The following is a 57,671-nucleotide window of genomic DNA, read 5'->3' on the forward strand; positions in this document are numbered from 1 at the left end:
TAACATCTGCCTCTTGAATATTGCTGGTATTATCTGTAGTAACAGTTATTCCTAATTCTTTCAAATGTAAAATAGGAGCGAGATTACGTCTTGTTACCGTTACTTGATTGTCTTTAGTAAATTTTGCTATTCCGATTGCGACAGAAGCCCCAAGGTTTCCTCCGCCTATGATGTGTACTTTCATTCTGATTTATTTTATTCTTTGGTGATTAATAGAGTATGTTGAATCTTGAAAAAATTGAAACACAAAGTACACGAATTATCCCGAATCTATTCTTTTAAATTTTAAATAAATTCGGGATAATTGTTATATTCTAAAACTATAGAGAGTTAATATCCTAATATCAATCGGGCGATTCCAAAATAAATCATAATTCCAAAGACATCATTTGTAGTAGTAATAAAAGGTCCTGTAGCTATAGCTGGGTCAATTTTATTTTTATTTAAAAACAAAGGAACTAACACCCCTAATATTGCAGCAAAAACGATTACAACAAGCATAGAAATTGAGATAGCAAATCCAACTAAATATTGTTGATACATTAGAGAATGGTACAAAAATAAAAATAAGGATATGATTGTCCCCGAAATCAATGCAACCGAAAGTTCCTTAGTTAGGTATTGCCTGCTGTATTCCTTCAGAGTTCCGTTTGCCAACCCCTGAACCACAATCGCTGATGCCTGTACACCAATATTTCCAGCCGTTGCCGAAAGTAAAGGAACAAAAATCATTAAGGTAAAATAAGGTTGCATTGAATTTTGGTTCCCTTCAAGAACTTTTGAAGCAATAATCTCTATTACCATACCGATAAGCAACCAAGGTAAACGTGCTTTGATTAATTCATAAACACTATCATTGGATTCAATATCATTGGTAATACCCGCAGCCAATTGGTAATCCTTATCGGCTTCGTCCTTTATTACATCGATAATATCGTCAATGGTGATTCTACCCACCAAGCGTCCCAATTCGTCTACCACAGGAATGGCTTCCAAATCGTATTTTTGCATGATTCTGGCAACTTCAATATCTTCGGTATCTACATTTACAGAATTTAATTTTCGAATATATACATCATTAATATTCGTTCTGGTAGAAGTTGTCAATAAGTCTTTAAGTGACAATCTTCCTTTTAATCGATCTTCGTCATCCACCACATAAATAGAATGTACTCTCGAAATATTTTCGGCCTGAATACGCATTTCCTTTACACAAGTAAGTACGTTCCAGTTTTCGTTCACTTTTACCAACTCTTTGTGCATGATTCCACCCGCAGTATCCTCTTTGTAACGCAACAACTCGACAATATCCTTGGCGTGCTCAACGTCCTGCAACTCGGATATTACTTCGGCTTTTTTCTCTTTCGAAAGTTCCCCGATAATATCGGCAGCATCATTGGTTTCTAGTTCATCAAGCTCTTCGGCAATCTCTTTTGGCGAAAGCCTGCTTAAGATATTCTCCCGTAAATCGTCTTCTAACTCTAAAAGGATTTCGGCAGTTTTCTCACTATCTAAAACTTTAAAGATATAAGTCGCCTGATCGAAGTCCAGTTCATCAAGGATTTCGGCAATATCAGCATGGTGCAGGTCATTCAGTAAAAGTTCCAGTTGGTGGTCGTTTTTACTTTGAATGAATTCACCCAGTTGTACTATTAATTCTTTGCTGATTTTAAACTCCTCCATCGGCTTCAATTTTTTGGGTCAATGCTATAAATTCTGTGTAATCCAATTGTTCTGGTCGAAGATTAAAAACTTCATCTTCTCTTAGTTTATCGGACAAATTTAATGTTTTTAAACTGTTACGCAAGGTCTTTCTACGCTGTTGAAAAGCCGTTTTTACTACCGTGAAAAACAATTTTTCTCCACATGGCAAACTATAATCTTCTTTCCTGCGCATACGCATTACTCCCGATTTTACTTTGGGGGGTGGATTGAATACGTTTTCGTCTACCGTAAACAAATATTCGGTATCATAAAAAGCTTTTACCAAAACAGAAAGAATTCCGTAGGCTTTACTTCCTTTCTTTTCGCAAATGCGTTCTGCTACTTCTTTTTGAAACATCCCAGCAAATTCAGGAACTTGATTGCGTAACTCCAATGTTTTGAAAACAATTTGAGTCGAAATATTGTATGGAAAATTTCCAATGATGGCAAATTGCTTTCCTCCAAAAACTTCGTTGATATCGTATTTCAAGAAATCTTTTGAAATGATTTTATCTTTTAATTTATCGTAATGAACACCTAAATATTCAACCGATTCGGTATCAATTTCAATAACGTAAGTATTGATTGGTTTATCCAATAAATACTTGGTCAACACTCCCATTCCAGGTCCGATTTCCAACACATCTTCATACCCAACTAAATTCAAAGTATCGGCGATGTCTTTTGCTACGCTTTCGTCTTTTAAGAAATGTTGTCCGAGGTGTTTTTTGGCTGTTACTTTTTCCATATCGTTATTGCGAGCTAAGACTCGCTTATTTTTTAGATTATATTCTCGCAAAGGAGCTAAAGTGCAATGGGGTTTTTTATTTTTAACTGAAATAAAACAGTTATTTATGTTCTAATGGTCTGAAATAACTTGTAATTCTGTTCTAAAAGTCAGCATTTTATCACCAAACAATTTCTCCCCTTCTTCTCGCAATGCAGGGGCATCTTCTAGGTAATATCTATCTAGTGTTTCCTTACTGTCTGTTGTATATTGAATCGAATACGTAACTCCACCCATTTCTTCTTCTACCAAAACACGCACAAAACGGGCCGAAATAAATTTTCCACAAGCCAGCATTTCAGGAATGTGTTTGTGTTGCATCCAAATCATCCATTTATCGTGAACACTTTCGTGTATGTTTGTGGTAACGTTGTATATAATCATTATTTAAAAGTATTACGATTGAAGTCGTAGGGTTTTAACTCATTTAACTGCAATCTGTTTTCTATTTTTTATCCTCTATATTCTGCCTCTGTAAATCTGCAGTCTAATTTACAAATTCGTATCTCCGCGTAATTCTCTAAATCTCCTTCTGGCATCAACAAAATAAATACTGTCCTGATGATTGAAAATAATTTTCTCGTACAAAGCCTTTGCTTTATCAGGTTGTTGCAATTGTTTATTGTAAACTTCTGCAGAGAAATATAAGGCTTCATCTACATAAATTCCATCACTGTGATGCTCAATTATATCTTGATATTGCACCAAAGCTTGAGTATAATCTCCTAACTTTTCATACAGTCTTCCTAATCGCAATAAAGTTACAGCCTCTATTTCCTGTCCTTTAAAGCTTTTTAAAATCGACTGAAACTGAGTAACAGCTTCTTGATTTCTATTTTGATACAAAAGATAATCTCCTTTGGCAAATTGTTTCAAAGCCGTTTGAGTTGAGTCGGCAACAGTATTGTCATTAATCAACAAAAAATATTCCAAAGCATCATTGGCAATTAACTGCGTACTGGCTGATTTTAATTCTTTAAACTGTTTCAAAGCCCATTCAAAATCCGTTTTAAAATAACTCGTTTTGGCTGATTTTAAACTCGCTTCATGGGACAACACATTGTTTTGCAGATTCTCTTGAATTTGTGAATAATAAAGCAACGCCTGATTGAATTTTTCTTCGGAAAGTAAAATATCTGCCAGCTCCATTTTACATTGCGCCTGATCAAACTGATTCAGCTGCATTTCCATAGCTCGTTTTATAATAGCTTTTCCCTCCGTAGGATTTCTCATTATGAAACTCGCAAAATGCGCTTGTTTCAACTGCAAAGATAAGGTAACTGGTGTTATGCCATATTGTTTTAACAACGCATCAAATTGAGCGTCGATGGTTGGAAAATCTTTTTCCTGTGCTTTTTCCATTTTCATTTGCAACAAATAACTTTGGGCTTGCACAATCAACTCAACATCAGTTGTGTTTTCCAAAACATAATTCATTACCTCTGTGGCGACCTCCTTATCTCCTTCTTCAATCGCCATCTGCCCTAAACTAATTATATTAGTCAGTGATTCTGGATTTCGCTTATAAATCGCTTTCTCCTGAATAAAGGCTTTTCCAAATTCTTTTTGTTGCATATAAAACCAACTCAGAAATTGATTCCAATATACATCTTGATTTTTTTGAACCCGAATAATCAAGGCTTTCTTAAGACCTTCATTAAATTTGGAATCCTCATCCTTAGACATATAACGTGTCAATTGATTTTGAATCATTATCGTCGATTGTTGGTTTTCGAAAGCTTCTTCCAAAAAATTAACAATCATTTGATCCGTGTTTCCTAATTGCCCGTATAATAAAGCTGTTTGATATTTAAAATCATACGTTGGCACCATTTCGCTAGCTAACAAATACGATTTTAAAGCATATTCTAGCAGTACTTTCTTTTCAAAAGCATTCGCAATTCCATATACTTCATTTGGATTTTTTCGGATTCTTTCTATTGCCTCATCATAATACTTTTTGGCCTTCGAATCATTTTTCTGTAATTGAAAATTATATCCCAATTCGACCAAAAGTGTAGACTGTTTGGATCTTGCGAATCGGTCTTGAATTTCCTTTTCTGCTGGATCAAACTGAAGTAATTGTTGCATGCAATCAATTTTTCGTTGGAAATAAAAAGGATTAGTGGGTAAACTATTCGATAAATCCTGATAACTGACTAATGCTTTTTCAAAATCACCTTTGTCATAGTAATACTGCGCCAATTGCTCGTTTTGAGAAAAACAAACTAATGAAAAAAACAAGGCGATATGTAGAAAGAGTTTTTTCATTTTAAACGGCAATTTTTATAAACATATAAGTCATATAAGTTTGCATTCACTTTAATCTTAACCTTTTTGCAATACTCTTATATGACTTATATGGTAAATTTAATCAATAATATCAAACCCACAGTATGGACGCAAAACCTCTGGGATTACGATTCCTTCTGGAGTTTGGTAGTTTTCTAAAATTCCAGCAAGAACTCTTGGCAAAGCCAATGAACTTCCGTTTAATGTATGTGCCAATTGGCTTTTGCCATCTTTATCTTTGAAACGCAATTTCAAACGATTCGCCTGAAAAGTTTCAAAATTAGATACAGAAGATATTTCCAACCAACGCTCTTGCGCAGTAGAATACACTTCAAAATCATAAGTCAAAGCCGATGTGAAACCCATATCTCCTCCGCAAAGACGCAAGATTCTAAATGGTAATTTCAATTCCTGCAAAATATTTTTCACGTGTTCTACCATTCCGTCCAAAGCTTGGTATGAATTATCAGGGTGTTCAACACGAACGATTTCAACTTTGTCAAATTGATGCAAACGATTCAAACCACGAACGTGCGCTCCATAAGAACCTGCTTCACGACGGAAACAAGGCGTATAAGCAGTTCGCAAGATTGGAAATTCATTTTCGCTTACGATTACATCTCTAAAAATATTAGTTACAGGAACCTCAGCTGTTGGAATTAAATATAAATTATCGGCAGCATCATGGTACATTTGCCCTTCTTTGTCTGGCAATTGTCCCGTTCCATAAGCCGAAGCTTCATTTACAAAATGAGGAACTTGAACTTCTTGATATCCTGCAGCTGTATTTTTATCTAGAAAATAATTGATTAAGGCACGTTGCAAACGAGCTCCTTTACCTTTATAAACAGGGAATCCAGCACCAGTAATTTTTACTCCCAATTCAAAATCGATGATATCGTATTGTTTTACTAATTCCCAATGCGGTTGCGCACCATCATGCAAAACTGGAATACCACCTTCTTCATAAACATTTAAGTTATCCTCTGGAGTTTTTCCAACAGGAACAATATCCGCAGGAAGATTAGGTAATGTATATAGTTTCTCTGTTAATTCATTGGCTAAAGCAACAGCGTTTTCAGCCAATACTTTGCTTTTTTCCTTTAAGAGAACCGTTTTTTCTTTTAGAATTGCCGCTTTAGATTTTTCACCAGCTTTCATCAACTCGCCAATATCTTTGGATAATTTATTAGATTCGGATAAAATGTTATCTAACTCTACTTGCGTAGCGCGACGTTTTTCATCCAATTGTACCACTTCTTCAACAACCTCTCTGGCATCCATATTTCTTTTGGCCAAAGCGTTGATTACTTTCTCTTGATTCTCTCTAATAAATGCAATTTGTAACATAGTTCTAATTTTATAACTATTATATTTCTAATAATGGAAGCAAATTTAAGGAAATGTTTGTTAACAACGAGACAAAGTTTGTGCTCCAAACCTTTTTTAATTTTTAGTACTAAATTCTAAAATAAACAGCTTTTTTGATTGGGCGTGCCCCTCCGTAAAAACTACGGGTCAGGCTTTCCGTTCCCGCTTTTTTATCCCGTAAAAAAAGAGATAAAAAAGAGCTCCTCTTCAATCCATTACACAAAAAAGGAAGCAAACAACCTCGTATTTCAGGCAAATAAAAACTCAATTTCTCAATTAGAATCATACTAAATTGAATTTATTTACTTGATTTTTAATATAAAAAAAAGACCGTTAAATTATTTTTTTTTAAATTTACTAAAAACTAGAAATCATGTTATTAAAAAATATCGAAATCGCATTAAACAAGCAAATCCGTATAGAGGCAGAATCTTCTCAAATATATTTATCAATGGCATGTTGGGCAGAAGCAAGTGGATTAGAAGGAATCGCTCAGTTTATGTATACTCAATCTGACGAGGAACGTTTGCATATGCTTAAACTAATTAAGTATGTTAATGAACGTGGTGGTCACGCCCAAATTACCGATTTGAAAGCACCAAAAACAACTTACGAAACCTTCAAGGGAATGTTTGAAGAATTATATAAACACGAAGTTTTTGTTTCAGATTCTATCAATGAATTGGTACATATTACTTTTCAAGAGAAAGATTATGCTACTCACAACTTCTTGCAGTGGTATGTTGCCGAACAAATTGAAGAAGAAGCTACTGCTAAATCAATTTTAGACAAAATCAACTTAATTGGTGATGATAAAGGCGGATTATATCTTTTTGACCGTGACATTCAGCAAGCAGCTATAGCCAGTGCAACTGCAGCGGCTGCAGCAACTGCCAAATAATTTAAGATACCTCTTAATAAATACAATCCTTAAAATGCAGTTCATGTATTTTGAGGATTTTTTTTAGCTCAAAAATGTTAAAGTTTATTTAGAATAGATAAAAACAATTTACATTTGCATTGGTTTTAAATTCTTTATACCAAAAGTTTCGAATAGATTCATAACTTTAATTACAGTTACCTTGAGCAAGAAAGAAAAAGAAAAGGAGAAAAAGGACAAGAAGAAAAAAAAGGATAAAAAAGAAATCCTTAAAAAATTGAAAGCAGCCGAAAGTTGCAAGTCTACTTGTATGTCTAGCTGTAAAGTACCAACAAATTGTAAATCTAGCTGTTGTGAAAAATTCAAAAAAAGTGAAAAGAAACGTTGCAGTCGTTGTCCGATGTTTGATTTACTAAAAAAGACCGCATAATTTTAAGTTACTAGCTTGTTTGCTCGTGAATAGTTTGCTATTCCATTGTCCAAACACCATATTAAAAACCATCACAATATTGATATATAATAAAAACAAAAAGTGTTCGCAATGCGAGCACTTTTTTTTATGAGCAAAATTCAGTCTGAAATCTGCTACCTGTAATCTGCTGCCTAATAAGAACTTCGCTACTATTACGTTTGTAAATAGAAACATATTTCGGTATATTTGATACAAATCAGGATGCTATGCAAACCAAGATAAAAAAAGTAGAGTTACGAAATCTAATGATTGAGGACTACAAAGAATTAAAAAAATCAATGATTCAGGCTTATCCCGAAATGGAAAATGCTTATTGGAAGCAACCAGACATTGAAAACTTACTGGAACGATTTGCAGAAGGACAATTGGTAATTTTAGCTGACGGAAAAGTAGTCGGCGCCGCTTTATCGCTGATTGTAGATGAAATTCTCGTAGATAAAAATCCTAATTATGCGAAAATAACGGGTAATTATACGTTCTCCACGCACAACCCAAAAGGAGAAATATTATATGGTATCGATGTTTTTATCAATCCTGATTACAGAGGATTGCGATTAGGAAGACGCTTATACGATGCCCGCAAAGAATTATGTGAAAATATGAATCTAAAAGGAATCGTTTTTGCTGGAAGAATACCAAATTATAAAAAACATGCCGACAAGTTAACCCCAAAAAAATACATTGAGAAAGTTAGAAAAAAAGAATTGCATGACCCTGTTCTGAATTTTCAGCTGAGTAATGATTTTCACGTGATGCGAATCATGAAAAACTATTTGGAAGGTGATATTGATTCTAAGGACTTTGCTGTATTATTGGAATGGAATAATGTCTATTACGACGAAAGTCCTGTATTAATAAACACTACAAAAAGCATCATTAGGCTTGGATTAATTCAATGGCAAATGCGTCCCTTATCAAATTTGGATGCTTTATTTGAACAAGCCGAATTTTTTATCGATGCTGTATCGGGTTACAAAAGTGATTTTGCACTTTTCCCAGAGTTGTTCATTGCACCTTTGATGGCCGATTACAATCATTTATCGGAACCAGAAGCCATCAGAGAATTGGCAAAATATGCAGATCCCATTCGTAAAAAATTTCAGGAATTTGCTATATCCTATAATATCAATATCATTTCTGGAAGTATGCCTTATTTAGAAAACGGCAACTTGTACAATGTTGGTTTTCTTTGCAAAAGGGACGGAACTTCTGAAATGTATTATAAAATTCATATCACTCCAAATGAAGTACTGCATTGGGGAATGAAAGGCGGTTCGCAATTTAAAACCTTTGATACCGATTGCGGAAAAATTGGAATCATGATTTGTTATGATGTTGAATTTCCAGAACTCTCCAGACTTTTGGCTGACGAGGATATGAATATTCTATTTGTTCCTTTTTTAACTGACACGCAAAGTGGCTACACCAGAGTCAGACATTGTTCTCAAGCCCGAGCCATAGAAAACGAATGTTATGTAGCTATTGCAGGATGTGTTGGGAATCTTCCAAAAGTAAATAATATGGATATTCAATATGCGCAAACAGCTCTTTTCACGCCTTCGGATTTTCAATTTCCAAGTACGGGTATAAAAGCGGAAGCCACACCAAATACCGAAATGACTTTGATTGTAGATGTAGATTTAAATTTATTGAAAGAACTCCACGAACACGGAAGCGCCAGAATTCTAAAAGACAGAAGAACCGATTTATACGAAATTACAAGACTTGGTAAGGCGTAGTTGATAGTTGTCAGTTAATTTAATCATCTATAATAATAAAAAAAGTGTCCGTAATAGAACACTTTTTTATTATAAGTTCAATTGCAATTTGTAATTCTAAAATCCTATTTCCCAAGGAGCATGATCTCATTTACAACTACTTCGGTAATATAGCGCTTTTCACCATTCTTATCATCGTAACTTCTATGGGTTAGTTTTCCGTCTATTGCAATTTGTTTTCCTTTCGTTACAAATTTTTCGATAATTTCGGCCACTTTTCCCCAAGCAACTACGGTGTGCCATTCGGTTTGTTCAACTTTTTCTCCTTTGTCGTTTTTGTAACTGTCGCTGGTAGCAATGTTTAAAATTGCTTTTTTCTTTCCCTCGTCGAAGTTTTTGATTTCTGGATCATTACCTACATTACCTAGTAACTGTACTCTGTTTTTAATTGCATTCATGGCGTGTAAATTTTAAATGTTAGTGCGTATATAATTTTGTTTGTATTGAAATTAACATTGCAATTGCTTTGTTTCATTTCGATAGGGCAAAGATGCAATAGCTTTCAAAAATTATTCGGTTGCTAACTATTTACTTTCGGTTGTAATTATTTGTAACCGTTTGCAAACGGTATTTTTTTGTATATTTGGAAGGAAAGAAACAAGTAGAATATAATTTTAACGTGCCAAAAAAAATAATATAAAAAAGCTTTAAATAATGATAAAATACACTTTTACATTATGTCTACTATTCCTTTTATCACAAACCATTTTGGGGCAAACTCAAATTGATAAAAATATTTCAATTAGAATTCCAGAGAAGGTTCAGAAATTTGATACTATATCCGGTAACACATCAGTATTAGCATATTATTCAAAAAACGAGAATGATTCGTACATAATTTTGAAAGAATCAAAAATTTCAAAAGAAAATGAAACTGATACTTTGGATAAGGATTTAAAAAGTCTAAAACAAAAGTATGATCAAATAATATCATCTCAAATCGATGCAATGAGTAAAAATGGCTTTATTTTTAAAGACTCTACACAAATAAAAATAAACAATTTCATAGGCTATAACTTAATTTATAAAGGCATAGATTCAGAAAATAAAAATGCTGAATCAAACATATTATATTTAAATGGAAGCACTTACATCATTAGTTATTCGAAAGTTAAAAATTTCAGTGAAATAAATAAAAACACTTTTTTTAATTCACTTCAGATAAACAATTCTAACTCATTAAAACAAATCCAAGAAAAATCAACAGTTTCAACTTATTTGAGTTTTATAATTCAATATATTTTTCCACTAGTATTTTTAATTGGTATTGTATTTTACTTTAAAAGAAGAACAAAGAAAAATTCAAATTAGGAATTAATATTGACAAAGTTTTCTTTTTTTATAAAACCACCTAAAACAGGCACAAAAAAACTAAAGAATGACAAAAACCATTAGAACCAACCCTTTATTTGAACTCTATATTGAAAATAATATTTTAGTAATTAACAATGGAGAAGATTTAAAAAATAATGGACACATAAAAACAGCTGATATTGAAAGTATTGAATTCATCCGAGAATTGAATTTTTGGAACAAAATATTGGAAGTAACATTTGGATTGATTGTATCTGTAAAGTCAGAATATGTGAGGATTCGGTTTAAAGATGGTTTTAAAGACTTACTTGTAACGAATTGCGATAGAAAAAAAGTAGAATATTTGGTTTATGATGTAAATCTTTTGATTTTAAAAACACAAAACCATCATTACTAACTAGCCCTGATGGAAGGGAAAATCCTTTTTTGTCTCGCTTTTTAGAGACCAAAAAGATTGGAATGACAGCAGGAATCCATGTTTATTGATAAATCCTTATGTTAAGCTTCAAAAAAAATAAATTAATTTTAGACTTATAAATAACTGATTATGAAAACCTGCCTTGAATGTGGAGATAAAATTATAGGTCGCGAGGACAAAAAATTCTGTAGCGATGGCTGCCGAAATGCTTACAATAATAAAATAAATAAGGACAGCACAAATTATATGCGTAATATCAATAACAAATTGCGTAAAAATTACCGAATTTTGTCGGAGCTGAATGTGGAGGGGAAATCGAAAACGACTCGAGCCAAATTGATGAGCAAGGGTTTCGACTTTGAGTTTTTTACCAATATTCTAAATACCAAATCGGGAAATACCTACTATTTCCTGTATGACCAAGGCTATATGGTTTTGGAAAATGATTATTATATGCTTGTTAAAAAAGATATTTAATACCCCAAATAATGAAAAAAAATTACTCATCACTTATTGTTGCTGTTCTCATCACTGGGATTTTGGCCTTTTTGTTTGCTTTCCTAACTCCTTCCTGGTCGCCAAATGAAGAAGAAAAAGTCACAGAATTTTCGACTAGCCGAGCTTTGGAACATATTACAGCAATGACCAAAGAACCCCATTATGTGGGTACCAAAAACCACAAAGTAGTAGGTAATTATATTTTTAAAGAATTACAAAAACTAGGATTAGAACCTGCTATACAGGAAGGTTTTACACTGAGTGATTGGGGAAATTTGGTCAAATCCAAAAACATTATGTGCCGCATAAAAGGGAGTTCAAACGGTAAAGCGTTATTATTACTTTCACATTATGACAGTGCACCGCATTCTTTTTCGCATGGCGCGAGCGATGATGCATCGGGCGTGGCAACAATTCTAGAGGGAGTTCGTGCTTTTTTGAATGCTAAAACAAAAAACAAAAACGACATCATCATACTATTTACAGATGCTGAGGAATTGGGATTGAACGGTGCCTCGCTTTTTGTTACTCAGCACCAATGGGCAAAAGAAGTAGGATTGGTTATCAATTTTGAAGCTCGTGGTTCGGCAGGACCAAGTTATATGTTGATGGAAACCAATAAAGGAAATGCAGGTTTAGTAAATGAATTTGCCAAAGCTGGTGCAACTTATCCTGTTTCGAATTCTTTGATGTACAGTATTTATAAAATGTTGCCAAATGATACGGACTTAACAGTTTTTAGGGAGCAAGGTAATATTCAAGGATTTAATTTTGCTTTTATTGACGGCCATTATAATTATCATACTCAACAAGATGATGTGAATCATTTGGACAAAAACTCTTTAAAACATCAAGGTTCTTATTTGATGCCGTTGCTGAATTATTTTGCTAATGCAAATTTGAACAGCACGATAGCCGAGAAAGACTATGTTTATTTTACGATACCGTTTACATTTATCAGTTATCCATTTGATTGGGTATTACCAATGACACTTATTGCTGTTGGTTTGCTTATTCTATTGGTTTTTATTGGAAAAGTGAAACGCATATTGAAGTTAAAAGATATCATGAAAGGTTTCTTTCCATTTTTAGGAGCTTTAATTTTTACTGGATTGATTACGTATTACGGATGGCAAGGTTTGCTTTTAATCAATCCAGAATACAATGATTTACTTAACGGTTTTACATATAACGGACAGGATTATATTACTGCCTTTGTATTGCTTAGTATTTCTATTTGTTTTTTCTTTTATCAAATAGCTTCAGCAAGAAAAATAACTATGAATCATTATGTGATTCCGCTAATTTTTTGGATTGTACTCAATGGGTTTTTAGCTAATAGTTTGCCTGGCGCAGGATTCCTGATTATTCCAGTGTTTTTTGGTTTGTTGGCTTTTGCTATTTTTATCTTTAGCCAAAGATCAAATTGGATTGTTAATCTTATTTGCGGTATTCCGGCTTTATTGATTATTGCTCCTTTTATTGAAATGTTCCCAATTGGTTTAGGACTGAAAGTATTATTTGGAAGCGCCATTTTGACTGTTTTAACCTTTGCGATCTTGTTGCCTCTTTTCGGAGATTTTCATAAAAAAGGAGTCTGGTCGTTACTGTTCTTTTTGATTGCTGTTTTGTTTTTTGCGAAAGCACAATACCAGTCTGGTTATGAATTAGGAAAAGCAAAATCGAATAGCTTAGTATATCTTTATAATGTTGATAAAAATAGGGCTTATTGGACAACTTATGATACTAATCTGGATTCTTGGACTAAAGGCTATTTGGGCGAAAACCCGAAAAGCGCAAAAACTCTAAATAATTTGAAATTGTTTAGCAAATACAATTCGGAGTTTACTTATGCATCCGAAACACCAGTAAAAGCAATAGCCAAGCCAACCATTACTTTTTTAACCGATAGCGTTATAGGTTTCAAAAGGTATTTGAAAATAAAAATTACTCCTAACCGAAAGGTAAACCGCTATGATATTTTTGCCGACGAAATCATGAGATTCTTCAACTTTACGGCCAATGGGGTAACTACTTTGGGGCAAAAAGGAACAGAATTAGAAAGAAATGGCAAAAAACTGCTGAGTTATTATGTTGTCGATAATGAACCTTTGGTATTGCAATTTACAATCAACAGAGCCACTGTTTTGGACATGAACATTATGGAAAGTTCTTTTGATTTGATGAATAATCAGTTATTTAGCATGACTCCAAGACAAGACTGGATGATGCCAACACCTTTTGTTTTGAATGATGCAGTTGTAATTACTCAAAAAATAAAACGAACTCCAAAAATCGCTGTTCCTGTTGTAAATCCTGCATTAATAAAACCAGAATTGGTTGATAGCTTAAAAGTGGTAAAGGATAGTTTACGTGTGAAGTAAAGCAGTTTTATTTTTCTGAGATTCACAAAAGATATTGATAAAATCAGTGTTTATCAGTGACATCAGTATAATCCGTGGCCTATATATTTGCCCACGGATTACACTGATCAAACGGATTTTTCCATTGTAATAAAAAAATTAGCAAATCTCTGTGCTAGCTTTGTGTCACTTTGCAAAATAACTTTTCTCTTCTAGCAAGCACATTCAAATTTTAATCCAGCACTGTTCCCCTTAGTTCCTTCGGTGGCATAGCCATCAAATTTCCACCACTCGATTCCTCCTATTAATTCTTTTACTTTAAACCCAAGTTTAGTCATATTCAAAGCTCCTTTAGTTGAAGCATTACAACCTATTCCATCACAATATGTTACATATAAAGCTTCTTTATCTAAATGGCTGGTCGTCTCCAGACTCATCTCGCGATGCGGAATATTAATTGCGTGCGGAATATGTTCTGCTTCAAATCCAAAAGCTTTTCGCGCATCGAGAGCGATTACTTTTTCGCCATTATTTAAAGCATCAAATAAATCGGAAGGATCCATTTCAAAAGCCAATTTGTTTTCATAGTATTTTATTTGTGCTTCCATTTCTATAGTTTTTTAGGCTGTTTGCTATTACAAAAATAGGTCAGGAATTTATCTGATAAAAACGAAAAGAATTCATGTACTTGATGAATTCTTTTCATGTAAATCCAAATATAAATTTTGTTCCTTTGTGAAAACAATTCTCAAAAATGGAAATCAGACATCTAAGATTGATTAAAGCGATTGTCGAAGAAGGGAGCATTACAAAAGCAATAGACAAACTTCATTTGACACAATCGGCACTGAGCCATCAACTCAAAGAAGCCGAATTTCAATTGGGTACGAAAATATTTTTGAGAACGAACAAAAAATTGATTCTGACCAAAGCGGGCGAGAAATTATATGAAATCGCAAATGAAATTCTCGATAAACTTTCGGAAACAGAACTTCAAATCAAGCAAATGGTTTTCGGAGAATCTGGTGAAATAAGAATCAGCACCGAATGTTTTTCAAGTTACCATTGGCTCCCATCAGTTATCAAGCAATTTCATAATTTGTATCCTAATATCGAATTGAAAATCGTTACCGAAGCGACTCATTATCCACTGCAAAAACTATTAGATAATATAATCGATATTGGAATTGTAAGTGACCAAATCAAAGATGATAAAATAAAATATCTGGAACTTTTTCAAGATGAAATGGTAATGGCTGTTTCTGAAGAGCATCCTTGGGCTAATAAAAAATATGTCGTAGCCGAAGATTTTATCAATGAACATTTAATTATTCACTCTTTGCCTCTGGAAACTGTAACAATTCACCAATTGGTTTTGGCACCAGCCAAAATTACGCCAAAAAAAATAACACCTCTGCCCCTTACCGAAGCTTCTATCGAAATGGTAAAAGCCAATATGGGGGTCATGTCTATGGCCAAATGGGCTTTGCAACCTTATTTGAAAAACAGCTCGCTAAAAGCTGTAAAAATCAACAAAAACGGTCTGAAAAGAAAACATTTCATAGCGATTAGAAACGAGAAGGAATATCCGGATTATTTCAACCATTTTATTGGATTTTTACAAACCGAAATTAATCTTCAATGGAATATTTAATTCGAGATTGCCAACCAAAGGATATTCCTGTAGTAGTCGATTTGTGCCAAAAACACGCTGATTATGAACAAGCTTCTTTTAACCCAATTGGGAAGGAAGACAAACTCGAAAAAGCTCTATTTAGTGAACATCCAAAATTATTTTGTTTATTAGCAGAAGCGGATGGAGTCATTCTAGGTTATACAACTTATACGATAGATTTTTCAACTTGGGATGCTACTTCATTTATGCACATGGATTGTTTGTATCTCGAAGAAGAAGCTCGTGTTTTTGGAATTGGCGAAGCTCTACTCGAAAAATTAAAACAAATTGCAATAGCCAAAAACTGCATCAACATACAATGGCAAACACCTGAATTCAACAAAATAGCTATAAAATTTTACCATCGAATAGGTGGAGCCGGAAAAGACAAAGTTCGATTTTTTATCGATTTATAATACATTACAAAATGACACAAATAAGTATATTAGGCTGTGGCTGGTTAGGTTTGCCTTTGGCGAAAGCCTTACTAAGAAATGGGTTTTCTGTAAAAGGTTCAACTACTTCAGAAGAAAAACTTTCAGCATTAGCATCAGAAGGTATTGATCCTTTTTTGGTTGCGCTTAACAGCGAAAGAATAACAGGCGCTATCGATGAATTCCTTCTCGGAAGCGATACTTTGATAATCAATATTCCGCCACAATTGAGAGGGAAAAATAGTGACACTGCAACTGTGAATGAAAAAGTATTTGTAGCCAAAATAAAAGCCTTGATCCCGCACATAGAAAGATCGACAATACAAAACGTCCTCTTTGTGAGTTCAACTTCTGTTTATGGCGAAGTCAATGGAACTGTTACAGAAGAAACGACGGCACAACCCGATACAGAAAGTGGAAAACAACTACTGGAAGCTGAAATGCTTTTGCAAAATAACAACAACTTCAGGACTACGATTCTCCGTTTCGGCGGACTTATCGGCGAAGACCGAAATCCCATTAAATTTCTAGCAGGAAAACAAAACCTGGAAAATCCAGAGACCTGCATCAATTTTATTCATCAGGATGATTGTATTGGTATTATTCTTAAAATTATAACAACAGATTCCTGGAACGAAATTTACAATGGTGTTAGTCCTTTTCATCCCACAAGAAAAACGTATTATACACAAAAAGCAACCGAATTAAACTTACCTCTGCCTGAATTTGATCATTCTAAAACTTCGAATAAAAAACTCATTTTAAGCGACAAAGTAGAAATTGTTTTGGGCTATTCTTTTAGTAAAACCAATTTGTAAATTTAAAAATTATTGAGTTCTTTGGTTCTCAATTGGCCGATTCAAAATCTCTTGTTTGCAAAAATAATATTGAATTAATCGTGATAATTCCACTTTATTAATTGGTTTTGAAATATAGTCATTGCACCCTATTTGAATTGTTTTTTCTCTATCACCTTCTAAAGCAAAAGCGGTTTGAGCCAGAATAATTACGTTTTTATTAAATTTCCGTATCTCCTTGGTAGCTTCGAAGCCATTCATTTGAGGCATCTGAATATCCATCAGAATTAAATCCAGATCTGGATTATTACGACACATTTTGACCGCTTCAACACCTGTTCTGGCATTAATTATTTCTTTACTGTAGGGTTCAATAACTTTTTGAATTAACATTCTGGATATTTTGTCATCCTCAGCAACAAGTATTTTCAGTTTTTCTATCTGATAATCTACTTGAGGAGTCAGCTGATTGGTTTGTGTATAACTACTGTCTCTCAATTTGATCATGCAGGGAACGGTAAAATAAAATGTTGAACCTTTTTGGAGCTCACTTTCTACCCAAATTTTACCTCCAAGCAATTCTACATAGGCTTTTGCAATAGACAAACCCAAACCTGCGCCTTGCCGTGCCATTTTATCACTAAAATCTGCCTGAATAAAACGCTCAAATATTGCATTATGTCGGTCTTTTGAAATTCCGATTCCTGTGTCTTTCACAAAGAATTCGATGTGATTATCCTTTTTCTCATACCCAAATTCTATAATACCTTTAATCGTATACTTGATGGCGTTTTTAACAAGATTAATAAGTATGGCATAAAGCTTTTCGTGATCTGTTCTAATGATAGTTTCCTCCTCATTTAATGAATTTTTCATAAGAAGAAGTACTCCTTTATCCTGTGCTTCCGGTTTAAAAAAAGTTTGTATGTATTCTAGCTGTTCGTCAATGTTTGTTTCCGACAAAACCACATTCATTTGTCCAGCTTCAATTTTTGAAATATCAACAATGTCATTTATAATGTTAAGCAGTCGGGTGCCACTTTTTTCAATAATTTCAATATAATCGTTCTGTTGTTCACTGCTAAGGTTATTTTCTTTTAGCAATTCTGCAAACCCCATTATTCCATTCATTGGAGTCCTAATTTCGTGACTCATATTAGCAAGAAAAGCCGATTTTAATTTATCACTTTCCTCTGCTTTTATTTTAGCTTTCTGCAATTCATTATTTGTTTCTTTTAGTTTTTCCTTAGATGAAATTAATTTTTTATAATTCTTCTTAAGAGAATTATTCATTCGCTCATATTCCTTATTTTTAATCGACAAGTCTAAACTTAAATGTCCTGCGATAATTTTTGCACGCTGCTTGGTAATCAGTAAAGAGTACGATAAAGCAAACAATAAGAAACTTATTATTATACCACCCAAAGCTATAATAAGCGTTTTAGGAGAAAAGAAAAATGAACTTCTCGATGGCTGTGAAAACACCAAAAGCCATTTTTTACTATTGAACAAAACAGGAATTACCCGCGTTCTAATCTTTGTTTCGTTACTGTTTTTTATTCTATTTTTATAACTATCAAACAATAAATTATTTTGAGAAATAGTCTCACCGTCATAAACCTTTAACCCAATTTTTTCATCTCTATCTGAGTTCCATTGCCCTAAAATGCTTTTCATTAAATCATCCATTCGAAAAGTACCAAAAACCCATCCAATTATAGCCGATCGACGATTTGAAACTGTATTTAATGTTTCGTTTTTATACACAGGAACATATATCACAGTTGTGGCTTGCACATGATTTTCTGCTTTCTGTCTTAAAACTATTTTTCCCGAAAGCATTGACATATTCTGATCACGGGATTGTTCCATCGCTTTGCGCATAACTGGTTCCGAAAACATGTCGAAACCAAGAAAACTGGTATTCCTCTCATTAAATGGCTCAAGATAAATTATAGACGTATAAACGTCTCTGATAGGTTCTGCAGGATAAACAACGTATTTAGAAAAACCTTCCTTTCTAATATCATGAATGTGTGTTTTTAACTGTTCTTTTTTGACTATAGATGCAAATCCAAAACCCTGAACTCCAGTAAAACTTTCATTCATTGTAGAAAATTTATTGAATTGTTCCCATTCCTTTCTAGTAACAAATTCAGAGGCTTCAAAAAAAGAATTCGCATTGATCAAGAACTGTAAATGCAAATTAATGCGGCGGGAAATTTTTGTTTTAACCTCATTACAAGCTAAAACAAACTCCTTTTGAGATTGAGATTCTTCTTCATGACTCACATAATTAGAAACACCAAAAGTAATTATAAGGCTAACGAATAGAATTGCAAATGACTTCCATAAGGAGTTGTGATTTCTTGTAGAGGAATTATGTATACGTCTTAAATTTGGCATCTTCATTGTTTCTTCTTCGATTAAAGTAATTCATGGAATGGATTCGCTTTTTTATCCTCAACTACGATTCCAACTTGAATTGAAAATTATCCAAATAAATCATATCTACAATACTAATAAAAGCACAAATTAAGAAAAATAGTAATGCTAAAAAAAATATGTTAAAAACTTCTTAATCCTAAAAAAATATCAGATTTAAAAATAGTGTAATAAATTGGAAATCAATATTTCACTAATAAATGAAAAATAATTTGAAAGCAATTTGCAGCTGTATTGCTTAAATCAAATAATGAAGCCTTTCATATTTAAATAATAACAATAGACATTATATTCAGAGTATTCTCTATCAAGCTATTTACCTTGAGACTTTTCTTTATATCATTGTAATAAAAGAGCAATTAACTTTATACCATAAAGCACTAATTTAATCTTACATTTTGCCTAAGTTTGTCCAGTTGAATACTTCAACGGGAAAACTCATTTTGAGTGGCAAAGTAGTAACAGTTTTGGGTTATTCCTTATTATTAAAATCAATTTATAAGTTGACATCAAGAATAAAAACTGCAATTAAGACAAAAGTCAATTTTATAGGATTGCCTATTTTGGCTTTGTGTTGGGTGAGCTTTTTTTGGGGCACTACTTGGCTAGCCTCCAAAGAAGGCGTCAAACACATGCCCGCGTTTCAACTTGCTGGAATTAGACAATTTATTGCAGGCTCTCTTTATTTGAGTTTTTTCTTGTTTAAGAAAACGCCTTGGCCAAAAGGAAAACAATGGAAAAGCATATTAATCCTTAGTTTACTAAACTTTGTGTTAAGTAATGGACTTAGTACTTGGGGTGTCAAATACATTAGTAGTGGACTTGGAGCTATTATTGGTGCAATGGTTCCTGTATGGATTGTATTTATCAGTATTTTTAAAGGTGAAAAAATTACCAGACTAGCTCTTATAGGTATATTAATTTGCTTTGGTGGTGTTTGTGTTATCTTTTACGAACACTTACGTGACTTTTTGCAACCCGATTTTCAATTCGGCATACTGCTTTCGATAACGGCAACAATTACATGGGCTTTTGGGACTTTATATACCAAGAAAAAAGCAGCTAGTTTCAATCCGTATTTTAGCTTAGGATTACAGATGTTTATTTCCAGCATTTCTATTTTTGCTTTTATCGGAGCAACGGGAACAAGTATCCCTCTTTCAGAAATCCCTGTAAATTCATGGTGGTCTATAGCATATTTGGTCATTTTTGGTTCGATCTTAACCTTCATTGCGTTTATATATGCATTACAAAAACTTCCAACCGAGTTAAGCAGCGTTTATGCATATATTAATCCAATAGTTGCGGTAATTTTAGGCTCTTTGATTTTTGGCGAACCATTAACATCAGCAATTATATTTGGTGGAAGCGTTACTTTAATTGGCCTGTATCTTATCAATTTTGCTATGCGAAAAAAGCATTAAATCTCTATTCAAGATTAAAAAAACTAACCTATCAGAATTCTCTTTTTACCAAATCTTATATCTATTTTGGATTTAAAAACATAAAAAAAACTCATTAAGTTTTAAAACCTAATGAGTTTTTTATTTTTAGTTAAAATTATTTACTACCAAATCTTAACTCTTTTTGCAGGATCAACATACATTGCATCACCGGCTTTAATCGAAAATGTATCATAAAACGCATCGATGTTTTGTAATGGTACATAACCTCTATACATTCCAGGAGAGTGTGGATCTGTTTTCACACGATTTTTAATTGCTTCATCTCTCATTTTGGTGCGCCAAACAGTACCCCATGAAATAAAGAAACGTTGTTCTGGTGTAAATCCATCAATTAATCCTGGTCTTCCGTTTTCTTTCAAATACAATTGCAATCCATCATAAGCAGCATTTACGCCACCCAAATCACCGATATTTTCACCTAAAGTAAATTTACCATCCACATGTATTCCTGGCAAAGGTTCCAGTGCGCTGTATTGATTAGCAAGTGCCGTACCCAATGCAGTAAATTGTTTTAAATCTTCGGCTGTCCACCAATCTACAAGATTCCCATCGGCATTATAACGCGCTCCGGAATCGTCAAATCCATGAGATATTTCATGTCCAATTACGGCTCCAATTCCTCCATAATTTACAGCTTCATCAGCTTGATAATTATAAAATGGTGGTTGTAAAATTCCTGCAGGAAAAACAATTTCGTTGTATGATGGGTTATAATATGCATTCACTGTTTGTGGTGACATATGCCATTCTGTTTTATCAACTGGTTTCGACAATTCATCAATAGATTTTTCATGTTTCCAAAGTGAAACATTCTTTGAATTCTCAAAATAACTACCTCCATCAGATGGACTTTTTATAACTAACTTCGAATAATCTTTCCATTTGTCTGGATATCCAACTTTAATAGAAATTTTATTTAATTTTTCAATCGCTTTTACTTTTGTTTCAGCAGACATCCAAGTCAAATTATTAATTCTTACTGTATAAGCAGCAATAATATTTTTAATCATTTTCTCAGCTTTCACTTTCGCTTCAGCGGGAAATAATTTTTCAACATATAACTTTCCTAAAGCTTCTCCAATGTTTCTATTAACAGCTAACAAGGCTCTTTCTTCAAGAGGAACTTGTTTTACGGCACCTGATAATGTCTTTTGATAAAAATCAAAATCTGCAGCATCTATCTTCGTCGTTAAATAATTAGCTGAATTATTCAATAGAGTCCATTTCATGAATTCTTTCCAGTCTTCCACTTTATTTTCGGCCAAAATAGTTTGTAAAGCCTTCATGTAGCGAGGTTGATCTACATTAACAATACCCAATTTTGGAAACCCAATTCCCGAAAAATAGTTTTCCCAATTGATTGCTGGTACCATTTTTTGTAAATCAGCAATGGTCGTTGGATTGTATTGTAATCTAGAATCTCTACGTTCAACTCTATCTAGTCTAGGTTTTGACATAGCCGTTTCCAAAGCTAAAATTTTTATAGCACTTTCGTTTGCTTGCTTTGGGTTTTCACCAATAAACTGAAGCATTTTGGTAACATGTAGAACATATTTTCCTCTTTTTTCTTTAGAATCATTATCTTCTGAAACATAATAATCTCTATCCGGCAATCCCAATCTTCCTGGACCAAGACTTACAGTGTTTTTATTACTGTCTTTATCGTCAGCACCAACACCAACATCAAAGAAACCAATTCCTCCAATTGATTCCATTTCAATCAATACTTTTTGCAAATCATCAATATTTTTTATCTTATCAATTTTTGCTAAATAAGGTTTTATTGGATTAATACCCTGCTTATTTCTAGCAACAGTATCAAGTATTGATTTGTAGAGATTAATTGCTTTTCCTTGATCTGTATTTGCTTTATACATTGGATTTTTAGAAGCTTCTTTCAAAATATCTAAAGCATCTTTATCTGTTTTTTTAACTAGTTCGTTAAAAGAACCCCAAGTTGTTTTGTCATTTGGAATTTCGGTTTTTTCCAACCAAGTTCCATTAACAAATTGGAAAAAATTTTCTGATGGCTTAATTTTTGAATCCATATAGGAAACATTAATTCCTGGCTCCTTTTGTGTTGGAGCATTTTGTGCCTGACTTATTGCAACTCCAAAAAATGTAGAAATCACAAAAAAACTACTCTTGCTAATTGTTTTTTTCATTATGTGTAACGATTTAGATGTTATTCAAATATATTGATATTTTTTATAACGGAAACATGTTTGTTTATTTTTTAAATAAGACTACATAAAATAAAACCAAAAGAGAGTCTCTTTTTGTAATTTTGCATCAAATAACAGCTTTCAATTAAAAACAATAAGATAAAATTAATTGTCCAATAGCTATAAAAAATATATACAAAACAACATATAACTTCATGAAATCATTTTTTTACAAATACAGAATATATATAAGTGTGGTTTCTATTTTTTCTATTATAACATTGTATCTGTTTTATTCGGCGTTAAAGCCTAATAAAACATTACCTGTTTTTAATCCTGCCGATGTAAACCCTGAATTAGTAGACAGTACCGTACAATATATTAGCAAATACCATACAATTGCCGATTTTTCATTTACTAATCAAAATGGAAAAACCATTACTCAAAAAGATTATGAAGGAAAGGTATACGTAGCCGACTTTTTCTTTACAACCTGTGGTTCTATTTGTCCTAAAATGACCACCAACTTGGTTGATGTACAAAAAGCAATCAAAAACAATCCAAAAGTCAAATTACTTTCTCTAACCGTTTTTCCAGAAACAGATAGTGTACCTGTATTAAAAGCATATGCTAAAAAATATGGTGTTATTGATGCTAAATGGAATCTGGTTACTGGTGATAAAAAAGAAATTTATACAATGGCCAGAAAATCTTATTTGGCCGTAAAAATGGGAAAACCTGAAGAATTATTTGATATGGTCCATACTGAAAACTTTGTTTTAGTAGACCAGAAAAAAAGAGTCCGAGGTTTTTATGATGGTACCAAAAAAGAAGAAATTCAGCGATTAATTGAAGATATTAATTGGCTTTGTGAGAATGAAAAAAATGAGTAAAACTGATAATTATCAACTATAATTATAAATAAAAATGTATTTTTGCAATCTTAATTCAATCTAAATAAGGTTTGCAAACAACGATACATTCTCTCAAAAAAGGCCAAAAAGCCACTATCCTGGATTTTGATATCGATTTAATCCCTTTAAAACTATTAGAAATGGGTTGTTTGCCTGGTAATGAGGTCGAATTACTTCAAGTGGCTCCGTTTGGCGATCCTTTGTATTTAGATATAAATGGCTCACATCTAGCTATTCGTATAGAGACTGCCAGACTTATTGAAGTAGAACTCATTAATAATACAGTAAAATGAGTTTAAAAAATATCAACGTTGCTTTAATTGGAAATCCTAATGTAGGGAAAACTTCGGTTTTTAATCAGTTAACTGGTTTAAATCAGCAAGTAGGGAATTATCCTGGAATTACGGTCGAGAAAAAAATGGGTTTTTGCAAACTGCCCAATAATATTAAAGCCAACATTCTCGATTTACCTGGTACGTATAGTCTAAATGCCAGTTCTATTGATGAAAGTGTTGTTATCGAACTTTTGCTTAATAAAAATGACCGCCTTTATCCAGACGTAGCACTAGTGGTTACCGATGTAGAAAATCTAAAACGAAATTTACTTCTTTATACTCAAATAAAAGATCTTGAAATTCCAACAATTTTAGTCATTAATATGGCTGATAGAATGGAACAGAAGGGTATCACACTAGATATTCCTTACCTCGAAGAACATTTAAAAACCAAAATTGCACTGATTAGTTCTAGAAAAGGACATGGAATTGAAGAATTAAAAAACCTGATTATTGGCTACAAAACCATTTCGGCAGAACCATGTTTGAATGCATCTGTGATTGATATTGAATATTTCAACAGTCTTCGTCATGCATTTCCTAATCAGCTATTATATAAATTGTGGTTGGTTATTACACAAGATGTTAACTTTTTGAATTTGGAACGAAATGAAATCCGTAGTTCGTTTACCAAATCTCATTCTGATTTGAAGCGTTTGCAACAAAAAGAAACAATCAAGCGATATCAATTTATTAATGATGTTTTAAAAGAAGGTCTAAAAATAGACTCTAGTATTGCCAAAGATTTTCGTAGTAAACTAGACCGCGTACTTACGCACAAAGTCTGGGGATATTTGATTTTCTTCGTGATTTTATTCGTGATTTTTCAGTCTATTTTTGAGTGGTCCAAAATTCCTATGGATTTTATCGATAGTTCTTTTGCGACGTTAAGCTCCATGGCAAATGAACATCTGCCTTCTGGTATGTTGACTAATTTGATTTCACAAGGAATAATTCCTGGTATTGGTGGTATCTTAATATTCATCCCTCAAATTGCCTTTTTGTTTCTATTCATTTCAATACTCGAAGAAAGTGGTTATATGAGTCGCGTCGTTTTCTTAATGGACAAAATTATGCGCCGATTTGGATTATCTGGAAAGAGTGTAGTTCCATTGATTTCAGGAACAGCTTGTGCCATTCCTGCTATTATGGCGACCAGAAATATAGAAAACTGGAAAGAACGTTTGATTACAATATTAGTAACTCCATTTACAACTTGCTCAGCTCGTTTACCAGTTTATGCAATTATTATTGGCTTAGTAATTCCCGATACTTATGTTTTTGGGATTTTAAATCTTCAAGGATTAACCTTAATGCTTTTGTATGTTATTGGTTTTGGGATGGCAATATTTGCGGCTTATATTCTGAATCTTATTTTGAAAGTAAAAGGAAAAACCTTTTTTGTGGTAGAAATGCCCAACTACAAATTACCTCTGTTCAAGAATGTTGCTATCAACGTTATTGAAAAAACAAAAGCTTTCGTTACTGGCGCAGGAAAAATTATTTTGGCAATATCGGTCATATTGTGGTTTTTAGCTTCTTACGGACCAGGAAAAGAGTTTAAAGAGGCCGAAAAGATAGTACTCGAAAATACTAGAGAAAAGCCGTTATCTACAACTGAGTTTGATAATGCTGTTGCATCACAAAAACTAGAAAACTCATACATTGGCTTAATGGGAAGAGGTATTGAGCCTGTGATTTCTCCTTTGGGTTACGATTGGAAAATTGGCATTGCTATTATCAGTTCATTTGCAGCCAGAGAAGTTTTTGTAGGTACACTGGCAACCATCTATAGTGTAGGTGCAACTGACAATGAAAACACTATAAAAGACAAAATGGCTGCGGAAATAAATCCTGTGACTGGAGATAAAATTTTCAACTTTGCTTCAGGTATTTCTCTATTAATGTTTTATGCGTTTGCTATGCAATGTGCCAGTACTCTAGCCATAACAAAAAAAGAAACCAACTCCTGGAAGTGGCCAGCTGGACAATTGGCATTTATGAGTGTATTGGCTTATTTAGTCGCGCTAATTTCTTTTCAAATCTTAAAATAAAGTATTATGATTCAAGAAATTATTGCCTTTTTCATACTTGTTATTGCCTTTGCTTTTTTGATTCGAAAGTTTATCTTCAAAAAAAAATCGAATAAAAACTGTGGAAGTGGTGATTGTGGCTGTAGTTAACTAGGTTTACCTTAAAAATCCAAATGCTCTATTTAATATTAAATTTATCACTTTAATCATTTACTAATAAAAACATTATAATTAGTCCTAATTAGAGTTCTTGTACTAAAAAAAAAGCCTAATTTATATTACAAAACATATTTCGTTCCATTTTTTATATTAAATTTATGTCATTAATATTCAATCTATTAATTTCTAAATTTAAAAAACAGACCCTTATGAAAAAAATGTTTAGTAAAGGCTTAGTTCTATCGAGTGTTTTATTATTATTAATTTCCTGCAAAAAAGAAGAAGCAGTAGTTGCTGTAATCGATACTACTAAAATCAAAGAAGAGATTCAAGCCAAGGAAAATGAATTTGCAGAGACTTACAATACTGGAGTAATGAAAGAAATAGGATATTTTGCAGATGATGCTATCACCTACCCACAAAATAACCAACCAGTAACTGGCAAAGAAGCAATAATTGAGTATTTGAAAAGTCATATTGATACAATTTCAAAAGGTAAGAAAATTTCATTTACAACTAATGAAGTGTTTGTTGCAAAAGATGGCGAACAAGTTGTTGAACTAGGTAATTATAAAGTAGTAGACTCTACACAAACTGTAGTGAATTCTGGTAATTACATGACTCTATTCGTTAAAAAAGACGGAAAATATTATAGTCTAAGAGACATGAGTACTTCGGATACACCAAACTAATAAAAAAAACATGATTTATTAAAAAGGTTGTTTGAAATTAATTTCAAACAACCTTTTTTTAAGTATTACACTCATTAAAATTCAATCAGTAATAATCATAGTCCAAATTTAGGAATTATAAAAAACACTATCTTGATTTCATTAGTAAAATTGTTTTCGTAATTACCTCTCCTCTTTAAAGGAAAGCAAGATTCTTTTTCTCAAAAAAAAACTAATAATTACTACTCCTCTAAAATAAGTTCACAGCATAAAAAACCCTGATAACTTTATTATCAGGGTTTGTATTAATTTCAAATTATAGATTAGATTAGCGTCTTCTTCCACCGCCTCCGCCTCCTCTAAAACCGCCTCCGCCTCCGCCTCCAGAACGAAATCCACTTCCTCCACCACTAAAACTACTTGAGCGGTTTGACGTAGAAGGTCTAGTTGATGCAGAAGATCTATTGCTACCAGCTTCTCTGGTTGATGCTGACGGTCTATTACTTCTAGTATCACGTCCTGAAGCTGAATTTCTGTTAGCGTCTCTAGTCGAAGCAGTATTTCTATTGCTATTATTGTTTCTATTACCGTTATTTATATTATTTCTGTTACCACTATTTATATTGTTATGGGACACTCGATTTGAAGTGTTTCTGCTGTTGTTATTATAGTTGTTAAAACTATTGTGATTCACATAAACATTCGTATTGTGGTATCCATAGCCTCCTCCATGATAACCCCAATGATTACTTCTGTAAATACCAACTGCCATAACGGTCGCAAATCCAAACCAAGGCGGATAAAATCCATAATAATAAGGCGGATAATAAGGCACATAAGCTGGCGAATACACATATTGCACAATCGGAGCTTGCTCTACCACAATAGTTGTTGTAGATGCTGGAACATTTACAGTTACAGGATCAGCCCCTGTATAAGCTGGATTAGATGTCACAGCTCCACTTCCTTTTGGAGCTGGCTCTACAATATAATCTTTACCATACAAATCTTTATCTCCTATAATCTGAAGAGACACTTTTTTGTTCTTGTCTTTAGTTACCATGATCACAGCTATATCCTGAGTATCAGATTTACTAATCGGGTCTCTTAGAATGAATGTAAAATCATCTCCACTTTTTTTGGTCTCCACTTTGATAAAATCGACTTTTTTATCGTCGTTTAAATCTAAGTTATTGATTTTAGTTTTGTCATCATTCAATGATTTTTCAAAGTCTTCGATAGTCTTTGATTTTTGGAAAAGATCCAAAACAGCATAAAGGTCTAAATTATCCCCAGGCAAACCTAATTCACCTTTAGAATCATCCTTCTGAGCAAAAGATGTCAATCCAGTCAAACTCATTACTAGTACTAAAAGCGATAAAAATCTTATTTTCATATCAGTTTAATTTTAAAATAAACAAATCAATAAACTCTTTTAAATCAGAAAAATATAAAATAGTTACTGTACAACTACTACACAAATATAGCAAAGAAAACCTAATAAAATAAACCCTACTAACATTTATATATAGCCAATAAATCAAAAACTGTGCCTAAAATATAAAAATAACATTATCTCATACAGAGCTAAAGAAAATTTAGAGATTAAAAAATTTTGTGGTTGAAATAAAATTCAGTGAACAGTGAGCGTAAACATGCTCATTCTAAAGCACTTTCACAAATAAATTACTTGCAATTTTATTGGATATAGTCATTTCAAAACCATTCACCTTTATTTTTAAAGATAAATCAAAAGCTTCTTTAGTTACCACATCAATATTAGTACCCAACCCAATTTGTTGTTTATCAAGGTATTTCAAGAACTCCGAAGAATTGTCTTTTACCCCTACACATATTCCCGATTGATTCGCTTGTAACTCAGATAACAATTGCTTTTCTATAGCAATAATTCTCCCTTGTGCATCGGGTATTGGATCTCCATGTGGGTCTTCGGTTGGATTTCCGAGAAAATCATCCAACTTGTTAATGAGTTTTTCAGATTTAATGTGTTCTAATTGTTCGGCAATATCATGAACTTCGTCCCAAGAGAAATCTAATTTTTCAACCAAGAAAACCTCCCATAAACGGTGTTTTCTCACAATCATTTTTGCGCTTAATTTCCCTGTATCAGTTAATGAAACTCCTTGATATTTTTTATAATTAACTAAATTTTTATCTGCTAATTTTTTGAGCATATCGGTTACAGAGGACGCTTTGGTCTCCATAATTTCGGCAATAGCATTGGTACTTACTTCACTATCAAGACTAGTAGTAAGATGATATATAGATTTTAGATAGTTTTCTTCAGAGAAAGTCATGTTCTTTAAGTTTCTGAGTTGCTAAGTGACTAAGTTACTAAGTCTAAAGAAAAAATCTTAGAATCTTAGTCACTTAGAATCATACCAACTATTTTTTTACAATCAGCAAAGGTATTGTTATTTTATGTCTCAAACGATCAACGGTAGTTCCAAAAAGCAAATCTTTCATTCCAGTATGTCCATGAGTACCCATAATAAGTATATCAAAATCGCCTTTGTTAACTAATTTTGGAATCACTTTATTCGGTCTACCAAAACCCAATACTGTTTTTACATGAAAACCTTTTTCCTGAAACATTGATTTATATTCAAGCAATAAAGTTTCATCCACTGTGGTTTCGTGATCATCAATTTGTTTGCCATACATCATAGCTCCAACTGATTCTACCACATGAATCAATGTATAATTAGCTTCTTTACCGCCAATTTTGAATGCGTGATTAATCGCATTTTCATCTGCAAACGAAAAATCAACAGTTATTGCAATATTTTTATTGTCCTGAACAGCTATTTCTGTAAATTTTAAATTCATATCATGTGGCGAATGATTTTCAATATTCAGCCTGGACTTAGAAAAGAAAGGTTTAATAACTATATAAAGCAACAAAATCAGAAAACTAATTGCTAAAGGCACAACAGTTAACCAAAGAACAATTGGATTGTCAGATGTTTCTAGCCAGCCTTGTATTTCTGAATAGACCAATTTAGCATTCAATGAAACTATAATAATGGCTATTAACCAAGCAGCAACTTGAGTTACTTTACCAATATGATGCCCTTTCATTTTAGATTTATCACTCACAAAATGAATTAATGGTATAATAGCAAAACCTAGCTGTAAACTCAAAATTACCTGACTTAATACCAAAAGTTTACCCGTTACACTTTCGCCATATATCAAAATCACTACCACTGCAGGTACAATAGCTATTAAACGAGTAATAATACGACGAACCCAAGGCTGAATTCTTAAATTCAGATATCCTTCCATAACTATTTGACCTGCCAATGTACCTGTTACAGTAGAGCTTTGCCCCGCAGCAATTAAGGCAACAGCAAATAAGATAGGCGCCCATTTGGTTCCAAGTAAAGGTTGTAGAAAACGATAAGCATCCTGAATTTCGGCTACCTCATGCATTCCATTCTTGAAAAATGTAGCTGCCGCCAAAATCAAAATAGCCGCATTTACAAAAAAAGCAAGATTTAAAGCAATAGTCGAATCAATTAAATTGTATTTCAACGCTTGCTTTATTCCTCTATCACTACGACTAAATTTTCGAGTTTGAACCAATGAAGAATGTAAATATAAATTGTGAGGCATAACGGTAGCTCCAATAATTCCTATCGCTATATAAAGTGCTGATTCATTTGGCAACGAAGGAATCAAACCATAAATAACTTTATCTAATTCTGGCTGAGCAAATATCATTTCAAAAATAAAAGACAACCCAATAATCATTACTAATGCAATAATAAAAGCTTCCATTTTCCGAATGCCTTTATTAATTAGAAAAAGCAATAAAAAAGTATCCAAAACCGTAATCATAACCGCTTCTATCAATGGTATTCCAAATAATAGATTGATACCTATAGCCATTCCCAAAACTTCAGCAAGATCACAAGCTGCAATAGCAATTTCGGCAAGAAAATACAGAATATAATTAATCACTGGAGAATAGGTTTCTCGTGAGGCTTGTGCCAGATCACGCTGCGTAACGATTCCCAATCGGGCACTTAAACTCTGCAATAGTAAAGCCATTAAATTACTCATCAACAATACCCATAACAAAGCATATCCAAACTGACTTCCACCAGCTATATCGGTCGCCCAGTTTCCTGGATCCATATAACCAACACTTACTAAATATGCAGGGCCGAAAAAGGCTAATATTTTTTTGAAAACTGATTTTTTATTTTGTGTAGCAACTGATTGGTGTACTTCTTCAAGTGATTTACCCATGGTTAAAATTTTGAAAAACAAATATATAAAAATAACTTTATATTAATGAAATATTATTTTTAGCTTTGTCTAAAATTTAATTTAAACAAATGAAATATTTATTTTTGCTAATATCATTAATTATGAATGGCATTTTATTTTCGCAAAGCAGTTCAATTTCAGGTAAAATAACTTTCGAAAGTAAAGCAATTCAACTAACTACAATTGAATTACTTAAAAGCAGTTACAAAACACAAATCGATAGTCTGGGAAATTATAGAATAGAAAATGTTGCTGCTGGTAATTACAAAATTCAAGTTACGTCTCTTGGACTACAAGCCATAAATAAAAACATTTCTCTCAAAGAAAATGAAACTCTAATTCTGGATTTTAAACTTAAAGAAAACGAAAATGAGCTCAACGAAGTTGTGGTTTCAGGAACTTTAAAACCGATAAAACGATTGGAAAGCGCCGTTCCTGTTGAAGTCTATAACCCTGTATTTTTCAAAAAAAATCCAACTGCCAGTATTTATGAAGCTTTACAAAATGTAAACGGAGTAAGACCACAACTCAACTGCGGTGTTTGTAATACTGGGGATATCCACATTAATGGTCTTGAAGGCCCTTATACTTCGGTAATGATTGATGGAATGCCTATTGTGAGTAGTTTGTCGACTGTATATGGATTGTCTGGGATTCCAAATTCATTAGTAGAACGAATTGAAATCGTGAAAGGACCTGCTTCTTCATTGTACGGAAGCGAAGCTGTTGGCGGATTAATCAATATCATCACCAAAAATCCAACCAATGCTCCAGTCTTTTCCGCAGATGTTTTTACAACTTCCTGGTTGGAAACGAATGCTGATATAGGCGTAAAATTTAAAATAAAAGAAAAAGCAACTTCTTTATTAGGACTGAATTATTACAATTACAATCAAACTATTGATAACGATAATGATGGTTTTACAGATGTAACTGCACAAAATAGAATTTCAGTTTTCAATAAATGGAATTTTAACAGAGAACAAAATCGCTTATTTACTATTGCAGTCCGAGGAATGTATGAAGATCGTTGGGGTGGCGATGTCAATTGGGAAAAGAAATATCGTGGTGGCGACCAAATTTATGGCGAAAGCATTTATACCAAGCGAGGAGAACTTTTAGGAAGTTATCAATTGCCAACAACCGAAAAATTAATACTTTCTTTCTCAGGAACGATGCACTTTCAAGACAGTCGATATGGAACGACTTCTTATATTGCTAATCAAAAAATTGCTTTTGCACAATTGACTTGGGATAAAAAAATTAAAAATAATGATTTACTCACCGGAATCGCTTCCCGTTATACTTATTACGATGACAACACCGCTTCTACAGCCATTTTAAGCGAAAACAATCCAGAAAAGACCTGGCTTCCGGGGATTTTTCTACAAGATGAAATCACTTTTAGCGAGAAACACAAAATTCTTTTAGGAATTCGATATGATTACAACTCCATTCACGGAAATATTTTCACACCACGATTTGCTTATAAATGGAAAATCAACAACAATAATATTCTTAGATTTAATACAGGTACAGGATTTAGAGTAGTAAATCTTTTTACCGAAGACCATGCCGCATTAACAGGTTCACGTGAAGTAGTCATTACCAACAATCTAGACCCGGAAAAATCAATAAACGCCAATTTGAATTATATTAAGAAAATCTATTTTGATAATGGCACATTCGTAGGTATAGAAACCACAGCTTTTTACACCCGATTCAGTAATAAAATTGTATCCGATTATGAAACTGATCCTAACAAAATCATTTATGACAACATTAATGGCTATGCTTTGAGTCAAGGAATCAGCTGTAATACTGACATTAATTTTACAAACGGATTAAAATTCATTCTTGGTGCTACTTATATGGATGTTTCCAATGTTGAAAACGGAATCAAAACGAGACCTTTTTTAACCGAAAATTTCACTGGAACTTGGAGCATTTCGTATAAAATAAACCCAATTAACGTTTCTATTGACTATACCGGAAATGTTTACAGCCCAATGAAATTACCTCTGTTAAGTGAAACCGATCCGAGAAATCCAAATTCCCCTTGGTACAGTTTGCAAAATATTCAGTTCACTTACACGGGATGGAAAAATTTCGAAATGTACGCTGGAATTAAAAACCTGCTAAACTTTACGCCTAAACAAAATAACCAATTTCTGATTTCGAGAACCGAAGATCCATTTGACAAAAACGTTCAATATGACACCAATGGAAAAGTATTGGTAACACCTCAAAACCCATACGGATTAACTTTTGACACTACTTATGTTTATGGTCCGAATCAAGGGATTAGAGGCTTTTTTGGTCTCAGATATAATTTTTATTAAATGAAAAAAAGGTTTTTCATATTGTTGATTTTCTTTTGTACAATTGCATCGGGTTTTGCCCAATTGAAAACCTATTCCTTTGAAGAAGCCGAAAAACTATCCAAAGAAAATCCAAAACCAATTGTAATTTTCATTCACACATCATGGTGCAAATATTGCAAAATGATGGAAAATTCAACTTTCAAAAATTCTGAAAACATAACTCTTTTAAACGATTATTTTTACTTTATTTCATTCAATGCCGAAAGCAAAGAAGACATTCATTTCAATAATCATACTTTCAAATTCAAGCCAAATGGGCTAAACACAGGAATCCACGAATTGGCTACAGCCTTAGCAACGATTGATTCGCAAGTAGTCTATCCAACAATTACTATTTTACAGCCTGATTTTTCCATACTTTTCCAAAAGCATTCTTTTCTAAATGCCAAGGAGTTAGCCACTATTCTTCAAAAAATAAAAGAATAGTTCTTTATTCAAAAAACCAACAAACCATTTATCAAACTATAACAAAACTTTATACTACAAATTAAATTCTTGCAACTAAACTTTGTAACTTTGTAGTTCGAAAAGTTAAACTTAAAATAAAGAATATGTATCCAGAAGAAATGGTAAAACCAATGCAGGCTGAATTAACCTCTGCTGGTTTTCAAGATTTACATAGTGCTGAAGCTGTAGATAATGCTATCAAAGCTGAAGGTACCACTTTTGTTGTTGTGAATTCAGTTTGTGGTTGTGCTGCTAGAAATGCACGTCCAGGAGCAAAAATGAGCTTAGAAGGTGGTAAAAACCCAAGTCGATTAATTACAGTTTTTGCTGGTGTTGACAAAGAAGCTGTTGATGCTGCAAGACAACATATGTTTCCTTTTCCTCCATCATCGCCAAGTATGGCTTTGTTCAAAAATGGGGAATTAGTTCATATGTTAGAGCGTCATCATATTGAAGGACGTCCTGCTGAAACAATTGCAGAAAACTTAAAAGATGCTTTTAACGAATTTTGTTAATTCAATCTAAAAATCAAATGAAACGTACTGCATTAGCGGTACGTTTTTGTTTATAATCCTTTCTAAAAATTGCTGTTTTGAATAAAGAAGTTTCTTTTATTGAGTTTGTTGCCATTGATAATGAACAACGCTATCCTATCAAAGTTAAGCATGGCAGTTATCCTAATTTAATGTTTTTATTAAAAGAAGAACTAAGTTTAGATTCCTTTGGCGAATGTGGAGGTGTAGGCCGCTGCGCTACTTGTGTAGTGAAAGCCATTGGAATAAAAGGAAATTCGGCAATAAAGGAACGGAATGAACCTGCTACTTTGCAAAAAATGGGACATTACGAAGAAGTTATTCGGCTTTCCTGTCAATTGTATGTCACTAAAGATTTAGAAGGGTCAGAAATCACTGTTTTAGAAAACTAATTATCAAGATAAAGAACAATATTATAAAACCAAAACCACGCAAATTTGCGTGGTTTTGGTTTTATAATATTAATTGAAAATCTAATTCCAACCGCCTCCTAAAGCTCTATACAACTGTATAGTAGAACTTAATTGATTTTGTGTTAGCTCTGAAAGACTTAATTCAGCATCAAATAAAGAACGTTGAATTTCAAGAACTTCTAAATACGAAATATACCCATTGTCATATCGAGCTTCAGAAAGTTTCAAGTTTTGTCTAGCAGCAATAACTTGTCTATTTCTGGCAGCATATTCTTCTTTGTAAGTTCTAACGTCTTGTAAAGATTGCTCCACTTCTGCAACAGCTACGATACACGTTTTTTGATAGGTCAACTTAGCTTCCTCGGCAATTTGACGGTAAATATCAACTCTACGTTTGTTCTTTCCAAAATTAAAAATAGGACCAGTAATAGACCCACTTGCGTTTTGTAGATAAGAAGAACCATCAAATAAATGATTCAAATCACTATTTGCAAAACCCGCTAAGGCAGCAATATTAAACGAAGGAAAACGCATCGCTTGCGCCACACCAATTCTTTCATTGGCTGCCATATACAACCTTTCTGCTTGATTTACATCAGGTCTATTTCTCAATAGAATAGACGGAATAGATACTGGAATTGCATTAGCTACTTCAAGTTCCATATTGGTTTTACCACGAGGTATCAGTGCTGGTGTTTGACCAATCAATATCGAAATCGTGTTTTCAAGATAGGTAATTTGACGCTTAACAGCTGGAATTGTAGCTTCGGCAATAGCTACTTGTTGTTCGATTTGAACTTTATCTACTTCCGAAACATATCCTGCTAAAAATCTTTTATTGATGATATCATAACCATCTTGTCTCGATTTGAGTGTGTTTTGAGCAATTAGTAATCGATTATCATAATCTCGAAGCTGAAAATAAGCTACTGCAATATCGCTTACTAGATTCGACAGAATAACTTTTCGACCTTCATCACTGGCGATTAATTCATCTTGAACCGCTCTGTTTTCGTGACGCACTTTACCCCAGAAATCCAATTCCCAAGAAAGATTAGCAGAAACATTTGAAGGGACAAAACTCTTTTTATTGCTATTTACAGTTCCACTATAACCAATTGCCGGTAATAAATCTGCTTTAGAATATCCTAATTCGGCTCTCGATTTTTCGATACGAGCCAAAGCAATTTTCATATCGTAGTTGTTTGCAAGTCCCTTAGTGATTAAGTCTTTTAAAACATCATCATTAAAAAGATCAAACCATTTCATATTTACTACAGTGGCCAAAGTATCTACATTTGCTGGACCATTATTGAAATCAGCAGCATTTTGATCTTTTGGTTTGGCATATTTTGGCCCTACCAAACAACCCACAGGAAGTATGGCAAGGACAATTATAATCAGTATAATTTTAAATTTATTCATGGTGATCTGTAGTTTTTGAATCATTAGTACTATCAGTTGCTACAACCTCATCTTTCTTTTTTCCTATATTTTCAATCATTACATACAAACCGGGAACAATTAATACTCCCAAAACTGTAGCGATTAACATCCCGCTGAATACTGCCATTCCCATTACGATACGTGCTTGAGAACCAGCTCCAGTTGCTGTAAGTAATGGAACAACTCCTAATATAAAGGCAAAAGCAGTCATCAAAATTGGACGAAAACGAAGTTTAGCCGCAATCATTGCCGATTCGTATAATGGTTTGCCTTTATCATATTCTTCTTTGGCAAATTCGACAATCAAAATGGCGTTTTTAGCGACTAGTCCAATAAGTAATACTAATCCAATCTGTGCAAATACATTATTGACATAAGCATCACTACCCATACGAGCTAAAAACAATCCTAAGAACGCTCCAAACACTGCAAAAGGAGCTCCAAGTAATACACTAAAAGGTAATTTCCAACTTTCGTACTGCGCCGCAAGAATTAAGAACACAAACACCAACGCCATCAAGAATACAGTTCCTCCACCTGGCGAATGTTTTTCTTGATACGATAAGTTGATATAATCATAACTCATATCAGCAGGCAACGTTTCTTTGGCAACTTGCTCTAAAGCATCTAAAGCTTGTGCACTACTATAACCATCATTAGGACTTCCTCCTATTTCGGCAGCTCTAAATAAGTTCAAACGGTTTGTAAAATCAGGACCCGTAACTTTAGAAGCAGTAACAAGTGTTGATATAGGCAACATATCACCTTTATCATTTCTAATATAAATACTATTTAAATTTTCTGGTTTCAAACGGTCAACCGCTTCCCCTTGCAAATACACTTTATATTGACGTCCAAAACGGTTAAAATCATTGACATAACTTCCTCCCAAAAAGGCTCCTAAAGCTTCTGTAACCTTAGATACTGGAATACCTAATTTCATTGCTTTTTGATTATCAATATCCAGCTTTATCTGAGGTGTACCTGCATTAAAAGTGGTGTAGATTCTTTTTATTTCAGGACGTTTTTGCGCTACTGCAATAAAAGCTTGCGTTTGCTGTGCTAAATATTGAGCTGAATTTCCACCTCTATCTTGCAACATTAAACTAAAACCTGCTGATGCTCCAAGACCTTGAATCGCTGGAGGACCAAAAGAGAAAGCGGTCGCGTTTGTAATTTGAGTGGATAATTTTTTATTCAAACGATCTACAAATTGTTTGGCCGTTTCAGTTCTTTCTTCCCAAGGTTTTAACGAGATAAAGACAAAAGCATTATTCGGTTGGTACGAACTTGTAAGCATACTAAAACCAATAATGTCAGTAAAAGACAATATATCTTTTTCTTCTTTCAAAAAACCATCAATTTTCTTCGAAACTTCATCTGTACGCTGCAAAGAAGAGGCTGGAGGCAATTGAATGTTTACCATTACATACCCTTGATCTTCTTCGGGTATAAATCCTGGTGGAATTCCTTTTCCTAAAAATACTACCGCTACTAAAACCACAACTAGTAGAATTATAATACGCATGGCTTTTTTAGCAAAAAAAGTAGCTCCAAATAAATATTTGTCGGTTACTTTTTCAAAAATTCGGTTGAACCCTGTAAAAAACTTCGCCAACCATCCTGTTTGTTCACTTACAGGTTTTGTAGGTTTTAATAACATCGCGCACAAAGCAGGACTCAGTGACAATGCACTAAATGCAGAGAATGCAACAGAAACGGCAATGGTTATGGCAAACTGTTGGTAAAAACGACCTGTAATTCCGGGTGTCATAGCAACGGGTACGAATACTGCAATTAAGATAAGTGCAATGGCAATTACTGGTCCTGAAACTTCTTTCATCGCCTGAATGGTGGCATCTTTAGGAGATTTTCCGTGTTCAATATGATGGATAACGGCTTCAACCACTACAATCGCATCATCGACGACAATACCAATCGCTAGTACCAAACCTAATAATGATAAAGTGTTTATCGAGAATCCTAACATTGGGAAAACCGCAATAGTTCCAATTAACGAAACTGGTACTGTAATAAGTGGAATTAAAGTAGCTCTCCAATTTTGAAGAAATATAAATACAACTAAAATAACTAATATAATGGCTTCAATTAAAGTATGAACAATATCATCAACCCCAGCTGTAATCGCAAGTGTTGTATCCAATGATTCTTGGTAAACAAGGTCTTTAGGAAATTTTTCAGCCATTTGTTTCATTGCTGCTTTAGCTAACTCAGAAACTTCAAGCGCATTACTTCCAGGCATTTGATACAAAGCAACCACAGCACTTGGCGAGCCATTTCGGCGTGCACTTGAACTGTAATTTTCAGTTCCTAATTCAATTCTTGCGATATCACTTAGTACTACTTCAGCACCATCTGATTTACTTTTAACTACAATTTTAGAAAATTCTTTTTCGGTAACTAAACGATCTTGTAATGTAACTCCATAAGTAAAATCGGTTCCCATTGGAGCTGGCTCCGCACCAAATTTTCCACCAGGGCTAATCATGTTTTGAGCATTCAAAGCATTTTTGACATCATCAACAGTAACGCCTAATCTGCTCATTATATCTGCTTTTAACCAAATCCTCATAGAATAATCACTTCCTCCAAAAAGAGAAACTTCTCCAACTCCTTTGATACGAGCTAATTGATCTACAACATTAATACTTGCATAGTTATTCAAAAACTTAGCATCGTATTTTGGGTTGGTAGATGTAATGGTAAACAACATCATCGGAAAAGACAGCGATTTTTTTACCACAACCCCTTGCTGTTTTACACTCGCAGGCATAAAAGGTGAAGATTGATTTTGCCTGTTTTGCGTAAGCATGTTGGCATTATCTAAATTGGTTCCTACGTCAAATGTTACCTCGATTGTACAAGCTCCATCTGATGTGTTTGTCGATTTTATGTAAAGCATTTGCTCTACTCCATTTACTTTTTGTTCAATTGGAGTAGCAACAGCTTGCTCAACATTCAAAGCATTTGCACCTGTAAAAGAAGTTGTGATTTTTACAACGGGCGGATTGATATCTGGATATTGCGATATTGGTGTCTTTTGTAATGCAAGCAATCCAAGTATCACTGTTATGATACTAATTACAATTGCTACGATTGGTCTTCTAACAAAAAATTCTCCCATAAAAGTTATTTCTAAATTATTATTTAGTGTTTAGTGACTAATTTTCTGTTTTACCTGGAGCCCATTCTACTAATTTTGGGGTGATAACACTTCCTGCTTTTAATAAAGAAGTACCTCCAAGAGCCACTTTATCTTTAGCTGTTAATCCGTCAGTGACTATATAGGAATCTTTATAAGCTGGACCAACTTGAATTATTTTTAAATCCACTTTATTGGCATTGTCTATAACAAACACTTGAAAAACTCCTTGCATTTCAATTACTGAACGTTGTGGGATAAGCAATGAGTTTTTACGAACATCTGTAACCACTTTAGCTTTTACATATTGACCTGGTCTTAGTAAACGATCTGGATTTGCAAATGAAGCTTCAAAAGTTACTGCTCCAGTAGCTGGATCAATTTGTCTATCGGCAAAACTAATTTTTCCCGTTTGTGGATATGTAGATCCATCTGATAATAATAATGAAACTAATTTTCCTGCTCCTACTAAATCAGATTTCTCTTTTTTGATTTCTCTAAAAATACGAAGAAATTCTTGCTCACTCATTGTGAAACGAACTCTTACGTCTCCCAAATCAGAAATGGTATTTAACACTGCATCTGGTCCTGGTTTAACATAATCTCCAACTCTAACTTTCGAAATTCCAATTAATCCCGAAATTGGTGCAAGAATTCTGCAATACCCTAATTCAATTTGTGCATTTTCTAATGTAGCTTTTGCAGATTTTAATGAAGCTGTAGAAGCATTGTAAGAAGCCTTTGCTGAAATTAATTCTCTTTGGCTCACTGCATTCATTTTGGCCAACGGCACCATCATATCATAATCTGACTTGGTTTTTGCCATTCTTGCTTCTACTTCTGCTAAAGCACCTTCGGCATCATTCACTTTAGCTTTGAATGGTAACGGATCAATGGTGTATAATAATTGACCTTTAGAAACCACAGTCCCTTCTCTAAAATTAAGACTTTCGATTACACCATCAACTCTAGGGTTTAACTGGATGTCTGACTGTCCAAAAGTTTGTCCAGTAAATGCAGACTCCAATCTTACGTCCTCTTGCAGCACTTTTGCCACTGAAATCTCTAAAGGTTTGGCCTCTGGGGCAACTTCCTTTTTACAGGAAATAAATAAAGTTGAAAAAGCTATACCAAAAAATAATATCTTATACTTTTTAAATCCATTCATAAAATTATCGTTAAAATTAATAGAAACAAACTACAGTAAAACCTGAAAATTATTGACTAAATTACAAAAACACTGTGAATAATTATTAAATAATTACTAAAATAGTGTGAATTTTTTTTTTAATGAACTGTATGTTAGAATTATATATCCATAGCAAAAAAAACAGTACTATTATTGCGACTATTAAATTTTTCATAATGAACTACTTACACCAACCTTAAAGTACTTGTTAAATGTATTTTTAACTCTTGAATTGTTTGTTTAAATTTTAACAAACAGAGCTAAACAATTGATTATCTTTATGCTTTAATTAGAAATATACACATTATGGCGACTAAAAAAACAGTACTAACAAAAGACAAAATAGTTTCAATGTATATGGATTATACCTTGGAACACAACGAAAAACCAAAATCAGTATATCAGTTTACTAAAATGAATGATTTTACTGAAAGTGAATTTTATTCCTTTTTTGGAAATCTAGAAAGCATCGAAAAAGAAATCTACAATATGTTTTTTGAAAAAACATTGGAATTATTGAACAAAGATGCTCAGTATGAGTCCTATGATATGAAAAGCAAGTTGCTGAGTTTTTATTTTACTTTTTTCGAATTGCTTACTGCAAACAGAAGTTATGTTAGTATGAGCCTTAACGCAAATAGAAATCAGTTAAAAAACGTATTACAGCTTTCGGATTTAAGAAAAAATTTTAAAAAATTTATTGGTGAAATAACTACTGATGAGTTTAAAATTCAATACGAAAAAATACAGGATTTTCAAGAAAAAGCGCTTCAGGAAAGTGCTTGGATACAGTTCGTATTTACATTAAAATTTTGGCTTGAAGATGGATCGCCTGCTTTTGAGAAAACCGACATCTTCATCGAAAAATCGGTGAAACTAAGTTTCGAATTAATGAACATTGCACCAATCAACAGTTTAATCGATTTTGGAAAATTTTTATTCAAAGAAAAAATGCAGACTAGCTAATGAAATCAATCGATTATATACCCACATCAAAAATAGAAAGAGCGACTAAACTAGTGCAGACAGGAGCCAAAGTAGGAGTGAATTACCTGAAGTATTATGGAGAAAAAATGGTCAATTCTGATTTGACCAGAGACAAACTTAACGAAGATAATGCCGAAGACATTTATGACGGATTAAAAAATCTTAAAGGAAGTGCGTTGAAAGTTGCCCAAATGCTAAGTATGGACAAAAGTTTCTTACCGCAAGCTTACGTTGATAAATTTTCGCTATCACAGTTTTCGGTTCCGCCACTATCTGCTCCATTGGTTCTCAAAACTTTTAAAACAAATTTTGGAAAAACACCTTACGAGATTTTTGACGAGTTCAATGCTAATTCTGTCAATGCGGCGAGTATTGGTCAGGTGCATCTTGCGGTAAAAGACGGAAAAAAATTGGCTGTGAAAATTCAATATCCTGGAGTTGCCAATAGTATTTCGTCTGATTTGGCTTTGGTCAAACCAATAGCAATTAGAATGTTTAACCTTCAAGGAAAAGATTCGGATAAATATTTCAAAGAAGTTGAAGACAAATTAATAGAAGAAACAAATTATTTATTGGAATTAAAGCAAAGTCAAGAGGTTGTTAATGCTTGTAGCAAAATCGAGAATTTAGTTTTCCCAAATTATTATCCTGAATTTTCATCAGAGAAAATCATCACAATGGATTGGATGACTGGGATCCATCTTTCGGAGTTTACAGCTAAAAATCCAGACAAAGAAACAGGTGCAAAAATAGGTCAGGCGCTTTGGGATTTCTACATGTATCAAGTGCATGTTTTAAAGAAAGTGCATGCCGATCCGCATCCAGGAAATTTTTTGGTAAACGAGAAAAATGAATTGGTAGCCTTAGATTTTGGCTGTATGAAGCAAATTCCAAATGAATTTTATATCCCTTACTTCGAATTGATTGACAGAAAAGTAATTGATAATAAACAACTCTTTAATGAAAAATTATTTGAATTGGAAATTTTAAGAACGGATGACTCTCCAGAAGAAATAGAATATTTTACCCAAATGTTTTATGATCTTTTGTCTTTGTTTACAAAGCCATTTCAAGGAGAAACTTTCGATTTTTCGGATGAGGAATTCTTTCAAAACATTGCACAATTGGGAGAACGATTTTCAAAAGACACTAATCTCAAAAAAATGAATGGTAATCGTGGTTCCAAACATTTCATTTATATGAACAGAACTTTTTTCGGTCTGTACAATTTAATGTTCGATTTGAAAGCAACCATAATTGTAAATCATTTTAAAAAATACCAATAAGCTAAAAATTAAGAACAATACTTTCTAATTTAGATAAATATAAAATTGACTAAAAGCATGAGGAACATTGTAATTATTGGAGGTAGTAAAGGAATTGGAAATGCAATATTGTTACAGCAATTAGAAAGCAATACCGTCCATAACATCAGCCGAAGTATGCCTACTATTTCCCATGCCAATCTTATGCATTACTCTATTGATGTGCTACAAGATGTATTACCAGAAATAGAAAGTATTGACACCTTAATTTACTGCCCAGGTTCTATCAACCTCAAGCCTATTGGCAGTTTGAGTATCGATGATTTCAGAAATGATTTTGAGATTAATGTCATCGGCGCTGTAAAAGCAATTCAGCATTACCTGCCTGCTTTAAAAAAAGGAATAAATCCTTCAGCCATTTTATTTAGCACTGTTGCAGTCAAACTCGGAATGCCTTATCATGCGAGTATTGCTACTGCAAAAGGTGCTGTGGAAGGATTAGTAAAATCATTGGGAGCAGAATTAGCTTCGAGCGTACGAATAAATGCTATCGCTCCTACTATAACCGAAACATCTCTTTCTGCAAACATTTTAAGAAATGACCGTCTCAAAGAAAACATGATCGAACGCCACCCAATGAAAGGCTATTTAAAACCAGAGGAAGTGGCTGAAATGGCCAATTTCTTAATTTCGGAAAATGCTAAATCCATTTCGGGACAAATATTTGAAATGGATTATGGAATAGTAACCTTTAAAATGTAATAGATGCATTAGTGTAGTTTCAAATAAATTGAGTTAAATAACTTAAAAATGAAAATTCTCTTAACAGGCGCAACAGGATATATCGGAAAACGACTCTTGCCTTTTTTAATTAATCAAGGGCATCAGGTTGTTTGTTGTGTAAGAGATAAAAACAGATTTCATTCTCCTCTTGAATTTCAAAAAAACATAACTTTAATTGAAGTTGATTTACTAAAACAAGAAACACTATCAGTAATACCAGACGATATAGATGTGGCTTATTATTTGGTGCATTCTATGTCCGGTTCTGCTGATAATTACGATGAATTGGAAAGTATTTCGGCTGAGAACTTTGTAAAAAAAGTTAATCAAACAAACGCCAAACAAGTTATTTACTTAAGCGGAATTGTAAATGACAAATCACTTTCCAAACATTTGTCTTCCAGGAAAAAAGTAGAAGATGTTTTAAATAAAGGATCATTTGCTACAACAACACTAAGAGCCGGAATTATTGTGGGTTCTGGAAGTGCCTCGTTTGAAATTATTCGGGATTTAGTCAACAAACTTCCTGTTATGATTACTCCAAAATGGCTAAACACCAAATGTCAACCTATTGCTATCAATGATGTTCTTGAAATTTTATCGAGATCATTATTAAATCCCTTAACTTATAATCAAAGTTTTGATATTGGCGGACCAGATATTCTTACCTATAAAGAAATGTTATTGGCTTTCGCCAAAGCAAAAAATCTAAAGAGATACATTATTACTGTTCCGGTAATGACTCCTAAACTATCATCGTATTGGCTGTATTTTGTAACCTCAACTTCTTATAAATTGGCAACTGCATTGGTAAGCAGTATGAAAGTTGAAGTTATTTGCAGAGATAATAAAATCAATGGCATTTTGAATATAAACCCAATGTCATATGAAAATGCATTATCCAAAGCTTTGATAAAAATTAATGAAGAAAAAATTGTTTCGAGTTGGAAAGATTCACTGATAAGCGGAAGGTTTAGCGCGAATATTTCTGAATATTTGAAAGTACCCAAAAAAGATTGTTTTATCGATCGCCGAAAAAAAGAAATTGAAAACCGAGAATTTACAATCGAAAGAATTTGGTCTATTGGCGGAGAAACAGGATGGTATTATGGAGATTGGCTTTGGGATTTAAGAGGTTTTATTGATAAATTATTTGGAGGAGTGGGATCTCGACGCGGAAGAACCAATAAACACGAAATTCATTCTGGTGATGCTTTAGATTTCTGGCGGGTTTTGTATGCCAATAAAGAGCAAGGCAAATTAATTTTATTTGCCGAAATGAAATTACCCGGAGAAGCTTGGCTTGAATTCAAAATTATCAACAACACCTTGTATCAATCAGCTACATTTAGACCCAAAGGAATCTTGGGAAAATTATATTGGTACGCTGTACTGCCTTTCCACGGATTCATTTTCGAAGGAATGTTAAACAAACTCATTAAATAATTGTCAACCGAAGTAAGAACAGACAATTTTGTTTTATCAATTTCAAAAAAGCAAGTCTCTCCGCATTTTTTCTTCAAAATCAAATAATTATAGAAATCATTTACTAAATTAGTAGTTCATATTCTGAAAATCAGCACCCTATAAATCTCATTTGTCATTTAAAACTACATACACATTTAGTAATATTAAATTTTAAATTATGTCAAAATCTAATAAAAAAGAATCAGAAGAATTGGAAGAAAAACTAATAGATATGAGCACTTTAAGCAGAAAAGAATTAGTTCAAAGAGCTAAAAAATTTTCTAAGCAATATTGCGTTGGAGATGGAGACGGTTTTAAGCTTAAGGATTATGAAACCAAAGCCGATTTTAAATTAGGCGATGAAGGAAAGCCATTAGTAAAGCAAACGTTAGAAATAGGTGTTGAAGCTCTGGCAAAACTGCAAGATATATTGTATGCACAAGACAAATGGTCAGTATTGCTCATTTTTCAAGCAATGGATGCTGCAGGAAAAGACGGAGCCATCAAACACGTTATGTCGGGTATCAATCCACAAGGATGCCAGGTTTTTTCTTTTAAAGCTCCAAGTTCTGAGGATTTAGATCATGATTTTTTATGGCGTTGCCAAAAGCATCTGCCTGAACGTGGGCGTATTGGTATTTTTAACCGCTCTTATTATGAAGAACTATTAGTCGTTCGTGTGCATGAACAAATTTTAAAAAGCCAAAAACTCCCGGAAAAATTATTTACCAAAGACATTTGGGAAAATCGTTTTGAAGACATTCGCAACTTCGAAAAATACCTGAACAGAAATGGAACTATCGTTATCAAATTTTTCCTTAACGTCTCCAAGAAAGAACAGAAAAAACGTTTTATAGAGCGCGTAGACGACCCAGACAAAAACTGGAAATTCAGCGCTGCAGATGCTAAGGAACGCGGATATTGGGATGACTATATGAATGCTTACGAAGATTTAATCAAAGAAACCTCTACCAAAAAATCACCTTGGTATGTTATACCTGCCGATAATAAATCCTATGCCCGTATTGCAGTTGCATCAGCAATCATAACAGCGCTGGAAGAACTGGATTTAGAATATCCAAAAGTAAGCGAAGCAAAAATAGCTGAATTACAAGAGGTCAAAAGAGCATTGCTAAACGAAAAAGACTAAATCCCCTCTAGAATCTTAAATTATGATCTCTAAATTATTTCCAGCCACAGCTTGGATTAAAGATTACAAAACCCCAGACCTAAAAAAAGACTTTACAGCTGGAATAACACTAGCCGCCTATGGAATTCCAGTATCAATGGCGTATGCTACTCTTGCGGGTCTGCCTCCGCAATATGGAATTTATGGCTATCTCATTGGCGGATTATTTTATTCTATTTTGGGTACAAGTAAGCAGCTTGCTATTGGTCCAACATCTGCAATTTCATTATTGATAGGCACTACAATTGCTACAATGGCCAATGGTGATATACAACGATGGGCAGATATAGCCTCACTCACAGCTCTGGTATTTTCAGTCCTAGCCATACTCGCTTATCTATTGCGATTAAGTGGCATTATCAATTTTATTAGCGAAACCGTTTTGGTTGGATTCAAAGCGGGCGCTGCCATAACTATTGGATTGACTCAATTACCCAAACTTTTTGGTGTAAAAGGTGGCGGTGAAAATTTCTTAGATCGTATTTTTACACTTTTTCAACAGCTTCCAGATACCAATCTTTCGGTTTTTATTTTTGGTATTACTGCGATTATCATTCTAATTGTTGGCGAAAAAATTCTCCCAGGTAAACCCATCGCGATATTAATTGTAACACTATCGATTATACTCATTTCGACAACATCCTTAGCACATCATGGATTCTCAACTGTTGGAGTAATTCCAACAGGATTACCCGAATTTCATTTGCCTACTTTACGCATTAAGGATGTCGATGGCGTTCTGCCTTTAGCCTTGGCTTGTTTTTTATTATCGTATATCGAAAGTGTTTCGGCAGGCAGAACATTAGCCCAAAAAAATGGTTATATCATCGATGCTCGTCAAGAATTATTGGCACTCGGAATAGCCAATGCAGCTGTAGCACTTGGACAAGGATATCCCGTTGCTGGAGGATTATCACAATCTGCTGTAAACGACAGCGCAGGAGCAAAAACACCATTATCCTTAGTATTTGCCTCAGTTGCTATTGCTTTTTGTCTACTGTTTTTAACTGGGTTTCTTCAAAATTTGCCTACTGTGATTTTAGCATCCATTGTTTTGGTTGCCATCCGAGGATTATTTGACCTCGAAGAAATCAAACATCTCTACAAAATAAACAAACAGGAATTTTATGTTGCTATGATTGCGTTGGTAGGAGTACTCATTTGGGGAATCCTGACTGGTGTTTTACTCGCCGCGATCGTAACTTTATTGCTGTTAATAAAAGCAACTTCAAAACCAAATGTTGCCTTTTTGGGCAGAATACCAAATACCAAACGCTATACAGATATAGTTCGTCATCCAGACAACGAAAGCATTGCAGGAATATTGATTGTGAGAATAGAATCTTCTATTTTTTATTTCAATGTCGAACACATCAAAGAACGAATTTGGGAGAAAATTAATAGCGAATCCGATTCGGTTAAAGCTGTGATACTAGACCTCAATTCCTCTCCACGTATTGATATTGCTGGATCTCGGTTTTTAAAACAGCTTTTTATAGATTTAAAATCAAAGAATATTTCTCTCAAAGTTGCCGAAGCCCGTTCCGAAGTTCGCGATTCTTTACGCTCCGAAAATCTGGAGACACTTTTGGGTCACATCAGCCGAAGTGTTTCTGTCGATGATTTAGTAGTTAGTGCGATTAATTCTAATTTGGAAGTGCCACCTACTAGAGAAAACGGCTAGTTTCTTTGTCGTCATTGCCGTTTCCTCTAGCAGCTGTCGGGCTATCCATGCTACTTTGGTAGCTTATTTCTATCCCTCACCCAACATTCGCGATTAAATTAAACTTTATCAGTAAAATAATTTCATACAAATTTGCAGATCATTACCAAAAAATCTGCCAAATCTGCGTGAAAAACAAATCTACATCAACAAGAACAAATCATAATATTCCGCCAAAGACCGTTCAAAAACCGTAAAAGTTCCTTATTTTTGCGCCCGATTTCAAATACATTTTATTTCAAATCAACTTATATTTCTCAACTTAAATTAGTTTATAGCATGCAACTGTACAACACTTTAAGCGCAGAAGAAAGAGCCATCATGATTGATGATGCCGGAAAACAACGATTAACGTTGTCTTTCTATGCTTATGCGCAAATTTCAAATCCAACTCAATTTCGTAACGATTTATTCTTAGCTTGGGATCCACTTGGGGTTTTAGGCCGAATTTATGTAGCCCACGAAGGAATCAACGCTCAATTGTCTTTACCTGCGGATAATTTCTACGCATTCAAAGATACTGTTGAAGCGTATGATTTTATGAAAGATATGCGATTGAATATTGCCGTAGAACATGACGACCATTCGTTTTTGAAATTAACTGTAAAAGTCCGCGATAAAATTGTTGCCGACGGTTTGAACGACGATACTTTTGATGTAACCAATATCGGAATTCATTTAAAAGCAAAGGAATTTAATGAAATTTTAGAAAACCCAAACACAATTGTAGTTGATTTTAGAAATCATTATGAAAGTGAAATTGGTTATTTTAAAGGTGCCATTACACCTGATGTAGATACATTTCGTGAATCTTTGCCTATCATCAATGAGCAATTACAAGATTTTAAAGAAGATAAAAATTTAGTTATGTATTGCACTGGAGGAATCCGTTGCGAGAAAGCCTCTGCTTACTTTAAACATCAAGGTTTTAAAAATGTATTTCAACTAGAAGGGGGAATTATTAATTATGCAAAGCAAATTAAGGAAGAAGGATTAGAAAGTAAATTCATTGGTAAAAACTTCGTATTTGATCATCGCTTAGGCGAGAGAATTACAGACGATATCGTTTCACAATGCCATCAATGTGGCGAACCTTGCGATGTTCATACGAATTGTGTTAATGAAGGCTGTCACTTACTTTTCATTCAATGTGATTCCTGTAAAGAAAAAATGCACGGTTGTTGTTCTCCAGAATGTGTAGAAATAATCCATTTGCCAGAAGAAGAACAAAAAGCCATTCGAAGAGGAATTAAAAACGGAAATAAAATCTTCAAAAAAGGAAAATCGGATGTATTGACTTTCAAAAACAATCACGACCCTTTGGCTAATGTTCCAAATCTTAGCGAATTAATAAAGTCAAAACCTCTCGTAAAAAAAGAGCCTAAAATTAAAAAACAATACATCGGTCAAGGAACTCACTTTTTTCCAAAGCCATCAATTGCCCAATTTTTAATTGAAGAAAACGAAATTAATATTGGAGATACTATTTTAATCAAAGGTTCAACAACTGGAGAGCAAAAATTAGTAATCGACAAGATGTTTGTTAATGATATTGAATCAGAAAAAGCTGTTTCTGGTGATGTAGTTACTTTCAAAGTTCCTTTTAGAATTAGATTGTCTGATAAAATTTATAAGATTTTAGAATAACTTATCATGACAACGAACAAAAAAATTGAACTTATGGCTCCCGCTGGGAACTTTGAGTCGCTTCAGGCTGGATTAGATAATGGTGCCGATTCTGTATATTTTGGAGTAGAACAATTGAACATGCGTGCTCGTGCAACAGTCAATTTCACGATGGATGATTTACCAGAAATAGCACGTCGTTGCGAAGCCAAAAATGTTAGAAGTTATTTGACTTTGAACACGATTATTTACGATCACGATTTATCGGTTGTAAAAACATTATTAAACAAAGCCAAAAAAGCCAATATCACCGCTGTAATAGCTTCCGACCAGGCCGTTATTGCTATGGCAAGAGGCATCGGGATGGAAGTACATATTTCAACGCAATTGAATATTACCAATATAGAAACCATCAAGTTTTACAGTTTGTTTGCTGATACGATGGTTTTGAGTCGTGAATTAAGTTTACGCCAAGTAAAAAAAATCACCGAACAAATCGAGAAAGAACAAATCAAAGGACCAAATGGCAAATTGGTAGAAATTGAAATCTTCGGTCACGGAGCTTTATGTATGGCGGTTTCTGGAAAATGTTATTTGAGTTTACACTCTCATAATTCTTCTGCAAATCGTGGTGCCTGTAAACAAAACTGTCGCAAGAAATATACCGTTATCGATCAGGAAAGTGGTTTTGAAATCGAATTGGATAACGAATACATGATGTCACCAAAAGATTTATGTACTCTTGATTTTCTAGATCAGGTAATAGATTCGGGCATTCAGGTATTGAAAATCGAAGGCAGAGGTCGCGCTCCAGAATATGTGGCAACTGTTATTAAAACCTACCGAGAAGCTATCGATAGTTATTATGAAAGAACCTTTACCAAAGAGAAAATCGCGCTTTGGATGGAAGATTTAAACACCGTTTACAATCGTGGTTTTTGGTCAGGTTATTATCTTGGACAAGAATTGGGAGAATGGAGCGATGTTTCGGGATCTGTTGCGACTCAAAAGAAAGTCTATGTTGGAAAAGGAACTCATTTTTTTCCAAAAGCCGAAATTGGTCAATTTAAAATTGAAGCATACGATATAAAAATTGGCGATAAAATATTAGTTACTGGTCCAAGCACAGGAGCTCAGGAAATGATTATCAACGAAATGTATGTCAATGATGTTGTTTCTGAAAAAGCAACAAAAGGAGACGATTGTACTTTGAAAATGCCTTTCAGAATCCGAATGTCTGATAAATTATACAAAATAGTCGAAGCCTAATGGTTATTGTAACGCTTCAAAGAGACAAATGTATTGGGTGTAATTACTGCGTAGAAATGGCGCCGGTGCAATTTCAAATGTCCAAAAAAGACGGAAAATCAGTGTTGATTAAAAGTGTAAATGCCAAAGGTTTTTACACTTTAAAATCAGCTGACCACGCTATAACCGAAAGTTGTGAACTCGCTGCCAAAGCCTGTCCCGTGAAAATCATTTCTATAAAAGAAACCTAAAAATATTTTCTTTAACAATCCTTTATATTTATCGCTATATTTCGATAAAGCAATATGATATCAGTAGTTTTTCTTTAGTATAAATTTATGATTTTTTGAAGATTACAGTTCTTGTAACATAAACCAAAAAAGTACTATCTTTACCCATTAAATCTTTTAAGAACTTAAATTGCTTTTATAGCAATACTACATATATTATTATGGCATGTACAAGTTGTTCAACTTCAGATGGTGGTGCACCAAAGGGTTGTAAAAATAATGGGACTTGCGGCACCGATAGCTGCAATAAATTAACGGTTTTTGACTGGCTTTCGAACATGAATTTGCCTAATGGAGAAGCTCCTTTTGATTGTGTGGAAGTCCGTTTTAAAAACGGGAGAAAAGAATTTTACCGTAATACCGAGAATTTAACTTTAAGCATAGGAGATATTGTAGCAACTGTTGCATCCCCTGGGCACGATATAGGAATTGTAACTCTTACAGGAGAATTGGTAAAAATTCAAATGAAGAAAAAAGGAGTAAATCATACTAGCAATGAGGTTCCTAAAATCTATCGAAAAGCTTCTCAAAAAGACATTGATATCTGGACAACAGCCCGAAACAAAGAAGAGCCTATGAAAGTACGAGCTCGTGAATTGGCTATTGCCCAAAAGCTGGAAATGAAAATTTCGGATATCGAATTTCAAGGAGACGGATCAAAAGCTACTTTCTACTATACTGCCAATGACAGAGTCGATTTTAGACTTTTAATCAAAGACTTTGCTAAGGAATTCAGTACTAGAGTAGAGATGAAACAAGTAGGTTTCCGTCAGGAAGCTGCTCGTTTAGGCGGAATCGGTTCTTGCGGTAGAGAATTATGTTGTTCGACTTGGTTAACTGATTTCAGAAGCGTAAATACATCTGCTGCACGTTACCAGCAATTATCTCTAAACCCACAAAAACTTGCTGGTCAATGTGGAAAATTGAAATGCTGCCTGAATTACGAACTAGATACTTACATGGATGCCTTAAAGGATTTTCCAGAGTTTGAAACCAAATTAGTTACCGAAAAAGGAGATGCCGTTTGTCAAAAACAAGATATCTTCAAAGGACTTATGTGGTTTGCCTACGTTGGCAATTATGCTAACTGGCATATCTTGAAAATTGATCAGGTTAAAGAAATTATTGCAGAGAACAAACTCAAAAACAAAGTTTCATCATTAGAGGATTATGCTATTGAAGTTGTTGTCGAACCAGAACAAAATTTCAATAATGCGATGGGTCAGGAAAGTTTAACGCGTTTTGATCAGCCAAAAAGGAAGAAAAAACCAAACAACAAAAAACCGAGACCTGCAGGAGAAAAAGCTATTGTTCCTAACAATGCAAACAAGCAGCCTGCTATACAAAAAAGCGCAGCGCCAAATGCCCCGAATGCAAATACTGCCGACAAAGAAGTTCCGGTTAAAGAAAACCCGAATCCAAACAGCGCTAACAAGAATCGCAATAAAAACAAGAATCGCAATAAAAATAATAACAATCGCCCTCCTTCCGCAGAGAATAAAACAGAAGAGCCTAGAAAACCAATAATTATTAAAAAAAATGAGAATAAAGAATAGTCTTTTACTGTTTTTTGTAGCAGTACTCCTTTTTTCGTGTGATAAAAAAAGAGTTTTTGATGAGTATAAATCTGTAGGAAGCGCCTGGAACAAAGATAGTATTGTTACTTTTGACTTACCTGTTTTAGATTCAACAAAGAGATATGATTTGTATGTGAATTTAAGAGATAACAACAATTACAAATACAGCAATCTCTTTCTGATTGTGTCTTTAGAAAGTCCAAATGGTTATACCAAAGTAGACACCTTAGAATACCAAATGGCTGAACCTGACGGAACATTATTAGGTGATGGTTTTACAGATATCAAAGAGAGTAAACTCTACTATAAAGAGAATGTTCGCTTTAGAGGAAATTACAAAGTACATATTAAACAAGCGGTGAGAGAAAATGGAAAAGTACCTGGTGTAGCTTTTTTAGACGGAATTACCGAAGTAGGTTTTAGAATAGAAAAAAAAGATTAGAACGCGATTATGGCTATCAAAAAAAATAACCCTCAGACAAAAAGCATCAATAAAGATGTGAAATATTATTCCAGAAAATTTTGGAAAATTTACTTCTCCGGACTGGGAATTATTGCTTTATTCTTCCTGCTTGCCTCATGGGGTATCTTTGGATCTATGCCTTCATTTGAAGATTTAGAAAATCCAGATTCTAATTTAGCTACTGAAATCATCTCTTCAGACGGAGTTGTTTTAGGTAAATATTTCAAACAAAACCGTTCTCAATTAAAATATTCTGATCTACCAAAAAACCTTGTACAAGCCTTAGTTGCTACCGAAGATGCCCGTTTTTATGAGCATTCTGGTATTGACGGAAGAGGAACACTAAGAGCAATCGCAAGTTTAGGAAGAAGCGGTGGAGCGAGTACCTTGACCCAACAATTGGCTAAACAATTATTTCACGGTGAAGGTTCAAAATTTTTACCTTTCCGTATTGTTCAAAAAATGAAAGAATGGATTATTGCCATTCGATTGGAAAGACAATATACCAAAAACGAAATCATTGCGATGTATTGCAATGTGTATGACTTTGGTAATTATTCAGTAGGAGTTAGTTCTGCAGCGCAAACTTATTTTTCTAAAGCTCCAAAAGATCTGACCATAGATGAATCAGCTATTTTAGTAGGGATGTTCAAAAACTCTGGACTATACAATCCTGTTAAAAATCCTGTTGGTGTAAAAAACAGAAGAAATGTAGTGCTTCATCAAATGGAAAAAGCACACATCATTTCTGAAGATCAAAAAATCCAATTACAGAGCTTGCCTATCACTTTACATTTCAAATTAGAAAGTCACAGAGAAGGGACTGCTACTTACTTTAGAGAATACCTTCGTGAGTATATGAAAAAATGGGTAGAAGAAAATAAAAAGCCCGATGGATCTGACTACGATATTTACAAAGACGGTTTAAAAATCTACACTACAATTGATTCAAGAATGCAGGCTTACGCTGAAGAAGCTGTTTCTGCACACATGGCCAATATGCAGGAAGAATTTTTCATACAATCCAAAGGCAATAAAAATGCTCCTTTTGTAAACATTTCTGAAGCAGAGACCGAACGCATTATTAATCAGGCGATGAAATCATCTCACAGATGGGATGTTTTGAAAGAGCAAGACAAAAGCGATGATGAGATTATCAAAACCTTTAGTGAGAAAACAAAAATGACTGTTTTCACTTGGAAAGGTGAAAGAGATACTATTATGACTCCGTTGGATTCCATCCGTTATTACAAACACTTTTTACAAGCTGGTGTAATGTCAATGGAACCACAAACGGGTAATATCAAAGTTTGGGTTGGAGGTATCAACTACAAATATTTCCAATATGATCACGTAGGTCAAGGAGCCAGACAAGTAGGTTCAACATTCAAACCATTTGTGTATGCAACTGCTATAGAACAATTAAACATGTCTCCTTGCGATTCGATTCTTGATGGACCATTTATTATTCGTAAAGGACGTCATCACGTAACCGAAGATTGGGAACCAAGAAACTCCGATAATAACTACCGCGGAATGGTAACCCTAAAACAAGCATTGGCATACTCTATAAATACCGTTTCAGCGAAATTAATTGACAAAGTTAGCCCAGAGGCCGTAATAGAACTGACTCATAAATTAGGAGTGAAATCCGAAATTGTAACCCAACCTTCGATCGCTTTAGGAGCTGTAGAAATAACTGTTGAAGATATGGTTGCGGCATTCAGCACATTTGCTAATCAAGGTGTTTATACTAAACCACAGTTCTTATCCAAAATTGAGAATAAAAGTGGCGAAGTAATCTATGAACCAATTCCTGAATCTCATGATGTTTTAAATAAAGACATTGCTTTTGCCATCATTAAATTGCTGGAAGGTGTAACCGAAAGTGGTTCTGGAGCTAGATTGAGAACACAAGGCGGAGGAAATGGAGACAAACGCTGGACAGGTTACCCGTATATGTTTAAAAACCCAATTGCAGGTAAAACAGGAACTTCACAAAACCAATCCGATGGTTGGTTTATGGGAATAGTACCTAACCTTGTAACAGGTGTTTGGGTAGGTTGCGAAGACCGTTCGGCACATTTCAAAAGTCTTACTTATGGACAGGGAGCAGCAATGGCCTTACCAATTTGGGGATATTTTATGGACAAATGCTATAAAGACGAAAACTTAAAAATATCCAAAGAATCTTTTGAAAGACCTGCCAATCTTTCTATCAAAGTAGATTGTTACACCCCGAGACCTGCAGTAGTTAAAGATTCAACTGCAACTCCAGAACAAGACACCGAAGAATTCTCTTTGTAAAATAAATACAGTTCTAGCTCAACATAGATATAAAAACTATTTGGGCGTGACAGCAATAGAAAAAGGAGCCCAATATAGCATACGCTTATTCGGCTCCTTTTTCTATTGCTGTCGGGCTATCCGCACTACTTTGGTAGTTTGCTTCTATCCCTCACGCAACTTCAAGTTTCAAATGACAAAAAGTAGTTTTCAAACTAAAAGCAAACTCATGAGCAAAACAACTTGAATAGACATACTAAATGTGATTGCTTCGTCCCTCGCAAAGACAGTCAAACAAAAAAATTACAGAGATAAATTATTACGATTATTTTATTAAATTTGTTTAATAAATTCATTTATTTCAATTGATGTTAGTTATTTGATACTTAAAATAATAATACTTCATTGAAAATAAAGAAATGTTATTTATTTAAAATCACAAAGAAATCGATATCGTAATACATAAATTAGTATGATTAACAAAAAAGTAAATACTGTTCAGGAAGCACTTCAAGGAATTGAAAACGGAATGACCCTTATGCTTGGTGGTTTTGGATTATGTGGCATACCCGAAAACTCCATCGCTGAATTAGTTCAAAAAGAAACCAACAATTTAACGTGTATTTCCAATAATGCAGGTGTAGATGATTTCGGATTAGGTTTGCTTTTGCAAAAAAAACAAATCAAAAAAATGATTTCTTCCTATGTAGGTGAAAATGCCGAGTTCGAACGCCAAATGCTTTCTGGTGAACTTGAAGTAGACCTTATCCCACAAGGAACGTTGGCAGAAAGATGCAGAGCTGCTCAAGCAGGAATACCTGCCTTTTTTACCCCAGCTGGCTATGGTACCGAAGTCGCCAAAGGTAAAGAAGTACGTGAATTTAATGGAAAAATGCACATTATGGAGCACGCGTTCAAAGCCGACTTTGCCATCATAAAAGCATGGAAAGGCGATACAGCTGGAAACCTCATCTTCAAAGGAACTGCAAGAAATTTTAATCCTGCAATGGCTGGTGCTGCCAAAATCACTATAGCCGAAGTTGAAGAACTTGTCGAAGCAGGTACATTAGATCCCAATCAAATTCATACTCCTGGAATTTTAGTACAACGTATTTTTCAAGGAGAAATTTACGAAAAGAGAATTGAGCAACGCACCGTTCGTTCCAAGAACTAATTAACAATTGATACTGCAAAAACATGTTAGATAAAATAGGAATTGCAAAACGAATTGCACAAGAATTAAAAGACCGATATTTCGTGAATCTAGGCATCGGAATACCAACTTTGGTGGCTAACTATATCCCAAAAGGAATTGATGTCGAATTTCAAAGCGAAAATGGCGTCCTAGGTATGGGCCCGTTCCCTTTTGAAGGAGATGAAGATGCCGATATCATCAACGCAGGAAAACAAACAATAACAACATTACCAGGAGCATCTTTTTTTGACTCAGCCACTAGTTTTGGAATGATTCGAGGACAACATGTTGATTTAACAATCCTTGGAGCTATGGAAGTCTCCGAAAACGGAGATATAGCCAACTGGAAAATCCCTGGAAAAATGGTTAAAGGAATGGGAGGAGCAATGGACTTAGTAGCTTCTGCAGAGAATATTATTGTTGCTATGATGCACGTTAACAAAGCTGGAGAGTCCAAAATATTAAAAAAATGTACCTTACCATTAACAGGTGTCGGCTGTGTAAAAAAAGTAGTAACCGAATTAGCTGTTTTGGAAATCACACCACAAGGTTTTAAACTACTGGAACGTGCTTCAGGTGTAACAGTAGAACATATTATTGCCTCTACAGAAGCCAATTTGATTATAGAAGGAGATATTCCAGAAATGATAATTGATTAACAAAATTTAAAAAAATAATTCGTAGGAATTGTTTTTTTTGAGATAAACTTTAAAACAAAAAACATAGT

49 protein-coding genes (1 of these 49 cut by a window edge) are annotated in these 57,671 nt (G+C 33.8%); 33 read left to right on the plus strand and 16 right to left on the minus strand.

Features of this window, described 5'->3' with window-relative positions; all coding sequences use genetic code 11:
- From proC to serS, 6 genes are all read right to left on the minus strand, one after another.
- Positions 1-184, minus strand: the 5' end (the start) of a protein-coding gene (gene proC / locus CLU82_RS08150; protein WP_100842624.1) for a pyrroline-5-carboxylate reductase. 593 nt of this gene lie to the left of the window's left edge; 184 of the gene's 777 nt are visible here — the first part of the coding sequence; its start codon is at positions 182-184; its stop codon lies off the left edge, out of view.
- A gap of 146 nt (positions 185-330) precedes the next feature.
- Complete coding sequence (mgtE, locus tag CLU82_RS08155; protein ID WP_100842625.1) at positions 331-1,683, minus strand: magnesium transporter; 1,353 nt, start codon at positions 1,681-1,683, stop codon at positions 331-333.
- Complete coding sequence (gene rsmA / locus CLU82_RS08160) at positions 1,670-2,452, minus strand: 16S rRNA (adenine(1518)-N(6)/adenine(1519)-N(6))-dimethyltransferase RsmA (protein WP_100842626.1); 783 nt, start codon at positions 2,450-2,452, stop codon at positions 1,670-1,672. Before rsmA ends, mgtE begins: the two co-directional genes overlap by 14 nt.
- A 111-nt stretch (positions 2,453-2,563) precedes the next feature.
- Positions 2,564-2,875: a DUF4286 family protein gene (locus tag CLU82_RS08165; RefSeq protein ID WP_100842627.1), complete on the minus strand. Its 312-nt coding sequence runs from the start codon at positions 2,873-2,875 to the stop codon at positions 2,564-2,566.
- Between the two features lie 108 nt (positions 2,876-2,983).
- Entirely contained in the window at positions 2,984-4,762 is a 1,779-nt protein-coding gene (locus CLU82_RS08170; RefSeq protein ID WP_100842628.1) for a tetratricopeptide repeat protein, read from the minus strand.
- 99 nt (positions 4,763-4,861) lie between these two features.
- Positions 4,862-6,133 carry a serine--tRNA ligase gene (gene serS / locus CLU82_RS08175; protein WP_100842629.1) on the minus strand — a complete coding sequence of 424 codons (1,272 nt, stop codon included), beginning with the start codon at positions 6,131-6,133 and terminating at the stop codon, positions 4,862-4,864.
- Between the two features lie 394 nt (positions 6,134-6,527).
- Here serS and CLU82_RS08185 point away from each other — a divergent pair, with 394 nt between their 5' ends.
- Both CLU82_RS08185 and CLU82_RS08200 read left to right on the plus strand, forming a co-directional pair.
- Positions 6,528-7,055, plus strand: a complete 528-nt coding sequence (locus CLU82_RS08185; protein ID WP_100842631.1) for a ferritin — start codon at positions 6,528-6,530, stop codon at positions 7,053-7,055.
- 657 nt (positions 7,056-7,712) lie between these two features.
- Complete coding sequence (locus CLU82_RS08200) at positions 7,713-9,245, plus strand: bifunctional GNAT family N-acetyltransferase/carbon-nitrogen hydrolase family protein (RefSeq protein ID WP_100842634.1); 1,533 nt, start codon at positions 7,713-7,715, stop codon at positions 9,243-9,245.
- 104 nt (positions 9,246-9,349) lie between these two features.
- Here CLU82_RS08200 and CLU82_RS08205 read toward each other — a convergent pair whose 3' ends face one another.
- Positions 9,350-9,682 carry a single-stranded DNA-binding protein gene (locus CLU82_RS08205; protein WP_100842635.1) on the minus strand — a complete coding sequence of 111 codons (333 nt, stop codon included), beginning with the start codon at positions 9,680-9,682 and terminating at the stop codon, positions 9,350-9,352.
- Between the two features lie 256 nt (positions 9,683-9,938).
- Here CLU82_RS08205 and CLU82_RS08210 point away from each other — a divergent pair, with 256 nt between their 5' ends.
- From CLU82_RS08210 to CLU82_RS08225, 4 genes are all read left to right on the plus strand, one after another.
- Complete coding sequence (locus CLU82_RS08210; protein ID WP_157813339.1) at positions 9,939-10,595, plus strand: hypothetical protein; 657 nt, start codon at positions 9,939-9,941, stop codon at positions 10,593-10,595.
- Between the two features lie 67 nt (positions 10,596-10,662).
- A complete protein-coding gene (locus CLU82_RS08215) occupies positions 10,663-10,995 on the plus strand; it encodes a hypothetical protein (RefSeq protein WP_100842637.1) in 333 nt (110 codons plus the stop codon).
- Positions 10,996-11,145: 150 nt separating this feature from the next.
- Entirely contained in the window at positions 11,146-11,493 is a 348-nt protein-coding gene (locus tag CLU82_RS08220; protein WP_100842638.1) for a hypothetical protein, read from the plus strand.
- An 11-nt stretch (positions 11,494-11,504) separates the two neighbouring features.
- On the plus strand, positions 11,505-13,898 hold the full coding sequence (locus tag CLU82_RS08225; RefSeq protein WP_100842639.1) for a M20/M25/M40 family metallo-hydrolase: 2,394 nt from the start codon (positions 11,505-11,507) through the stop codon (positions 13,896-13,898).
- Between the two features lie 191 nt (positions 13,899-14,089).
- On the opposite strand, the gene CLU82_RS08230 is transcribed toward CLU82_RS08225, so the two are convergent.
- The gene (locus tag CLU82_RS08230) at positions 14,090-14,485 is read right to left on the minus strand and encodes a rhodanese-like domain-containing protein (protein WP_100842640.1); all 396 of its coding nucleotides are present in this window, start codon (positions 14,483-14,485) and stop codon (positions 14,090-14,092) included.
- A 146-nt stretch (positions 14,486-14,631) separates the two neighbouring features.
- Here CLU82_RS08230 and CLU82_RS08235 point away from each other — a divergent pair, with 146 nt between their 5' ends.
- From CLU82_RS08235 to CLU82_RS08245, 3 genes are read left to right on the plus strand one after another with little or no spacing between them, the layout of a single operon-like run.
- Entirely contained in the window at positions 14,632-15,531 is a 900-nt protein-coding gene (locus CLU82_RS08235; RefSeq protein ID WP_100842641.1) for a LysR family transcriptional regulator, read from the plus strand.
- A complete protein-coding gene (locus CLU82_RS08240) occupies positions 15,519-15,968 on the plus strand; it encodes a GNAT family N-acetyltransferase (RefSeq protein WP_100842642.1) in 450 nt (149 codons plus the stop codon). Before CLU82_RS08235 ends, CLU82_RS08240 begins: the two co-directional genes overlap by 13 nt.
- 11 nt (positions 15,969-15,979) lie before the next feature.
- Entirely contained in the window at positions 15,980-16,804 is an 825-nt protein-coding gene (locus tag CLU82_RS08245) for an SDR family oxidoreductase (protein WP_100842643.1), read from the plus strand.
- A 9-nt stretch (positions 16,805-16,813) separates the two neighbouring features.
- Here CLU82_RS08245 and CLU82_RS08250 read toward each other — a convergent pair whose 3' ends face one another.
- Positions 16,814-19,189 (minus strand): CHASE domain-containing protein, encoded by a 2,376-nt coding sequence (locus CLU82_RS08250; protein ID WP_198520207.1) that lies wholly within the window; start codon positions 19,187-19,189, stop codon positions 16,814-16,816.
- A gap of 542 nt (positions 19,190-19,731) precedes the next feature.
- On the opposite strand from CLU82_RS08250, the gene CLU82_RS08255 reads away from it, so the two are divergent.
- Positions 19,732-20,652 (plus strand): DMT family transporter, encoded by a 921-nt coding sequence (locus tag CLU82_RS08255; RefSeq protein ID WP_232735294.1) that lies wholly within the window; start codon positions 19,732-19,734, stop codon positions 20,650-20,652.
- A 143-nt stretch (positions 20,653-20,795) separates the two neighbouring features.
- On the opposite strand, the gene CLU82_RS08260 is transcribed toward CLU82_RS08255, so the two are convergent.
- Positions 20,796-22,859, minus strand: a complete 2,064-nt coding sequence (locus tag CLU82_RS08260) for a M13 family metallopeptidase (RefSeq protein WP_100842644.1) — start codon at positions 22,857-22,859, stop codon at positions 20,796-20,798.
- A gap of 215 nt (positions 22,860-23,074) precedes the next feature.
- On the opposite strand from CLU82_RS08260, the gene CLU82_RS08265 reads away from it, so the two are divergent.
- From CLU82_RS08265 to CLU82_RS08285, 5 genes are all read left to right on the plus strand, one after another.
- Complete coding sequence (locus tag CLU82_RS08265) at positions 23,075-23,752, plus strand: SCO family protein (RefSeq protein WP_100842645.1); 678 nt, start codon at positions 23,075-23,077, stop codon at positions 23,750-23,752.
- A 71-nt stretch (positions 23,753-23,823) separates the two neighbouring features.
- Positions 23,824-24,066: a FeoA family protein gene (locus CLU82_RS08270; protein ID WP_100842646.1), complete on the plus strand. Its 243-nt coding sequence runs from the start codon at positions 23,824-23,826 to the stop codon at positions 24,064-24,066.
- Positions 24,063-26,162 (plus strand): ferrous iron transport protein B, encoded by a 2,100-nt coding sequence (feoB, locus tag CLU82_RS08275; RefSeq protein ID WP_100842647.1) that lies wholly within the window; start codon positions 24,063-24,065, stop codon positions 26,160-26,162. The genes CLU82_RS08270 and feoB overlap by 4 nt, the downstream gene beginning before the upstream one ends.
- Positions 26,163-26,168: 6 nt before the next feature.
- On the plus strand, positions 26,169-26,291 hold the full coding sequence (locus tag CLU82_RS08280) for a FeoB-associated Cys-rich membrane protein (RefSeq protein WP_198520208.1): 123 nt from the start codon (positions 26,169-26,171) through the stop codon (positions 26,289-26,291).
- Between the two features lie 218 nt (positions 26,292-26,509).
- On the plus strand, positions 26,510-26,992 hold the full coding sequence (locus CLU82_RS08285) for a DUF4440 domain-containing protein (protein ID WP_100842649.1): 483 nt from the start codon (positions 26,510-26,512) through the stop codon (positions 26,990-26,992).
- A 307-nt stretch (positions 26,993-27,299) separates the two neighbouring features.
- On the opposite strand, the gene CLU82_RS20705 is transcribed toward CLU82_RS08285, so the two are convergent.
- The 3 genes from CLU82_RS20705 to CLU82_RS08300 form a co-directional block, all read right to left on the minus strand.
- The gene (locus CLU82_RS20705) at positions 27,300-28,367 is read right to left on the minus strand and encodes a hypothetical protein (protein WP_157813340.1); all 1,068 of its coding nucleotides are present in this window, start codon (positions 28,365-28,367) and stop codon (positions 27,300-27,302) included.
- A gap of 268 nt (positions 28,368-28,635) precedes the next feature.
- Complete coding sequence (locus CLU82_RS08295; protein ID WP_100842650.1) at positions 28,636-29,289, minus strand: metal-dependent transcriptional regulator; 654 nt, start codon at positions 29,287-29,289, stop codon at positions 28,636-28,638.
- Between the two features lie 88 nt (positions 29,290-29,377).
- Positions 29,378-31,249: an Nramp family divalent metal transporter gene (locus CLU82_RS08300; RefSeq protein WP_100842651.1), complete on the minus strand. Its 1,872-nt coding sequence runs from the start codon at positions 31,247-31,249 to the stop codon at positions 29,378-29,380.
- An 89-nt stretch (positions 31,250-31,338) separates the two neighbouring features.
- Between CLU82_RS08300 and CLU82_RS08305 the strand changes: the two genes are divergently transcribed.
- From CLU82_RS08305 to CLU82_RS08320, 4 genes are all read left to right on the plus strand, one after another.
- Entirely contained in the window at positions 31,339-33,612 is a 2,274-nt protein-coding gene (locus CLU82_RS08305; protein ID WP_100842652.1) for a TonB-dependent receptor domain-containing protein, read from the plus strand.
- Positions 33,613-34,080: a DUF255 domain-containing protein gene (locus CLU82_RS08310; RefSeq protein ID WP_100842653.1), complete on the plus strand. Its 468-nt coding sequence runs from the start codon at positions 33,613-33,615 to the stop codon at positions 34,078-34,080.
- A 125-nt stretch (positions 34,081-34,205) separates the two neighbouring features.
- Complete coding sequence (locus CLU82_RS08315; RefSeq protein WP_100842654.1) at positions 34,206-34,616, plus strand: BrxA/BrxB family bacilliredoxin; 411 nt, start codon at positions 34,206-34,208, stop codon at positions 34,614-34,616.
- 77 nt (positions 34,617-34,693) lie between these two features.
- Positions 34,694-35,026 (plus strand): 2Fe-2S iron-sulfur cluster-binding protein, encoded by a 333-nt coding sequence (locus CLU82_RS08320; protein WP_100842655.1) that lies wholly within the window; start codon positions 34,694-34,696, stop codon positions 35,024-35,026.
- An 81-nt stretch (positions 35,027-35,107) separates the two neighbouring features.
- On the opposite strand, the gene CLU82_RS08325 is transcribed toward CLU82_RS08320, so the two are convergent.
- Genes CLU82_RS08325 through CLU82_RS08335 form a run of 3 tightly spaced genes read right to left on the minus strand, consistent with a single transcriptional unit; the run spans position 35,108 to position 40,824 of the window.
- Positions 35,108-36,472, minus strand: coding sequence for an efflux transporter outer membrane subunit (locus CLU82_RS08325; protein ID WP_100844978.1), 1,365 nt, complete (start codon positions 36,470-36,472; stop codon positions 35,108-35,110).
- Positions 36,465-39,638, minus strand: a complete 3,174-nt coding sequence (locus CLU82_RS08330) for an efflux RND transporter permease subunit (protein WP_100842656.1) — start codon at positions 39,636-39,638, stop codon at positions 36,465-36,467. The genes CLU82_RS08325 and CLU82_RS08330 overlap by 8 nt, the downstream gene beginning before the upstream one ends.
- Before the next feature lie 37 nt (positions 39,639-39,675).
- Positions 39,676-40,824, minus strand: coding sequence for an efflux RND transporter periplasmic adaptor subunit (locus CLU82_RS08335; protein ID WP_100842657.1), 1,149 nt, complete (start codon positions 40,822-40,824; stop codon positions 39,676-39,678).
- A 327-nt stretch (positions 40,825-41,151) separates the two neighbouring features.
- Between CLU82_RS08335 and CLU82_RS08340 the strand changes: the two genes are divergently transcribed.
- The 14 genes from CLU82_RS08340 to CLU82_RS08405 all read left to right on the plus strand — a co-directional run bounded on the left by CLU82_RS08340 (position 41,152) and on the right by CLU82_RS08405 (position 57,603).
- The gene (locus CLU82_RS08340; protein ID WP_100842658.1) at positions 41,152-41,811 is read left to right on the plus strand and encodes a TetR family transcriptional regulator C-terminal domain-containing protein; all 660 of its coding nucleotides are present in this window, start codon (positions 41,152-41,154) and stop codon (positions 41,809-41,811) included.
- Complete coding sequence (locus CLU82_RS08345) at positions 41,811-43,118, plus strand: AarF/ABC1/UbiB kinase family protein (RefSeq protein WP_100842659.1); 1,308 nt, start codon at positions 41,811-41,813, stop codon at positions 43,116-43,118. The genes CLU82_RS08340 and CLU82_RS08345 overlap by 1 nt, the downstream gene beginning before the upstream one ends.
- Before the next feature lie 57 nt (positions 43,119-43,175).
- Positions 43,176-43,859 (plus strand): SDR family NAD(P)-dependent oxidoreductase, encoded by a 684-nt coding sequence (locus CLU82_RS08350; RefSeq protein WP_100842660.1) that lies wholly within the window; start codon positions 43,176-43,178, stop codon positions 43,857-43,859.
- 48 nt (positions 43,860-43,907) lie between these two features.
- The gene (locus tag CLU82_RS08355) at positions 43,908-45,326 is read left to right on the plus strand and encodes an SDR family oxidoreductase (RefSeq protein WP_100842661.1); all 1,419 of its coding nucleotides are present in this window, start codon (positions 43,908-43,910) and stop codon (positions 45,324-45,326) included.
- 199 nt (positions 45,327-45,525) lie between these two features.
- Positions 45,526-46,497: a polyphosphate kinase 2 family protein gene (locus CLU82_RS08360; RefSeq protein ID WP_100842662.1), complete on the plus strand. Its 972-nt coding sequence runs from the start codon at positions 45,526-45,528 to the stop codon at positions 46,495-46,497.
- 22 nt (positions 46,498-46,519) lie between these two features.
- Positions 46,520-48,220 carry a SulP family inorganic anion transporter gene (locus tag CLU82_RS08365; RefSeq protein ID WP_100842663.1) on the plus strand — a complete coding sequence of 567 codons (1,701 nt, stop codon included), beginning with the start codon at positions 46,520-46,522 and terminating at the stop codon, positions 48,218-48,220.
- Positions 48,221-48,538: 318 nt separating this feature from the next.
- Complete coding sequence (locus CLU82_RS08370) at positions 48,539-49,906, plus strand: rhodanese-related sulfurtransferase (protein WP_100842664.1); 1,368 nt, start codon at positions 48,539-48,541, stop codon at positions 49,904-49,906.
- A gap of 6 nt (positions 49,907-49,912) precedes the next feature.
- A complete protein-coding gene (locus tag CLU82_RS08375) occupies positions 49,913-51,154 on the plus strand; it encodes a peptidase U32 family protein (RefSeq protein ID WP_100842665.1) in 1,242 nt (413 codons plus the stop codon).
- Positions 51,154-51,384: a ferredoxin gene (locus CLU82_RS08380; RefSeq protein ID WP_100842666.1), complete on the plus strand. Its 231-nt coding sequence runs from the start codon at positions 51,154-51,156 to the stop codon at positions 51,382-51,384. The genes CLU82_RS08375 and CLU82_RS08380 overlap by 1 nt, the downstream gene beginning before the upstream one ends.
- Positions 51,385-51,584: 200 nt before the next feature.
- Entirely contained in the window at positions 51,585-52,979 is a 1,395-nt protein-coding gene (locus CLU82_RS08385; RefSeq protein WP_100842667.1) for a regulatory iron-sulfur-containing complex subunit RicT, read from the plus strand.
- Positions 52,963-53,442: a gliding motility lipoprotein GldH gene (locus CLU82_RS08390; RefSeq protein WP_100842668.1), complete on the plus strand. Its 480-nt coding sequence runs from the start codon at positions 52,963-52,965 to the stop codon at positions 53,440-53,442. Before CLU82_RS08385 ends, CLU82_RS08390 begins: the two co-directional genes overlap by 17 nt.
- A gap of 9 nt (positions 53,443-53,451) precedes the next feature.
- Complete coding sequence (locus CLU82_RS08395; protein ID WP_100842669.1) at positions 53,452-55,770, plus strand: penicillin-binding protein 1A; 2,319 nt, start codon at positions 53,452-53,454, stop codon at positions 55,768-55,770.
- Between the two features lie 451 nt (positions 55,771-56,221).
- Positions 56,222-56,923, plus strand: a complete 702-nt coding sequence (locus CLU82_RS08400) for a CoA transferase subunit A (RefSeq protein ID WP_100842670.1) — start codon at positions 56,222-56,224, stop codon at positions 56,921-56,923.
- A 23-nt stretch (positions 56,924-56,946) separates the two neighbouring features.
- Complete coding sequence (locus CLU82_RS08405; protein ID WP_100842671.1) at positions 56,947-57,603, plus strand: CoA transferase subunit B; 657 nt, start codon at positions 56,947-56,949, stop codon at positions 57,601-57,603.
- The last annotated feature ends 68 nt before the right edge of the window (positions 57,604-57,671 follow it).

Source organism: Flavobacterium sp. 5, from assembly GCF_002813295.1.
Taxonomy (GTDB): domain Bacteria; phylum Bacteroidota; class Bacteroidia; order Flavobacteriales; family Flavobacteriaceae; genus Flavobacterium.

Bases quoted from the DNA above. Each gene is read 5' to 3' on its own strand.
- CLU82_RS08295 (WP_100842650.1), bottom strand. From the start codon at position 29,289: ATGACTTTCTCTGAAGAAAACTATCTAAAATCTATATATCATCTTACT.
- CLU82_RS08200 (WP_100842634.1), top strand. From the start codon at position 7,713: ATGCAAACCAAGATAAAAAAAGTAGAGTTACGAAATCTAATGATTGAG.
- mgtE (WP_100842625.1), bottom strand. From the start codon at position 1,683: ATGGAGGAGTTTAAAATCAGCAAAGAATTAATAGTACAACTGGGTGAA.
- CLU82_RS08170 (WP_100842628.1), bottom strand. From the start codon at position 4,762: ATGAAAAAACTCTTTCTACATATCGCCTTGTTTTTTTCATTAGTTTGT.
- CLU82_RS08260 (WP_100842644.1), bottom strand. From the start codon at position 22,859: ATGAAAAAAACAATTAGCAAGAGTAGTTTTTTTGTGATTTCTACATTT.
- CLU82_RS20705 (WP_157813340.1), bottom strand. From the start codon at position 28,367: ATGAAAATAAGATTTTTATCGCTTTTAGTACTAGTAATGAGTTTGACT.
- CLU82_RS08335 (WP_100842657.1), bottom strand. From the start codon at position 40,824: ATGAATGGATTTAAAAAGTATAAGATATTATTTTTTGGTATAGCTTTT.
- serS (WP_100842629.1), bottom strand. From the start codon at position 6,133: ATGTTACAAATTGCATTTATTAGAGAGAATCAAGAGAAAGTAATCAAC.
- CLU82_RS08365 (WP_100842663.1), top strand. From the start codon at position 46,520: ATGATCTCTAAATTATTTCCAGCCACAGCTTGGATTAAAGATTACAAA.
- feoB (WP_100842647.1), top strand. From the start codon at position 24,063: ATGAGTTTAAAAAATATCAACGTTGCTTTAATTGGAAATCCTAATGTA.
- CLU82_RS08330 (WP_100842656.1), bottom strand. From the start codon at position 39,638: ATGGGAGAATTTTTTGTTAGAAGACCAATCGTAGCAATTGTAATTAGT.
- CLU82_RS08325 (WP_100844978.1), bottom strand. From the start codon at position 36,472: ATGAATAAATTTAAAATTATACTGATTATAATTGTCCTTGCCATACTT.
- CLU82_RS08230 (WP_100842640.1), bottom strand. From the start codon at position 14,485: ATGGAAGCACAAATAAAATACTATGAAAACAAATTGGCTTTTGAAATG.
- CLU82_RS08225 (WP_100842639.1), top strand. From the start codon at position 11,505: ATGAAAAAAAATTACTCATCACTTATTGTTGCTGTTCTCATCACTGGG.
- CLU82_RS08360 (WP_100842662.1), top strand. From the start codon at position 45,526: ATGTCAAAATCTAATAAAAAAGAATCAGAAGAATTGGAAGAAAAACTA.
- CLU82_RS08240 (WP_100842642.1), top strand. From the start codon at position 15,519: ATGGAATATTTAATTCGAGATTGCCAACCAAAGGATATTCCTGTAGTA.
- CLU82_RS08220 (WP_100842638.1), top strand. From the start codon at position 11,146: ATGAAAACCTGCCTTGAATGTGGAGATAAAATTATAGGTCGCGAGGAC.
- CLU82_RS08400 (WP_100842670.1), top strand. From the start codon at position 56,222: ATGATTAACAAAAAAGTAAATACTGTTCAGGAAGCACTTCAAGGAATT.
- CLU82_RS08355 (WP_100842661.1), top strand. From the start codon at position 43,908: ATGAAAATTCTCTTAACAGGCGCAACAGGATATATCGGAAAACGACTC.
- CLU82_RS08250 (WP_198520207.1), bottom strand. From the start codon at position 19,189: ATGCCAAATTTAAGACGTATACATAATTCCTCTACAAGAAATCACAAC.
- CLU82_RS08385 (WP_100842667.1), top strand. From the start codon at position 51,585: ATGGCATGTACAAGTTGTTCAACTTCAGATGGTGGTGCACCAAAGGGT.
- CLU82_RS08405 (WP_100842671.1), top strand. From the start codon at position 56,947: ATGTTAGATAAAATAGGAATTGCAAAACGAATTGCACAAGAATTAAAA.
- CLU82_RS08265 (WP_100842645.1), top strand. From the start codon at position 23,075: ATGAAATCATTTTTTTACAAATACAGAATATATATAAGTGTGGTTTCT.
- rsmA (WP_100842626.1), bottom strand. From the start codon at position 2,452: ATGGAAAAAGTAACAGCCAAAAAACACCTCGGACAACATTTCTTAAAA.
- CLU82_RS08185 (WP_100842631.1), top strand. From the start codon at position 6,528: ATGTTATTAAAAAATATCGAAATCGCATTAAACAAGCAAATCCGTATA.
- CLU82_RS08315 (WP_100842654.1), top strand. From the start codon at position 34,206: ATGTATCCAGAAGAAATGGTAAAACCAATGCAGGCTGAATTAACCTCT.
- CLU82_RS08280 (WP_198520208.1), top strand. From the start codon at position 26,169: ATGATTCAAGAAATTATTGCCTTTTTCATACTTGTTATTGCCTTTGCT.
- CLU82_RS08305 (WP_100842652.1), top strand. From the start codon at position 31,339: ATGAAATATTTATTTTTGCTAATATCATTAATTATGAATGGCATTTTA.
- CLU82_RS08390 (WP_100842668.1), top strand. From the start codon at position 52,963: ATGAGAATAAAGAATAGTCTTTTACTGTTTTTTGTAGCAGTACTCCTT.
- CLU82_RS08310 (WP_100842653.1), top strand. From the start codon at position 33,613: ATGAAAAAAAGGTTTTTCATATTGTTGATTTTCTTTTGTACAATTGCA.
- CLU82_RS08375 (WP_100842665.1), top strand. From the start codon at position 49,913: ATGACAACGAACAAAAAAATTGAACTTATGGCTCCCGCTGGGAACTTT.
- CLU82_RS08210 (WP_157813339.1), top strand. From the start codon at position 9,939: ATGATAAAATACACTTTTACATTATGTCTACTATTCCTTTTATCACAA.
- CLU82_RS08395 (WP_100842669.1), top strand. From the start codon at position 53,452: ATGGCTATCAAAAAAAATAACCCTCAGACAAAAAGCATCAATAAAGAT.
- CLU82_RS08345 (WP_100842659.1), top strand. From the start codon at position 41,811: ATGAAATCAATCGATTATATACCCACATCAAAAATAGAAAGAGCGACT.
- CLU82_RS08235 (WP_100842641.1), top strand. From the start codon at position 14,632: ATGGAAATCAGACATCTAAGATTGATTAAAGCGATTGTCGAAGAAGGG.
- CLU82_RS08165 (WP_100842627.1), bottom strand. From the start codon at position 2,875: ATGATTATATACAACGTTACCACAAACATACACGAAAGTGTTCACGAT.
- CLU82_RS08205 (WP_100842635.1), bottom strand. From the start codon at position 9,682: ATGAATGCAATTAAAAACAGAGTACAGTTACTAGGTAATGTAGGTAAT.
- CLU82_RS08350 (WP_100842660.1), top strand. From the start codon at position 43,176: ATGAGGAACATTGTAATTATTGGAGGTAGTAAAGGAATTGGAAATGCA.
- CLU82_RS08285 (WP_100842649.1), top strand. From the start codon at position 26,510: ATGAAAAAAATGTTTAGTAAAGGCTTAGTTCTATCGAGTGTTTTATTA.
- CLU82_RS08245 (WP_100842643.1), top strand. From the start codon at position 15,980: ATGACACAAATAAGTATATTAGGCTGTGGCTGGTTAGGTTTGCCTTTG.
- CLU82_RS08340 (WP_100842658.1), top strand. From the start codon at position 41,152: ATGGCGACTAAAAAAACAGTACTAACAAAAGACAAAATAGTTTCAATG.
- CLU82_RS08215 (WP_100842637.1), top strand. From the start codon at position 10,663: ATGACAAAAACCATTAGAACCAACCCTTTATTTGAACTCTATATTGAA.
- CLU82_RS08370 (WP_100842664.1), top strand. From the start codon at position 48,539: ATGCAACTGTACAACACTTTAAGCGCAGAAGAAAGAGCCATCATGATT.
- CLU82_RS08300 (WP_100842651.1), bottom strand. From the start codon at position 31,249: ATGGGTAAATCACTTGAAGAAGTACACCAATCAGTTGCTACACAAAAT.
- CLU82_RS08380 (WP_100842666.1), top strand. From the start codon at position 51,154: ATGGTTATTGTAACGCTTCAAAGAGACAAATGTATTGGGTGTAATTAC.